The 57,671-nt window shown below is 75.3% G+C and carries 6 protein-coding genes (2 of these 6 cut by a window edge); 4 read left to right on the forward strand and 2 right to left on the reverse strand.

The genetic code is table 11. The features are described from left to right. The 4 genes from ACIGG8_RS08045 to ACIGG8_RS08060 all read left to right on the forward strand — a co-directional run. On the forward strand, positions 1-7,824 hold the 3' end of the coding sequence (locus ACIGG8_RS08045; protein ID WP_396546380.1) for a type I polyketide synthase. 8,451 nt of this gene lie to the left of the window's left edge; only the last 7,824 of its 16,275 coding nucleotides appear in the window; its start codon lies off the left edge, out of view; it ends in the stop codon at positions 7,822-7,824. 225 nt (positions 7,825-8,049) lie between these two features. Continuing rightward, complete coding sequence (locus ACIGG8_RS08050) at positions 8,050-24,297, forward strand: type I polyketide synthase (RefSeq protein WP_396546381.1); 16,248 nt, start codon at positions 8,050-8,052, stop codon at positions 24,295-24,297. A gap of 130 nt (positions 24,298-24,427) precedes the next feature. Beyond that, entirely contained in the window at positions 24,428-54,880 is a 30,453-nt protein-coding gene (locus ACIGG8_RS08055; protein ID WP_396546382.1) for an SDR family NAD(P)-dependent oxidoreductase, read from the forward strand. Positions 54,881-55,065: 185 nt separating this feature from the next. Beyond that, a complete protein-coding gene (locus ACIGG8_RS08060) occupies positions 55,066-55,935 on the forward strand; it encodes a N5-glutamine methyltransferase family protein (protein ID WP_396546383.1) in 870 nt (289 codons plus the stop codon). A gap of 63 nt (positions 55,936-55,998) precedes the next feature. On the opposite strand, the gene ACIGG8_RS08065 is transcribed toward ACIGG8_RS08060, so the two are convergent. Next, on the reverse strand, positions 55,999-56,847 hold the full coding sequence (locus tag ACIGG8_RS08065) for an ABC transporter permease (RefSeq protein ID WP_396546384.1): 849 nt from the start codon (positions 56,845-56,847) through the stop codon (positions 55,999-56,001). Beyond that, positions 56,844-57,671 carry the 3' portion of an ATP-binding cassette domain-containing protein gene (locus ACIGG8_RS08070; protein ID WP_396546385.1) on the reverse strand. The gene runs 174 nt beyond the window's last position, so only the last 828 of its 1,002 coding nucleotides appear in the window; its start codon lies off the right edge, out of view — the gene reads right to left on this strand; its stop codon occupies positions 56,844-56,846. The genes ACIGG8_RS08065 and ACIGG8_RS08070 overlap by 4 nt, the downstream gene beginning before the upstream one ends.

A 57,671-nucleotide genomic window follows, 5' to 3' on the forward strand; every position in this document is an offset into this window, starting at 1 on the left:
GGGGGCACCGGCGGCCGGGGCGCCGCCGTGGCCCGGCAGCTCGCCGCCGCGGGCGCGAGCCACCTGTTGCTGGCGAGCCGCCGCGGGCCGGACTCCCCCGGCGCCGCCGACCTCGCCGAGGAGCTGACCGGCCTGGGCGCCGTCGTGACGATCGTCTCCTGCGACGTCGCCGACCGCGAAGCCCTGGCCGCCCTGCTGGCCGGGATCCCGGCCGACGCCCCGCTGACCGCCGTCGTCCACGCGGCGGGCACGGTCGACGACGGCGTCCTCGACGACCTGACGCCCGAGCGCCTCGCCGCCGTCCACCGGGTCCGTGCCCTGGGCGCGCTCCTGCTGGACGAGCTCACCCGCGGCCTCGACCTGACGGCCTTCGTGCTCTGCTCCTCCGTCGCCGGCGCCGTCGGCACCGCCGGCCGGGCCACCCTCGCGGCCCCGGCCGCCGTCCTGGACGCGCTCGCCCGGCGCCGCCGGGCCGAAGGGCTGCCCGCCACCTCGATCGCGTGGGGCGCCTGGGTCGGCGCCGAGGCCACCGGCATCGGCTCGGGCGCTCCGGCCGAGGACGACGGGCGGACCCAGCGCGCCGCCGTCCCGGCCCTGCACCCCGACCTCGCCCTGGCAGCCCTGCGCCAGGCCGTCACCCGCCCGGCCCCGGCACTCGTGCTGCTCGACCTGACGCAGCCGCAGGTCCTGGAGAGCCTCGTCGGCCTGCGCGGCAACCCGCTGCTACGCGACCTCCCGGCCGCCCGCACCGCCCTGGAGGCCGCCGCGGCGACCCGCCGCGACTACGCGACCGGCGCCTCCGAACTCACCGGACGCCTGCGCGCGCTCACCCCGACCGAGCGGACCGCCCTCCTCACCGACCTCGTCCGCACCCACGTCGCCGCCGTACTCGGCTACGCCGACCGGTCCGCCGTCGCCCCGGACCGCAAATTCCGGGACCTCGGCTTCGACTCCCTGACAGCCGTCGAACTGCCCGCCCGGCTCGGCGCGGCCACCGGCCTCAAGCTCCCCGCCACCTCCGTCTACGACTACCCGACCGCCCAGGCCCTCGCCGAGCACCTCCTGGCCGAACTCCTCGACACGCCCGGCTCGGCGCCGTTGCCGCCCGCCGCGGGCGCCGCGGCCGACGACGGCGACCCGATCGCCATCGTCGGCATGGCCTGCCGGCTGCCCGGCGGGGTGACCTCGCCCGACGAGCTGTGGCGGCTGGTCGCCGAGGGCGGCGACGGCGTCGCCGGCTTCCCGGAGGACCGCGGCTGGGACCTGCGGACCCTGCTCGTCGGCGACCGGGACGGCCGCGGCCGCAGCGCCACCCTGGAAGGCGGCTTCATCGACTCCGTCGCCGACTTCGACGCGGCCTTCTTCGGCATCTCGCCGCGCGAGGCCCTCGCCATGGACCCGCAGCAGCGCCTGCTGCTGGAGACCTCGTGGGAGGCCCTGGAGCGCGCCGGGGTCGACCCGCAGAAGCTCGGCGGCAGCCGCACCGGCGTCTTCGTCGGCACCAACGGCCTCGACTACGCCACCCTGATGATGAACTCGCGCGAGGACATCGGCGGCCACGCCGGCACCGGCCTCGCATCGAGCGTGCTCTCCGGCCGGATCTCCTACACCCTCGGCCTGGAGGGCCCGGCCGTCACCGTCGACACCGCGTGCTCCTCCTCGCTGGTCGCCCTGCACTGGGCCGGCCAGGCGCTGCGGGGCGGCGAGTGCACGCTGGCGCTGGCGGGCGGCGTGACGGTGATGACCACGCCGGTGAGCTTCGCCGGCTTCACCGTCCAGAACGGCCTCGCGGCGGACGGCCGCTGCAAGGCCTACTCGGACGCGGCCGACGGCACCAACTGGTCCGAGGGCGTCGGCATGCTGGTCCTGGAGCGGCTGTCGGACGCGCGCCGCAACGGGCACCCGGTGCTGGCCGTCGTGCGGGGCAGCGCCGTCAACCAGGACGGCGCCTCGAACGGCCTCACCGCCCCCAACGGCCCCTCCCAGCAGCGCGTCATCCGCCAGGCCCTCGCGAGCGCGGGACTGTCGGCCGCCGAGGTCGACGCCGTCGAGGGCCACGGCACCGGTACCGCCCTCGGCGACCCGATCGAGGCCCAGGCCCTCCTCGCGACCTATGGCAAGAACCGCGAACGGCCGCTGCTGCTCGGCTCGTTGAAGTCCAACATCGGCCACACCCAGGCCGCCGCCGGCGTCGCCGGCGTGATCAAGACGGTGCTCGCCATGCGGCACGGCGTGCTGCCGAAGTCCCTGCACATCGACCGGCCGTCCACGGTCGTGGACTGGTCGGCGGGCTCGATCGACCTGCTCACCGAGGCCCGGCCCTGGCCCGAGGTCGACCGGCCCTGGCGCGCCGGGGTGTCCTCGTTCGGGATCAGCGGCACCAACGCGCACGTGATCCTCGAACAGGCACCCGCCGACACCGAGAGCACCGAGGACCAGCGGGTGCTGCCCGCCGTCGTCCCGTGGGTGCTCTCCGGCCGCTCCGACGAGGCACTGGAGACCCATCTCGCCCGCGCCCGCGCGCTCGAACTCTCCCCGCTGGACATCGGCTTCTCGCTCGCCGCCGGACGCTCCGCCTTCGAGCACCGGGCCGTGCTGCTCGCGTGCAGCGAGGGGCTGACCGAGGTCGCCCGCGGCGTCGCGGCGGACCGTTCGACGGCCGTCCTGTTCTCCGGGCAGGGATCCCAACGCCTCGGCATGGGACGGGAGTTGCACGCGCGGTTCCCGGTGTTCGCGGACGCCTTCGACGCGGTGTGCGCGGCACTGGACGAGCACCTGGACCAGCCGCTGCGTACGGTCGTCTGGGGTGAGGACGAAGAGCTGATCAACCGGACCGCGTACGCCCAGGCCGGGTTGTTCGCGGTCGAGGTGGCGCTGTTCCGCCTCGTCGAATCGCTCGGTGTGCGGCCGGAGTTCGTTGCGGGCCACTCGATCGGCGAGATCGCCGCGGCGCACGTCGCCGGGGTGTTCTCGCTCGGCGATGCTTGCGCCCTGGTGGCGGCGCGCGGCCGACTGATGCAGGCCCTGCCGTCGGGCGGTGCGATGCTCGCCGTGCAGGCTGCCGAGGACGAAGTCCTGCCCCTGCTGGACGACTTCGTGTCGATCGCCGCCGTCAACGGCCCGACCTCCGTCGTCGTCTCGGGCACGGAGGAGGCCGTCGCGGCGATCGAGGAGCAGTTCGCCGACCGCCGGACCACGCGTCTGCGGGTGTCCCACGCCTTCCACTCCCCGCTGATGGACCCGATGCTGGAGGACTTCCGTACGGTCCTCAACGGCCTGTCCTACGGCGCTCCTTCGATCCCGGTCGTCTCCAACCTCACCGGCGCCCTGGGCGAGGACCTGACGACTCCCGACTACTGGGTGCGCCACGTCCGCGAGACCGTCCGCTTCGCCGACGGCGTCCGCACCCTGCGCGAGGCCGGCACGAGCGCCTTCCTCGAACTCGGCCCCGACGGCGTCCTCACCGCCCTCGCCGAGCAGAGCCTCGGCGACGACGCGGCCGACTGCGTCCGCGCCGCCGCTCTGCGCAAGGACCGCGCCGACGAACGCACCCTGCTCACCGCCCTCGCCACGCTGCACGCGGCCGGCGTCCCGGTCGACTGGGCGGCCCTGTTCGACGGCACCGGCGCCCGCCGGGTCGACCTGCCCACCTACGCCTTCGACCGCCGCCGCTACTGGCCGCGCCCGGCCGCCCTCTCCGGCGACGTCACCTCGGTCGGCCTCGTCCCGGCCGAGCACCCGCTGCTCGGCGCCGCAGTCCCGCTCGCCGACGACACCGACGGGGTGCTGTTCACCAGCCGGCTCGCCCTGCGCGTGCACCCGTGGCTGCTCGACCACCGGATCGGCGGCCACCCGGCCTTCCCCGCCGCCGCCTTCGTCGAACTGGCCGTCCGGGCCGGTGACCAGGTCGGCTGCGGCCGGATCGCGGAGCTCACGCTCGGCGACCCGCTGCCGCTCGCCGAGGACGACGAGCCCGTCGTCCAGGTGAGGGTCGGCGCGCCCGACGACACCGGCGCCCGCCCGGTCGCCTGCTACGCTCGCCCCGGCGACGCCGCCCCCGACGAGCCGTGGACGCGCTGCGCCACCGGCACCCTCGTGCCGCAGGACGCCGACCTGCCGGACTACGCCCAGGCGGCCTGGCCGCCGGCCGGCGCGCTCGCCGTCGACCTGGACGGCTTCTATCGCGAGCCCGGACGCGGCCCGGCCTTCCGGGGCCTGCGCGCCGCCTGGCTGCGCGGCGAGGAGGTGTTCGCCGAGGTCGAGCTGCCCGCCGAACCCGGCGAGGACGCCCGCTACTTCGGCCTCCACCCGGCCCTGATCGACGCCGCCCTGCACGCCGCCGTGCTGATCGGCGTCGGCACCGAGGAGCAGCTGCCGCAGCCCCAGGCCTGGCAGGGCGTCGCCCTGCACGCCGGGGGAGCGGCCGCCCTGCGGGTGCGCCTCGCCCGCCTCGGCGAGGACACCGTGTCCGTCACCGCCACGGACCCGGCGGGCGGCGCGGTGCTGACCGTCGGCTCGGTCACCCTGCGCGCCCCGCAGGCCGCCGCGGCCGCCGCCCGCACCGGCCGGGACCCGCTGTTCCGGATCGAGTGGGTCCCCGCGCCGGCCGCGCCGCCCGCCGCCACGGCGCCGCGCTGTACGGCGCTCGGCCGGGACACCTACGGCACGGGCTCCTCGGCCGCGACCCTCGCGGACCTCGGCCGCCCGGTGCCTGACCTCGTCCTGGTCGCCCTGGAGAGCCCGGTAGGCGACGTCCCCGAGGCCGTCCACGCGCACACCACGCGCGCGCTCGCCCTGGTCCAGGACTGGCTGGCCGAGGACCGGGCCGCCGACTCGCGGCTGGTGTTCGTGACCCGGGGCGCCGTCCGGGCCGCCGACGGCGAGAGCGTCCGCGACCTTCCCGGCGGCGCCGCCTGGGGCCTGGTCCGGTCGGCGAACTCCGAGCACCCCGGCCGCTTCGCCCTGCTCGACGTCGAGCGGACGGAGGACGTGGCCGCTGTCCTGCCGCTGCTGCCCGGACTGCTGGCCGACGGCGAGGCCCAGTTCGCCGTCCGCGGCGGCGCGCTGCGGGTCGGCCGACTGGCCCGGCTCGTGGACGCGGCGGGGCTGCTGCCCCCGGCAGGCACGCCGTGGGTCCTCGACGGCCTTCTGCCCGGCGACATGGCGCTCGTGCCCTGCCCTGAGGCGGCCGAGCCGCCCGCGGCCGGACAGGTGGCGGTTGCCGTCCGGGCCGCCGCCCCTGGCTGCGGTTCCGGTGGGGCCGGCATGGTGACGGCAGTCGGTGACGGCGTGCCGGACCTGCGCCCGGGGGACGCGGTGTTCGGCGTGCTGCCCGCCGGGCCGAAGGCGGTCGCCGACCGGCGCCTGCTGGCGCCGCTCCCCGACGGCTGGTCGTTCGAGGCCGCCGCCGCCCTGGCCGCCGACTTCGTCCCCGCCCGGCAGGCCCTCGGCCGCGAACCGGCCGGCCGGACCGTCCACGTGCACGCCACCGCCACCGGACCGGCCACCGCGGCCGTCGAGCTCGCCCTGCGGCTGGGCGCCGAGGTGTCCGCCACGGCGCCCGACGGGCTGCGCGACGCCCTGCTCGGCCGAGGCCTGCCGCCCGAGCGGCTCGTCGAGCGCGCGGCGTCGGGCACCGACCTCGTCCTCGACGGCGACGCCTTCGCCCGACGTCCCGAACCGGACGCCGACGAGACCGCCGCGATCCTCGCGGAACTCCTCAGCCTGGCGGAAAGCGGCGAGCTCACCCCGCCTCACATCGTCGCGCACGACATCCGCGAGGCCCGCACCGCGCTCGCCGCCCAGGCGCCCGCCACCCGGACCGTCCTCACGATGCCCGTGGAGCCCGATCCCGACGGAACCGTCCTGATCACCGGCGGCACCGGCGCCCTGGGCCGCCACCTCGCGCGCCGCCTCGCCGTCAAGGGCGCCCGCCACCTGCTGCTCACCAGCCGCCGCGGACCGGACGCGCCCGGCGCGGCCGAACTCCTCGCCGACCTGGCGGCCCTCGGCGCCGAGGCCCGCGTCGTCGCCTGCGACACCGCCGACCGCGCCGCCACCGAGGCCCTGCTCGCGGGCATCCCGGCCGAACACCCGCTCACCGCCGTCATCCACACGGCCGGCGTGCTGGACGACGGCATCATCACCGCGCTCACCCCCGAGCGGCTGTCCGCCGTCCTGCGGCCCAAGGTCGACGCCGTCTGGCAGCTGCACGAGCTCACCCGGCACCTGGACCTCGCCACCTTCGCCGTCTTCTCGTCCATCGCGGGCGTCATGGGCAGCCCCGGCCAGGGCAACTACGCCGCGGCCAACGCCTTCCTCGACACCCTGGTCGACCACCGCAGGTCCCTCGGCCTGGCCGGCACCTCGCTCGCCTGGGGCCCGTGGGCCCAGGAGGCGGGCATGACCAGTGAGCTCAGTGAGACCGACATGCGGCGCATGCAGTCCGGCGGCATCCCGCCGCTCTCCGTCGAGCAGGGCCTCGCCCTGTTCGAGGCCGCCCTCGGCTCCGCCGAACCGCTCGTCATCCCGATGGGCCTGGCCGCCGGGGGCATGCGCCCCCAGGGCGAGGTGCCGCCGCTGTTCCGCGGGCTCGTCCGTGCCGCCCGGCGTACCGCAGCCGGTGGCGCGAGCGGTGCCGACGCGGCCGCCGGCTTCACCCGGCAGCTGCTCGACCTCAACGAGCGCGACCGCGTGCGCTACCTCGTCGACACCGTCCGTGCCGAGGCCGCCGCCGTCCTCGGCCACATCTCGCCGGACGCCGTCGACGCCGAACGCGACTTCTACGAGCTCGGGTTCGACTCGCTGACCGCCGTCGAACTGCGCAATCGGATCGCCGCCGTCACCGGCCTGCGGATGCCCGCGACCGTCGTCTTCGACAGCCGCTCGCCTGTCGAGCTCGCTGCCTGGATCCGCAGCGAGATCGCCGACCAGCGCGCCGAGGACGGCGAGAACGGGGCCGTCCTCGTACCCGGGGGCGCACCCGAACTGGACTCCCTGGAGCGGCTGTTCACGGACGCCCTGGCCAACGGCAAGGTGCCCGAGGCTCAGCGCATGCTCGCGACCGTCGCCGCCCTGCGCCCCACCTTCGAGGCTACCGCCGAACTGGAGGACCTGCCCTGGGCGACCCGCCTCGCCGAGGGGCCGCGCCCGACCCGGCTGATCTGCGTCAGCGCGCCCACCGCCAACGCGGGCGTGCACCAGTACGCGCGGCTCGCCGCCCACTTCCGCGGCGAGCGAGAGGTGTCGGCGCTCCCGCTGGTCGGCTTCGCCACCGGCGAGCGGCTGCCCGCCACTGCCGAGGTCGCCACCCGGGTGATCGCCGAGAGCGCCCTGCGTGCCGGCGACGGCCACCCGTTCGTCCTCGCCGGCCACTCCTCCGGCGGCTCCTTCGCCTACGCCGCGGCCGGCCTGCTGGAGCACACGTGGGGCATCCGCCCGGCGGGTGTGGTGCTCTTCGACACGCTGAGCTTCCAGCACAACGCGGACGAGGGCACCGACTACACCGGCATGATGCGGCTGAACTTCACCGGCGCCGACTCGCCGGTGCGGCTGACCAACTCCCGGCTGTCCGCCATGGGCCGCTGGATGGTCCTGCTCAACAGCCTGGAGGTCCACCACACCACGGCCCCCGTCCTGCTGGTCACCTGCGACCGTGCCCTGACGGGTGTCGACGAGGTCCCCATCGAGCAGCGCGTCCAGGCCGAGCCGCTCGTGCCGGGCGCCCAGGTGGTCGGTGTCGACGCCGACCACCTGTCGATGATCCGCGAGGACTCGGCCCTCACCGCGCAGATCGTGGAGGAGTGGCTTCGCGGCCGGGAGTGACCCGACGGACGGGCGTTGCCGGGCACCTGCGGGTGCCGGGCGACGCCCGTCCGCGCGTCGGGGACGTCCAGCGTCTAGGGAAAACCGGGGCCGGGCGTGGCGAGACTGGGCGGGCGACGGGTCGGACCCGACGCCAGGGGTGCGCGCGCGGCGCCGGACCGGGCGTTCGGCCGCGCCCTTCCCGCACGGCGTTCCTGGCAGACCCCCGGAGAGGTTGACGTCCCGATGTCGAACGAAGACAAGCTCCGCGACTACCTGAAGCGGGCGATCGCGGACCTCCACGAGACCCGCGAGCAGCTCCGCGAGGTGACCGACCAGCGCCGGGAGCCGATCGCCGTGGTCGGCATGGCCTGCCGGCTGCCGGGCGGGGTCGCCTCCCCGGAGGAACTCTGGGACCTGGTGCGCGACGGCGTCGACGCCGTCTCCACCTTCCCCGCCGACCGCGGCTGGGACCTGCCCGAGGGCGCCGTCACCTCCCGCGAGAGTGGCTTCCTGCACGACGCCGGCGAGTTCGACGCCGAGTTCTTCGGCATCTCCCCGCGCGAGGCCCTCGCAATGGACCCCCAGCAGCGGGTCCTGCTGGAGACCGCGTGGGAGGCCGTCGAACGGGCCGGCATCGCCCCCGGGGCGCTCCACGGAACGCCCACCGGCGTGTTCGTCGGCGCCGGACACGGCGGCTACGACGGCGCCTCCACCGCCTCCGGCCAGGTTGCCGAGGCGGCCGCCGGGCACTTGCTCACCGGCAACACCGTCAGCGTCGCCTCGGGCCGGATCTCCTACGTCCTCGGCCTGGAGGGCCCGGCCGTCACGGTCGACACCGCCTGCTCCTCCTCCCTGGTCGCCCTGCACCTCGCCGTGCAGTCGTTGCGCCGCGGCGAGTGCACGCTCGCCCTGGCCGGCGGCGTGACGGTGATGTCCAGCCCGCAGATGTTCACCGAGTTCTCCCGGCAGGGCGGCCTGGCTGCCGACGGCCGGTGCAAGCCCTTCACGGCGGCGGCCGACGGCACGGCGTGGAGCGAGGGCGCGGCGGTCCTCCTGGTCGAGCGGCTCTCCGACGCGCAGCGCCTCGGCCACCGGGTGCTGGCGATCGTACGCGGCTCCGCCGTCAACCAGGACGGCGCCTCCAACGGCCTCACGGCCCCCAACGGTCCGTCGCAGCAGCGGGTGATCCGGGCGGCCCTGGCCGACGCCGGTCTGACGCCCGGCGAGGTCGACGTCGTCGAGGCGCACGGCACTGGCACCCGGCTCGGCGACCCCATCGAGGCGCAGGCGCTGCTCGCGACGTACGGGCAGGACCGCGAACGGCCGGTGCTCATCGGCGCGTTGAAGTCCAACACCGGCCACACCCAGGCGGCCTCCGGCGTGGCGGGCGTGATCAAGACGGTGCTCGCGATGCAGCACGGACTGCTGCCGCGCACCCTGCACCTCGACGCCCCCACCCCGCACGTCGACTGGACCGCCGGCGCTGCCGAACTGCTGGGCGAAGCCCGCGCGTGGCCCGCCAACGCGTGGCCCCGGCGCGCGGCGGTGTCCTCCTTCGGCGTGAGCGGCACCAACGCGCACGTCGTGCTGGAGGCGGCGCCCCCGGAGCCTTTGGAGGTCGGTGATCCCGTACCCGGGGCGGTGCTGCCGTGGACCCTCTCGGCGCACGGCGAGACGGCCCTGCGGGCCCAGGCCGGACGCCTCGCCACCCACCTCAGGACGCGCGGCCCGCTCGACCCGGCCGACGTCGCGTACTCCCTGGCGACCGGCCGGACGGCCATGGCCCACCGGGCCGTCATCGTCTCGGCCGACCCGGAGGAGCGACTGCGCGCTCTGGACGCCCTGGCGGCCGGCGGTGGGGGAACGAGCGTCGTGACGGGCGTGGTGGGGAAGGGGGCGACGGCCTTCCTGTTCTCCGGGCAGGGGGCGCAACGGCTCGGGATGGGACGGGAGTTGTATGCCCGGTTCCCGGTGTTCGCGGAGGCGTTCGACGCGGTGTGCGCGGAGCTGGATCCGGGCTTGCGCGAGGTGATGTGGGGTGCCGACGAGGAGTTGCTGAACCGGACGGAGTTCGCCCAGGCCGGGTTGTTCGCGGTCGAGGTGGCGCTGTTCCGGCTGGTGGAATCCCTGGGTGTGCGGCCGGAGTTCGTGGCCGGTCACTCGATCGGTGAGGTCGCGGCTGCGCATGTGGCCGGGGTGTTCTCGCTGGCGGACGCCTGCGCCCTGGTGGCTGCTCGTGGTCGTCTGATGCAGGCGTTGCCGGCGGGTGGCGCGATGCTGGCCGTGCAGGCGACGGAGGGCGAAGTCCTTCCACTGCTGGGCGACTTCGTGTCGATCGCCGCCGTCAACGGCCCGACGTCCGTCGTCGTCTCCGGCACGGAGGAGGCCGTCGAGGCGATCCGCACGCACTTCGCCGACCGCAGGACGACCCGGCTGCGGGTCTCGCACGCGTTCCATTCGCCGCTGATGGATCCGATGCTGGAGGACTTCCGTACGGTCCTCGACGGGCTGACGTACCACGCGCCGTCGATCCCGCTGGTCTCCAACCTCACCGGCGGCCTGGCCGACGGCCTCCAGGGGCCCGACTACTGGGTGCGCCATGTCCGCGAGGCCGTCCGCTTCGCCGACGGCATCCGCACGCTGCAGGCCGCCGGCGCCACCCGGTTCCTCGAACTCGGCCCCGACGGCGTCCTCACCGCGCTCGCGGCCGAGTCGCTCCTCGCCGACGCGACCCTGGCCGCCGTCCTCCGCAAGGACCGGGCCGAGGAACCGGCTGTCCTGGAGGCCCTCGCCCGCCTGCACGTGACCGGCGCGCGCGTCGACTGGGCGGCGGTGCTCGCCGGGTCGGGTGGCCGTCGCGTCGACCTGCCCACGTACGCGTTCCAGCGGCAGCGCTACTGGCTGCCCGAACTCCGGCACCGCGACCCGGCCGTGCCCGCGGCCGACCCGGTCGAGGACGCGTTCTGGACGGCCGTCGAGTCGGGCGACCTGCGGGAGGCGTCGGCGGTCCTCGGGATCGAGGAGGAAACCGCCGAGGCCTCGCTCGACCACCTGCTGCCGGTCCTGGCCTCCTGGCGCGGGCAGCGGCGCCTGCTGAGCACGCTCGACGGCTGGACGTACGGGACGACCTGGGTGCCCGTCCGCGGCCTCACCGATGCCGTCCCGCAGGGTCGTTGGCTCGCCGTCCTGCCGGAGAACGGGGCGGAGGACTGGCCCGAGGCCGTCCTCGACGCCCTCGCCGAGCGCGGCCTGCGGGTCGAGCGGGTGGCGGGCGCCGAGGCCCTGGGCGCTCTGCTCGCGGACGGCTCCGGCGAGCCGGCGGCCGGTGTCCTCTCCTTCCTCGCCGCCGACGGCCGCCCGGACACCGAGTACCGCCTCGTTCCCCGGTACCTGCCCGCGACCGTCGAGCTGTTGCGCACCCTGGAGGCCGCCGGCGGTCCGGCTCGGCTCTGGTGCCTCACCCGGGGAGCCGTCGCGGCCGAGGGCGCCGACCGGGTGGCCGAGCCCGAGCAGGCACAGCTGTGGGGCCTCGGCCGGGTGGCCGCACTGGAGCACCCGCAGCGCTGGGGCGGCCTGATCGACCTGCCCGCCGGCCCCGACGCCCGCACTGCCGTCCGCCTGGCCGGCCTCCTCGCCCAGACCGCTGAAGACCAGCTCGCCTTGCGCGGTTCCGGCGCCTACGCGCGCCGCCTGACCCACCGCCACCTCCCGGCGGAGCCCGCCCGAGCGGCGCAGCCACAGCCCGCGCCGGAGGAACGGACCCCGGCGGGCGCGGAGCAGCCGGAGGCTCGGGGCGCATCCCCCGCACCGGACGCCCCCGCCGCCTGGGTCGCCCCCCAGGGCACCCTCCTCGTCACCGGTGGCACCGGCGCCCTGGGCGCCCACGTCGCCCGCTGGCTGGCTCAGGCCGGTGCCCAACACCTCCTCCTCGTCGGGCGCCGTGGCGCGGAGGCCCCCGGTGCGCGGCAGCTGAGCGACGAGTTGGCCTCCCTCGGCGCCCGTGTCACCCTCGCCGCCTGCGACGTCGCCGACCGCGACGCGCTCGCCGCCCTCCTCGCCGCCGTGCCCGCCGAGTACCCGCTGTCCGGCGTCGTCCACGCCGCCGGTGTGCTCGACGACGGCGTGCTGGAAGGGCTCACGGCCGACCGGTTCGACGCCGTGCTCCGGGCCAAGGCCGTCGCCGCCCGCAACCTCCACGAGCTGACGGCCGGGCACGACCTCACCCTGTTCGTCCTGTTCTCCTCGATCACCGGTGTCCTCGGCAACCCCGGCCAGGCCAACTACGCGGCCGCGAACGCCTACCTCGACGCCCTCGCCGAGCACCGCCGTGCCGCTGGGCTGCCCGCCACCTCCGTCGCCTGGGGTCCGTGGGCCGGCGGCGGCATGGCGGGGGACCACCCGGGCCTCACCGGGCGGATGCGGCGCAGCGGGCTCACCCCGATGGCCCCGGAGCGGGCGGTCGCCGCGCTGCGCCGGGTCCTGAGCGCCGATGCGTCCGGCCTCACCGTGGCCGACGTCGACTGGAGCGCCCTCGCCCCCGTGCTCACCGCCGCCCGGCCGAGTGCGCTGATCGCGGACCTGCCCGAGGTCCGTCGCCCGGTCCACCCGGAAGCCGGCGAAGCCGCCGTCGATTCCCCGCCGGCCGAGCGACTGCGCGGCCGCACCGCCGACGAGCAGGAACGCCTGCTGCGGGAGCTCGTCCGCACCGAGGCCGCCGCCGTCCTCGGCCACGCCTCGTCCGCGACCGTCGACGCCACCCGGGCCTTCCGGGACCTCGGGTTCGACTCGCTGACCGCCGTCGAGCTGCGCAACCGCCTCACCGCCGCGACGGGCCTGCGCCTGCCCGCGACCCTGCTGTTCGACCATCCGACCCCGACCGCCGTCGCCGCGCACCTGCGCGCCGAGCTGGCAGGTACAGCCGAGGGCGAGATGTTCGCGGCCCCCGCCGTCGCCGACGACGAGCCGATCGCGATCGTCGCGATGGCCTGCCGCTTCCCCGGCGGCATCGAGTCGCCGGAGGACCTCTGGCGACTGCTCGCCGAGGGACGGGACGCGGTGGGGCCGTTCCCGGCCGACCGCGGCTGGGACACCGACCGCCTGCACCACCCGGACCCGTCCCACGAGGGCACCAGCTACGTCGCCGAGGGCGCATTCGTCACCGGCGTCGCCGACTTCGACGCGGCCTTCTTCGGCATCTCCCCGCGAGAAGCCCTGGCCATGGACCCGCAGCAGCGGCTCCTGTTGGAGACCGTCTGGGAGGCCGTCGAGCGCTCCGGCATCGATCCCGGCACGCTCCACGGCTCCCGGACCGGCGTGTTCGTCGGCTCCAACTTCCAGGACTACCAGGTGCTGCTGGAAGCGACCCGGGAGGGCGTTGCCGGCCACGTGATGACCGGCAACGCCGCGAGCGTGATCTCCGGCCGCATCGCCTACGCCCTCGGCCTGGAGGGCCCGGCCGTCACCGTCGACACCGCGTGCTCGTCCTCCCTGGTCGCGCTCCACCTTGCCGCCCAGGCCCTGCGCCGGGGCGAGTGCTCGCTGGCGCTCGCGGGCGGTGTGACGGTGATGTCCACGCCGCAGGTGTTCGTCGAGTTCTCCCGGCAGCGCGGCCTGGCTGCCGACGGCCGGTGCAAGCCGTTCGCCGCCGCGGCGGACGGCACGGGCTGGGCCGAGGGCGTCGGCGTGCTGCTCGTCGAGCGGCTCTCGGACGCGCGGCGCAACGGGCACCCGGTGCTGGCCGTGGTGCGCGGCAGCGCCGTCAATCAGGACGGCGCCTCCAACGGCCTCACCGCGCCCAACGGCCCGTCGCAGCAGCGCGTGATCAGGGCGGCCCTGGCCGACGCCGGCCTGACGCCCAATGAGGTGGACGCCGTCGAGGCGCACGGCACCGGCACCCGTCTCGGCGACCCGATCGAGGCCCAGGCCCTGCTCGCCGCCTACGGCCAGGACCGCGAACACCCGCTGCTCCTCGGCTCGGTGAAGTCCAACCTCGGCCACACCCAGGCTGCCGCGGGTGTCGCCGGCGTGATGAAGACCGTGCTCGCGATGCAGCACGGCGAGCTCCCGAAGTCCCTGCACATCGACGCCCCGACCGCGCAGGTCGACTGGACCGCCGGCGCCGTCGAGCTGCTGAGCGAGGCCCGCACGTGGCCCGGGACCGGACGGCCGCCACGTGCCGGCGTGTCCTCCTTCGGCCTCAGCGGCACCAACGCCCACGTGGTCCTCGAAGCGGCGCCCGCCCCCGAGCCGCTGCCCGACCGCCCGGTGGCCGACCGCCCGCTGCCGTGGCTGCTGTCCGCCCGGACACCCGAGGCCGTGCGCGAGCAGGCCCGCCGCCTGGCCGCCCACGTCCGCGCGGCCGGGCCCGCCCTCGACGACGTCGCCCGCTCCCTCGTCACGACCCGCGCGGCCCTGGAGCACCGGGCCGCCGTCGTCGCGCCCGACCGGGCCGGGCTGCTGGACGGCCTGGACGCGCTCGCCGATGGCCGCGCCACGCCTGCCGTCCTGGAGGGACAGGCCGCAGGGGAGGGCGCACCGGTGTTCGTCTTCCCCGGCCAGGGCTCCCAATGGGTCGGCATGGCGGTGGAACTCCTGGACACCGCACCGGTGTTCGCGCAGCGCTTCGCCGAGTGCGCGGCGGCCCTGGAGCCGTTCACCGACTGGTCGGCACCCGACGTCCTGCGCGGCGAACCCGGTGCGCCCGGCTTCGACCGGGTCGACGTCGTGCAGCCCGTGCTGTTCGCCGTGATGGTGTCGCTCGCCGAACTGTGGCGTGCGCACGGCGTCGAACCGGCCGCCGTGCTCGGCCACTCGCAGGGCGAGATCGCCGCCGCGTGCGTGGCCGGCGCACTGTCCCTGGACGACGCCGCCCGCGTCGTGGCCCTGCGCAGCCGGGCGATCCGGCGGCTCGCGGGCCTCGGCGGCATGGTCTCGGTGGCCGAGCCGGTCGCCGCCGTCCGCGAGCGTGTCGCACGCTGGGACGGGCGGATCTCCGTCGCCGCCGTCAACGGCCCCGGCTCGGTGGTGGTCTCGGGCGACCCCGAGGCCCTGGAGGAGCTGATCGCCGACTGCGAGCGGACCGGCGTCCGGGCCCGCCGCATCCCCGTCGACTACGCCTCGCACTCCGCGCACGTCGAGCGCATCGAGAACGAGCTGCTCGACCTCCTCGCGCCGATCGCCCCGCGCACCGCCGACGTCCCGTTCTGCTCGACCGTCACCGGCGCCGTGATCGACACCGCCGGGCTGGACGCCGCCTACTGGTACCGCAACCTGCGCCACACCGTGGAGTTCGAGCAGGCCACCCGCACCCTGCTGGCCGCGGGCCACCGGGTGTTCGTCGAGGTCAGTCCGCACCCCGTGGTGACCACCGGCATCCAGGAGACGATCGAGGACAGCGGCCTGCCCGCGGCCGCCCTCGGAACGCTGCGCCGCGACGAGGGCGGCCGCGGCCGCTTCCTCCTCGCCCTCGCCGACGCCCGCAACCACGGCGCCCGGGTGGACTGGGACCTCCTGTTCGCCGGTACCGGCGCACGCGCCATCGAGCTGCCGACGTACCCGTTCCAGCGGCAGCGCTACTGGCCGCGTCCGGGCGGGACGGGCAGCGACGTCACCACGGCCGGCCTGGCCGCGCCGGAGCACCCGCTGCTCGGCGCCGCCGTCGAACTCGCCCAGGGCGGCGGGCTGGTGGCCACCGCCCGCTGGTCGCTGCACACCCACCCGTGGCTCGCGGACCACGCCGTCGCCGGTGCCGTCGTCGTCCCCGGCGCCGCGCTGGTGGAGGCGGTCGTCCGGGTCGGCGACGAGCTCGGCTGCGGGCGCATCGAGGAACTGACCCTGCACGCGCCCGTCCTGCTGCCCGAGCGCGGCGCGGTCCAGGTGCAGATCGAGGTCGGCGCCCCGGACGGCACGGGCCTGCGCCCCGTCGCCCTGCACACACGCCCGGCGGACGCGGACGCGCCCGAGGGCTGGACCCTCCACGGGGACGGCAAGCTGGGCGCCGCCGGGGCCGAGCCGGAGCCGGCGGCCACCGCGTGGCCGCCCGTCGGAGCCGAGCCGATCGACGTCAGCGGCTTCTACCCGGGCCTGCGCGAGGACGGCTACGGCTACGGCCCGGTGTTCCAGGGCGTGCGCGCGGCCTGGCGCCTCGGCACCGCCGTCCACGCCGAGGTGGAGCTGCCCGAGCCGGCCCGCCCCGACGCCGCCCGCTACGGCCTGCACCCCGCCCTCCTCGACGCCGCCCTGCACCCGGCCGGGCTCGGCCCGCTGCAGGGCCGCCCCGGGCTGCCGTTCGCCTGGACCGGCGTCACGCTCCACGCCGCCGGGGCCACCGCACTGCGGGTGACGCTCACCCCGGCCGGGCCCGACACGGTGTCCGTCGCGATGGCCGACCCGACCGGCCGCCCGGTGGCCGCCATCGAGGCGCTGGCCGTGCGCCCGCTCGCCGAGGGCGCCCTCGACCCGGCCGCCCGGGTGGCGCGCGAGGCGCTCTTCCACCTGGACTGGCCGGCCCTGACCCTCCCCGAGCCCGGGCCGGGCCCCGCCCGCTGGACCGTCCTCGGCGAGCCGCCCGCCCACGCGGCGGCCCTCACCGAGGCGGGCGTCACCCTCGACGCCGACGCGGACGTCACGCTCGTCGAACTCAGCGGCGACGAACCACTCGACGCCCTCGACCACGCCCTCGCCGTCCTCCGGACGTGGCTCGCCGACGACCGCCCCGACGCCACCCTGCTCGTGACCACCCGCCGCGCGGTCGCCGCCGACCCCGCCGAGGACGTCCACGACCTGCCCGCCGCCGCCGTGCACGGCTTGGTCCGCTCCGCCCAGAGCGAGCACCCCGGCCGCATCGTCCTCGCCGACCTGGACGACGACCCGGCCTCCTGGCGCACGCTGCCCGCCGCGTTCGCCACCGGGGAACCCCGGCTCGCCCTGCGCCACGGCACCGCCCACGTCCCCCGCCTGGCCCGTGCCCACACCGCCGAGCCGCTGCCCGTGCCCGACGGCCCGTGGCGCCTCGACATCCGCACCAAGGGCACCGTCGACAACCTCGAACTCCTGCCGAGCCCCGACGTTGTCGCGCCGCTCGCCGAGGGCGAGGTCCGGATCGAGGTCCGCGCCGCCGGCCTCAACTTCCGCGACGTCCTCAACGCCCTCGACATGTACCCGGGGGGCGCGCGCCTCCTCGGCTCCGAGGCCGCCGGCATCGTCCGCGAACTCGGCCCCGGCGTCACCGGGCTCGCCGTCGGCGACCGGGTGATGGGCATGGTGCCGGGCGGCTTCGGCCCGCTCGCCGTCACCGACCACCGCCTGCTCGTCCGCGTCCCGCGGGGCTGGACCTTCGCCCAGGCCGCGTCCGTCCCCGTCGTCTTCCTCACCGCCTACTACGCCCTGCGCGACCTCGCGGATCTCCAGGCCGGCGAACGCCTCCTCGTCCACGCCGCGACCGGCGGCGTCGGCATGGCCGCCACCCAGCTCGCCCGCCTCTGGGACGCCGAGGTCTACGGCACTGCGAGCGAGGCCAAGCAGCACCTGCTGCGCGCCGACGGCCTGCCCGACGAGCGCATCGCCTCCTCCCGCACCCTCGACTTCGAGGAACGCTTCCGTACTGCCACCGGCGGCGCGGGCCTGGACGTCGTGCTCAACTCCCTCGCGGGGGAGTACGTCGACGCCTCCCTGCGCCTGCTTGGGCCCGGCGGGCGGCTGATCGAGATGGGCAAGACCGACGTCCGAGACGCCGACGAGGTCGCTGCCGCCCACGGCGGCGCCCGCTACCGCGCCTTCGACCTCCAGGAGGCCGGGCCCGAGCGGATCGGGCAGATCCTCGCCGACCTGGTCGACCTCTTCGAACAGGGCGCCCTGCAGGCGCTCCCGCTCACCTGCTGGGGCGTCGCCCGCGCCCGCGAGGCCTTCCGTCACATGGCCCAGGCCCGGCACACCGGCAAGATCGTGCTCACCGTGCCGCGTCCCTGGGACCGTGACGGGACGGTGCTCATCACCGGCGGCACCGGCACCCTCGGTGCCGAACTCGCCCGCCACCTGGTCACGGCGCGCGGCGTGCGGCACCTGCTGCTCGCCGGCCGCAGCGGCCCCGAAGCCCCCGGCGCGGCGGCCCTCGCCGAGGAGCTGACCGCCCTGGGCGCCGAGGTCACCGTCGCCGCCTGCGACACCGCCGACCGCGACGCCCTGGCCGCCCTGCTGGCCGCCGTGCCCGACGATCACCCACTCACCGCCGTCGTCCACGCGGCCGGCGTCCTCGACGACGGCGTGGTGGAAGGCCTGACGGTCGAACGGCTCGCCGCCGTGCTGCGCCCCAAGGCCGACGCCGCCCGCCACCTGCACGAGCTCACCCACGGCCTGGACCTCGCCGACTTCGTCCTCTTCTCCTCCGCCGCCGGCGTGTTCGGCTCGTCGGGCCAGGGCAACTACGCCGCCGCCAACGCCTGGCTCGACGCCCTCGCCCAGCACCGCCGGGTCAACGGCCTGCCCACCACCTCGCTCGCCTGGGGACTGTGGGCGCAGGCCAGTACGATGACCGCCCACCTCGACTCGACCGACCGTGCCCGCGCCGAGCAGTCCGGCGCGCTCACCCTCAGCACCCCCGACGGCCTCGCCCTGTTCGACGCCGCCCTCGCCGCCCACCGCGCGCTCCTGGTGCCCGTCCGCCTCGACACCGCCGCGCTGCGCACCCGCAGCGCGGCCGAACTCCCCGCGCTCCTGCGCTCCCTGGTCCGCGCCCCGGCCCGCCGCACCGCGCAGACCGGGCCGGCCGCCGACGGGCTGCGCGCCCGGCTGGCCGCACTCACCCCGGCCGACCGGCACGCGGTGCTGCTCGACCTGGTGAGCGGGTGCACCGCCACTGTCCTCGGCCACTCCACGGCCGACCAGGTCCACGCCGCCCGGCCGTTCCGTGACCTCGGGCTCGACTCGCTGACCGCCGTCGAGCTGCGCAACCGCCTCAACACCGCGACCGGCCTGCGCCTGCCCGCGACCCTGGTGTTCGACCACCCCACCCCCGGCGCGCTCGCCGAGCACCTGGCGGACGGCCTCACCGGCCGCCTCCCGGGCACCGCCGAGGGGACCACCGTCAGGACCGCCGCCGACGAGCCGATCGCGATCGTCGGCATGGCCTGCCGCTTCCCCGGGGGCGTCCGGACCCCCGAGGACCTGTGGACCCTGCTGTCCACCGGCACCGACGCCGTCGCCGGCTTCCCGACCGACCGTGGCTGGGACCTCGACCGGCTCTACGAGGGCATCCCCGACCACCCTGACTCCTCCCGCACCCGCGAGGGCGGATTCCTCGCCGACGCCGCCGGGTTCGACGCCGCCTTCTTCGGCGTCAGCCCCAACGAGGCCCTCGCCATGGACCCGCAGCAGCGGCTCCTGCTGGAGACCTCGTGGGAGGCCCTCGAACGCGCCGGCATCGACCCCGGCACGCTGCGCGGCAGCCGCACCGGCGTGTTCGCCGGCCTGTCCTCCAGCGACTACCTCGACCGGGTCGGCCACGTCCCCGAGGACGCCGCCCCCTACGTCAGCACCGGCAACGCCGTCAGCGTCGTCTCCGGCCGCGTCGCCTACACGCTCGGTCTGGAGGGCCCGGCCGTCACCGTCGACACCGCCTGCTCGTCGTCCCTGGTGGCGCTCCACCTCGCGATCCGCTCGCTGCGCGCCGGCGAGTGCGCGCTCGCCCTCGCGGGCGGCGTCACCGTGATGTCCACGCCGGCCATCCCGGTCGACTTCGCCCGCCAGCGCGGCCTGGCCGCCGACGGCCGCTGCAAGCCCTTCGCCGACGCCGCCGACGGCACCGGCTTCTCCGAGGGCGTCGGCGTCCTGCTCGTCGAGCGGCTGTCGGACGCCGAGCGCAACGGGCACCCGGTGCTGGCCGTCGTGCGCGGCTCCGCCGTCAACCAGGACGGCGCCAGCAACGGGCTCAGCGCCCCCAACGGCCCGTCCCAGCAGCGGGTGATCCGCGCGGCCCTGGCCGACGCCGGTCTGACGCCCGGTGAGGTGGACGCCGTCGAGGCGCACGGCACCGGTACGCGCCTCGGCGATCCGATCGAGGCCCAGGCCCTGCTCGCCGCCTACGGCCAGGACCGCGAACACCCGCTCCTCGTAGGTTCGGTGAAGTCCAACCTCGGCCACACCCAGGCCGCGGCGGGCGTCGCCGGCGTCATGAAGACCGTGCTCGCCCTGCGGCACGCCGCCCTCCCGCAGAGCCTCCACATCGACCGGCCCACCACGCACGTCGACTGGACGGAGGGCGCTGTCGACCTGCTCACCGAGGCCCGCGACTGGCCCGCCACCGGACGGCCCCGCCGCGCCGGCGTCTCCTCCTTCGGCCTCAGCGGCACCAACGCCCACATCGTCCTCGAACAGGCCCCGGACCAGGAGCCCGACGAGGCCCCCGCGGCCGAGCGTCCCGCCCTGCCCTGGCTGCTCTCGGCCCGCAGCGCCGAGGCCCTGCGCGGCCAGGCCCGCGCCCTGCTCGACCACCTCGACGGCAAGTCCGCCGCACCGATCGACCTCGCCCACTCCCTCGCCACCGGCCGCGCCCTGCTGGAGCACCGCGCCGCCGTCGTCGGCACGGGCGTCGAGGACCTGCGCGCCGGCCTCGCCGCGCTCGCCGACGGAACCCCCGCCCCAGGCGTCGTGACCGGCCGGCACGCCGCCGGACGCGATCGCAGGGTCGTCCTCGTCTTCCCCGGCCAGGGCTCCCAGTGGGCCGGCATGGGCGCCGAACTCATCGACACCTCAACGGAGTTCGCCGAACGGATCGCCGCCTGCGAACAAGCCCTCGCCCCCTGGACGGACTGGTCGCTCGGCGCCGTCCTGCGCGGCGAGCCCGACGCGCCGTCACTCGACCGCGTCGACGTCGCCCAGCCCGCGCTGTGGGCCACCATGATCGGCCTTGCCGCCTGCTGGCAGGCCCACGGCGTCACCCCCGCCGCCGTCCTCGGCCACTCCCAGGGTGAGATCGCCGCCGCCTGCGTGGCCGGCGCGCTCTCCCTGGAGGACGGCGCGAAGGTCGTCGCCCTGCGCAGCCAGGCCATCGCCCGCGGCCTCTCCGGCCACGGCGGCATGGTGTCGGTGCCACAGGCCCATGCCGACGTCCTCACCCGCATCGCGCCCTACGGCGGCCGGATCTCGGTGGCCGCCGCCAACGGCCCGGCCGGTGTCGTCGTCTCCGGCGAGCCCGACGCCCTCGACGGCCTCCTGGCCGACTGCGCCGGTGACGGCGTCCGGGCCAAGCGCATCCCCGTCGACTACGCCTCCCACTCCGCCCAGGTCGAACGCATCGAGGACGCCCTCCTCGCCGAACTCGCCGGGCTGACCACGCGGGAGGCCCGCATCCCGTTCTTCTCCACCGTCACCGCCGACTGGCTCGGCGACACCCCGCTCGACGCCGGCTACTGGTACCGGAACCTGCGGCAGACCGTCCGCCTGGAGGAGTCCGTCCGCGCCCTGCTCGCCCAGGGCCACGACACCTTCCTCGAATGCAGCCCGCACCCCGTGCTCGCCATGGCCGTCGAGGACACCGCGGCCGACGCGGGCGCCCAGGCCGTCGTGCTCGGCACCGTCCGGCGCGAGGACGGCGGCCCGGCCCGGCTGCTGACCTCCCTCGCCGAGGCCCATGTGCGCGGTGTACGGGTCGACTGGCGGCCCGCACTCGCCGGCGGCCGGCCCGTCGACCTGCCGACCTACGCCTTCCAGCGCCGCCGCTACTGGCTCGCCCAGGACACCGCCCGCACGGGCGCGCCCCTCGACCCCTGCGGGCTGGACCGCGCCGTCCGCCTCGCGGACTCCGACACCGTGCTGCTCACCGGCCGGATCGGCACCGCGACCCACCCGTGGACGGCCGACCACCGCGTGCGCGGCACCGTCGTCGTCCCGGGCACCGCGCTGCTCGACTGGGCCGTGCGGGCCGGCGACGAGGCCGGCTGCCCGACCGTCGCCGAGCTCACCGAGCTCACCCCGCTGACCCTGCCCGACCGCGGCACCGTCGACCTCCAGCTCACTGTAGGACCGGCGGCCGCCGACGGCCGACGGGCCCTCACCATCCACGCCCGCTCGACCGGCGCGCCCGACGACACCCCGTGGACCCGCCATGCCACCGGCACCCTGACCGGCGGCGACACCACCGGCACGCCGCTCACGGACTGGCCGCCGCGCGAGGCCACGGCGGTGGAGGTGGTGCAAGGCGCCGAGTACGGCGAGCGCTTCCGTACCGTCCGGGCACGGTGGCGGCGCGGCGACGAACTGTTCGCCGAGGTCGCCCTGCCCGAGGAGCACCGCACCGAGACGGCCGACTTCCGCGTCCACCCCGGCCTGCTCCAAGCCCTGCTCGCCGCCCTCCCGGACGGCACCGACCCCGCCGGCACCGACCCCGTCCAGCCCGCCGACTGGCGCGGCGTCACCGTCCACGCCACCGGCGCCGCGCTGCTCCGGGTCCGGCTGACCCCGGCCGCCGACGGCAGCCACGCGCTGACCGCGGCCGACGCCGACGGAGCCCCGGTGCTCACCGCCGAGGCCGTCACGCTCCGCCCGATCGCGGCCGAGCACCGCGCTCCGGCGGCCGACCCGCTCTACGCAGTCGCCTGGACGCCGGTCGACGCTCGTGCCGGCCACGGCGGTGACCTCGCCGTCCTGGGCCGGGACGACGCGCTCGCCGCCGCCCTCGGCGCCCGCGCCTACGCCGACCTCGCCGAGCTCACCGCCTCCCTCGACGCCGGCGAGCCCGTCCCCGGCACCGTCGTCCACCGCCTCACCGCGGCCGACGACGGCGACCCCGTCGCCTCCGCGCACCGCGCCGTCCGGGCCGCACACAGCCTCGCCCGCGCCTGGCTCGGCGCACCGCGCCTCGCCGACGCCCGCCTCGCCCTGCTCACCCACGGCGCCGAGGGCGCGGCTCCCGGCGAGGCCATCACCCTCGCCCAGGCCGCCGCCCACGGACTCATCCGCTCCGCCCAGTCCGAGAACCCCGGTCGGTTCCTCCTCGTCGACCTCGACGGCCACCCGGCCTCCGACGCCGCCCTGCGCACCGCCCTCGCCGTCCCCGACGAGCCGCGCCTGGCCGTCCGCGGCGGCGAGGTGACGGCGCCCCGGCTGCGCCCGTTGAACGGCGCCGGGGACGGCCGGGTGTGGTCCTGGAACCCGGACGGCACCGTCCTGATCACCGGCGGCACCGGCACCCTCGGCGCCCTCGTCGCCCGCCACCTCGTCACCGAACACGGCGTGCGCCACCTCCTGCTCACCGGCCGGCGCGGCCCGGACGCCCCCGGTGCGGCCGAGCTCCTCGCCGACCTGGCGGCCCTCGGCGCCGACGCCCGCGTCGTCGCCTGCGACACCGCCGACCGCGCCGCCCTCGATGCGCTCCTCGCCACCGTCCCCGACGAGCACCCGCTCACCGGCGTCGTCCATGCGGCCGGGGTCCTGCACGACGGGCTGCTCGAAAGCCTGACCGACGACCGGATCACCGAAGTGCTGCGTCCCAAGGTCGACGCCGGGTGGAACCTCCACGAAGCGACGCGGCACCTGGACCTCTCCGCCTTCGTCCTGTTCTCCTCCTTCGCCGCCACGGCCGGCGGCCCCGGCCAGGCCAACTACGCCGCCGCCAACGCCTTCCTCGACGCCCTCGCGCACCGCCGCCGGGCCGAAGGCCGCCCGGCGGCCGCCCTCGCGTGGGGATACTGGGGAGAATCGAGTGGAATGACGTCCACGCTGGATGCCGTGGACATCGCCCGCTTCGCGCGTTCCGGCATGCTGCCACTCACGGCCGGCCAGGGCCTCGCCCTGCTCGACGCCGCGAGCGGCATCGACCGACCGCACCTGGTACCCGTCCGGCTCGACCGGCACGCCCTTGCCGCGGCCGGCGCGCCGCCGCTGTTCGCCGAGCTCGCGCCCCGCCGCGCCGCTGCCAGGCCCACCGCCGCCGGCCCGGCCGGGAGTGCGGCGGACGGCGGCGACCGGGGCGTCCTGGACCGGTTGCCCGGACTCGCCGCCGCCCAACAGGAGAAGCTGCTGCTGGACGTCGTCGTCGGACACCTCGCCGCCGTCCTCGGCCACGGCTCACCCGAGGCCGTCGAACCCGAGCGCGGCTTCCTCGACCTCGGCATGTCCTCCCTGACCGCCGTCGAGCTGCGCAACCGACTCAACGCCGAACTCGGCCTGCGGCTGCCCACCACGACGATCTTCGACCACCCGTCGCCCACCGCCCTCGCCGGGCGGCTGCGCGACCTGGTCGGTGCGCCCACGGGCACGGCTGCCCCGGCCCGACCCGTCTTCGCCGAACTCGACGACCTGGAGACCGCGCTTTCCGCCACCGCACTGGACGCCGACTCCCGCACCCGGCTCCTCGCCCGCCTCAAGAGCCTCCAGTGGCGGCTCGACGGCGACCCGGACGGGCCGACCGCCGCCGCGGACGGGCCGGACGACGCGCTCGACGACACCACCGACGACGAGATGTTCGACCTGATCGACCGCGAACTCGGACTCGCCTGAGGACCGGACCGAGGCTCCCGGCCCCGGGGCACCTGCCCCGGGCTGCCCGGCCGAAGCCGTCCCGCCCGACGCGACCCGCCCGCCGCCCGCGGACCCGTACCACCCTTCCGAACTGCGAGGTTTCCCACCCATGGCCAGCACGTCCGAGGACAAGCTCCGCGACTACCTCAAGAAGGTCACCGCGGACCTGCGGCGCACGAAGCTGCGCCTGGAGTCCGTCGAGGCGAGGGACGCCGAGCCGATCGCGATCATCGGGATGGCCTGCCGCTACCCCGGCGGCGTCCGCACTCCGGAGGACCTCTGGCGGCTCGTCGCCGACGGCGCCGACGCCATCGGTGACCTCCCGGAAGACCGTGGATGGGACACCGGGGGCCTCTACGACCCCACCCCCGGCACGCCCGGCAAGAGCTACGTGCGCCACGGCGGGTTCGTCGACGGCGTCGCCGACTTCGACGCCGAACTCTTCGGCATCGCCCCCCGCGAGGCCCTCGCCATGGACCCGCAGCAGAGGCTCCTGCTCGAATCCGCCTGGGAGGCCATCGAACGCGCCAGGATCGCCCCCGCCGCCCTGCGCGGCAGCGACACCGGCGTGTTCATCGGCGGCGCCGACACCGACTACGGCTCCCTCGCCCGGCAGGCCGAGGAGACCGAGGGCCACCTCCTCACCGGCGGAGCCGTCAGCGTCCTCTCCGGCCGCATCGCCTACACCCTCGGGCTGGAGGGTCCGGCCGTCACCGTCGACACCGCGTGCTCCTCCGCCCTCGTCGCCCTCCACCTCGCGGTCCGCGCGCTGCGCGCCGGCGAGTGCTCGATGGCCGTCGCCGGCGGCGTCGCCGTCATGCCGACCACCCGGCTGTTCACCGAGTTCTCCCGCCAGCGCGGCCTCGCCCCCGACGGGCGCTGCAAGCCCTTCGCGGAGGCGGCGGACGGCACCTCCTGGGCCGAGGGTGTCGGCGTCCTGCTCGTCGAGCGGCTCTCGGACGCCCGGCGCCTGGGCCACGAGGTCCTCGCCGTCGTCCGCGGCACCGCCGTCAACCAGGACGGTGCCAGCAGTCGGCTGACCGCCCCCAACGGCCCCTCCCAGCAGCGGGTCATCCGCGCCGCCCTCGCCAACGCCCGGCTCACCACCGACCAGGTCGACGCGGTCGAGGCCCACGGCACCGGCACGACCCTCGGCGACCCGATCGAGGCCCAGGCGCTGCTGGCGACGTACGGGCAGGACCGACCGGCCGACCGGCCGCTCTACCTCGGCGGCGTCAAGTCGAACATCGGCCACGCCCAGGCGGCGGCCGGCGTCGCGGGTGTCATCAAGACCGTCATGGCATTGCGTGCCGGGGTGCTGCCGGCCACCCTGCACGTCGACGAGCCGTCCTCGCACGTGGACTGGACGGCCGGCGCCGTCGAACTGCTGACGGAGACCCGCGCCTGGCCGGAGACCGGCCGACCGCGCCGGGCCGGCGTCTCGGCGTTCGGCATCAGCGGGACGAACGCCCACGTGGTCCTGGAGCAGGCGGACGAGGCCGTGGCGGAGAAGCCTGCGGACGCTGCCCCGGTCCCGGCCGTCGTGCCGTGGGTGCTGAGCGGCCGGACGCCGGACGCGCTGCGCGCCCAGGCCGACCGCCTGCGCGACGTCGCGGCGGGCCTGCCGGCCGCTGACGTCGCGGCGGCGCTGGCCACGAGCCGGTCGATGCTCAACCACCGGGCCGTGGTCATCGGTTCGGACCGGGACGCGCTGCTGCGAGGGCTCGACGCGCTGGAGGCGGGCTCGGGCGGGGCCGTCGAGGGAGCGGTCCGGAGCGGCAGGACGGCGTTCCTGTTCTCGGGGCAGGGGTCGCAGCGGCTGGGGATGGGGCGGCAGTTGTACACCCGTTTCCGGGTGTTCGCGGAGGCGTTCGACGCGGTGTGCGCGGAGCTGGATCCGGGCTTGCGCGAGGTGATGTGGGGTGCGGACGAGGAGTTGCTGAACCGGACGGAGTTCGCCCAGGCCGGGTTGTTCGCGGTCGAGGTGGCGCTGTTCCGGCTGGTGGAATCCCTGGGTGTGCGGCCGGAGTTCGTGGCCGGTCACTCGATCGGTGAGGTGGCGGCCGCGCATGTGGCCGGGGTGTTCTCGCTGGCGGACGCCTGCACGCTGGTGAGCGCCCGCGGCCGTCTGATGCAGGCGTTGCCGGCGGGCGGTGCGATGCTGGCCGTGCAGGCGACGGAGGGCGAAGTCCTTCCATTGGTCGGCGAGTTCGTTTCGATCGCGGCCGTCAACGGCCCGACGTCCGTCGTCGTTTCCGGCACGGAGGAGGCCGTCGAGGCGATCCGCGCGCACTTCGCAGACCGCAAGACGACGCGGCTGCGGGTCTCGCACGCGTTCCATTCGCCGCTGATGGATCCGATGCTGGAGGACTTCCGCGCGGTCCTCGACGGGCTGACATACCGGGCGCCGTCGATCCCGCTGGTCTCCAACCTGACCGGCGGCCTGGCGGAGGGCCTGACGTCGCCCGACTACTGGGTGCGCCATGTCCGCGAGGCCGTCCGCTTCGCCGACGGTGTGCGCGCGTTGGAGGCTGCCGGCGTCACCCGCTTCCTGGAGCTCGGCCCCGACGGCGTCCTGACGGCGCTGGCGGCCTCCACTCTTTCCGACGACGCCGTGCTGGCCTCCTCCCTCCGCAAGGGCCAGGACGAGGAAACGAGCGTCCTGACCGCGCTCGCGCACCTGCACGTCACCGGTGCGCCGGTCGACTGGGCCGCGCTCTTCGTCGGCACCGGCGTCCGCCCGGTCGACCTGCCGACCTACGCCTTCCAGCACCGTCGCTACTGGCCCGCCACCGCCCCGACGACCGCAGGCGACCTCGGCGCCGCGGGCCTCGACACCGCCGACCATCCGCTGCTCACCGCCTCGCTCGAACTCTCCGACGACGACGGCCTGTTGTTCACCTCCCGGCTGTCCCGGCAGTCCCACCCCTGGCTCGCCGACCACGTGGTACGCGGCAACGTCCTGCTGCCCGGCACCGCGTTCCTCGAACTCGCCGTCCGCGCCGGGGACGAGGCCGGCTGCGACCGCGTCGAGGAACTGACCCTGGCTGCGCCGCTCGTCCTGCCCGAGCGCGAGGGCGTCCAGCTGCAGCTGCGGGTCGGCGCGGCCGACGAGAACGGCCGCCGCACCTTCACCATCGCCTCCCGGCCCGAGGGTGCCGACGGCCGTGCCTGGGACCAGCACGCGACCGGCGTCCTGGCCGTGGGGGAGACACGCACCGCGTTCGACGCGGCGGTGTGGCCGCCGGCCGGTGCCGAGGCGGTCGACCTGACCGGGCTGTACCAGGGCATGGCCGACGGTGGCTACGCGTACGGCCCGGTGTTCCGGGGCCTGCGAGCGGCCTGGAGGCGAGGGGACGAGGTCTTCGCCGATGTCGCCCTGCCGGAGGGCATCGAGGGCACCGGCTACGGCCTACACCCGGCCCTGCTCGACGCCGTCCTGCACGTGACGGCCTTCAACGGGATGCCGCACGGCGTCGTGCCGTTCTCCTGGGAGGACGTGTCGCTGCACGCCTCCGGCGCGTCCTCGGTGCGCGTGCGCGTCACCCGGACCGGCGAGGAGTCCGTCGCGGTGGCGGTCGCCGACGCCGAGGGCCTGCCGGTGGCGTCCGTGGGGTCGCTGGCCCTGCGCGCGGTGTCGAGCGAGGAGGCGGCGGCCCGGGACGGGTTGTTCCGGGTGGACTGGGTGCCGGTGAGGGCCTCCGACGTGCCGGAGTTCGCGGCGGTGGAGTCGCTGGCGGAGGTGCCGGTGGACGTGCCGCCGGTGGTGGTGATCCGACCGGCGGACGACGACGTGCACGCGCGGACGGCCAGCGTGCTGGGCCTGGTGCAGGGCTGGCTGGCGGAGGAGCGTTTCGCGGCCTCGCGTCTGGTGTTCGTGACGCGCGGCGTGGTGGCGGGCGGGGACCTGCCGGGCGCTGCGGTGTGGGGTCTGGTCCGGTCGGCGATGTCGGAGGAGCCTGGCCGGTTCGGCCTGGTGGATCTGGCGGGTTCGGAAGAACTGCCGCCCGCCGCCCTGGGGGTGGACGAGCCGCAGCTGCTCGTCCGCGACGGGGAGGTCCTCGCGGCCCGGCTCGTGCGCGCCGAATCGGCGGGCGAGCCGGTGGTGTGGGCCGGTGAGGGCAGGGTGCTGATCACCGGCGGCACGGGCGGCCTGGGCCGGGTCGTGGCCCGGCACCTGGCCGTCGAACACGGCGTACGGCGGCTGCTGCTGGTCAGCCGCCGGGGATCGGACGCCGAGGGCACGGACGAACTGCTCGCCGAGCTGGCGGCAGTCGGAGCGGAGGCCGTCGTCGAGGCGTGTGACGTCGCCGATCCGGCGGCGGTGGCGGACCTGTTCGCCCGGCACGAGATCCACGCGGTCGTCCACACGGCCGGCGTGCTCGACGACGGCGTGATCGGCTCGCTGACCCCGGAGCGAGTGAGCGCCGTCCTCCGACCGAAGGCGGACGCGGCCTGGAACCTGCACGAGGCCACGAAGGACCGCGAGTTGGCGGCCTTCGTGCTGTTCTCCTCCGTCTCCGGCGTCTTCGGCGGCCCGGGGCAGGCCGCCTACGCGGCGGGCAACGCCTACCTGGACGCGCTGGCCCTGCACCGCCGCTCGCTCGGCCTGCCCGCCGTCTCGCAGGCCTGGGGCCCGTGGACCCGCGACGGAGGCATGATCGGCACGCTCGCCGACGTCGACCTGCAGCGGATCGCCCGCTCGGGCATGCCGGAGCTCACCCCCGCCGAGGGTGCCGCGCTGTTCGACGCCTCGCTCACGGCGGGCGAGCCCGCGATCCTTCCGGTCCGGCTGGACCTCGCGGCGCTGCGGGCCCGGGACTCGGTGCCCGCCCTGCTGCGCGGACTGGTGCGCGGCCGGGCCCGGCGCGCGGTGGTCGCGGGCTCGGCCACTTCGGTGGGCCTGGCGCAGCGGCTGTCCAGCCTTGGTGTCGACGAGCGGCGGGGGGCCGTCCTGGAGCTGGTGCGCGACCGGATCGCCGTGGTCCTGGGCCACGAGGGCGGCTCGGTCGTCGACCCCTCGCGGGCGTTCCAGGATCTCGGCTTCGACTCGCTGACGGCGGTCGAGCTGCGGAACCGCCTGCGGTCGGCGACCGGTCTCCAGCTGCCGGCCACCGTCGTGTTCGACTACCCGACGGCGAGTGCGCTGGCGGGCTTCGTCCTGGAGGGTCTGTTCGGTGCCGAGGAGGCCGAGGAACTCCCGTCGCCGCTTCCGGTGCCGTCGGACGACCCGGTGGTCATCGTCGGCATGGCCTGCCGCTATCCGGGCGGCGTCGAGTCGCCGGAGGACCTGTGGCGGCTGGTGGCCGACGGCGTGGACGCGGTGTCCGAGTTCCCGACGAACCGCGGCTGGGACGTCGACTCGCTCTACAGCGAGGACCGGTCCGTCCCGGGCACGTCGTACACCCGGCGGGGCGCGTTCCTGCACACCGCCGGGGAGTTCGACCACGAGTTCTTCGGCATGAGTCCGCGCGAGGCGCTGGCGACGGACGCGCAGCAGCGCCTGCTGCTGGAGACGTCGTGGGAGGCCTTCGAGCGGGCCGGCATCGACCCGGTGACGCTGCGCGGCAGCCGGACGGGCGTCTTCGCGGGCATCATGTACACCGACTACCGCTCGCTCCTCGACGGCGAGGAGTTCGAGGGCTTCCGGGGGAACGGCAGCGCCCCCAGTGTCGCCTCCGGCCGGGTGTCCTACACCTTCGGGTTCGAGGGCCCGGCGGTGACGGTGGACACGGCGTGCTCGTCGTCGCTGGTGGCGATGCACCTGGCGGCGCAGGCGCTGCGCGGCGGCGAGTGCTCGTTGGCGCTCGCGGGCGGCGTGACGGTGATGTCGACGCCAGGGACGTTCGTGGAGTTCTCGCGCCAGGGCGGCCTGTCGGCCGACGGCCGGTGCCGTTCGTTCGCGGATGCGGCGGACGGCGTGGGCTGGGGCGAGGGCGTCGGTGTCGTGGTGTTGGAGCGGCTGTCGGACGCCCGTCGCAACGGGCACCGCGTGCTGGCGGTCCTGCGTGGCAGCGCGGTGAACCAGGACGGTGCGTCGAACGGTCTGACGGCGCCGAACGGTCCGTCGCAGCAGCGGGTGATCCGGCAGGCGCTGGCGAGTGCCGGGCTGTCCGCGTCGGACGTGGACGTGGTGGAGGCGCACGGTACGGGGACGACGCTGGGCGACCCGATCGAGGCGCAGGCGCTCCTCGCGACGTACGGGCAGGACCGTGAACTGCCGCTGCTGCTGGGCTCGATCAAGTCGAACATCGGGCACGCGCAGGCGGCGGCCGGTGTCGCGGGCGTGATCAAGATGGTGCTGGCGATGCAGCACGGGGTGCTGCCGCGCACCCTGCACGTGGACGCGCCTTCGTCCCACGTGGACTGGACGGCGGGTGCGGTGGAAGTGCTGGCCGAGGCTCAGGAGTGGCCGGATTCCGGCCGGCTCCGCCGGGCGGGCGTGTCGTCGTTCGGGATCAGCGGGACCAACGCGCACGTGATCCTGGAGCAGGCCGAGCCCGAGGCCGTGCAGGACGCTGCGCCGACGGTGGGCGCGATGCCCTGGGTGGTATCCGCCAGGTCCGAGGCGGCGCTGGACGCTCAGGTCGCGCGGCTGGCGGAGGTCGGTGAACTCCCGGCTGCGGATGTGGCGTTCACGCTGTCCGGGCGGACGGCCTTCCCGCACCGGGTGGTGCTCGTCGACGGCGTCGAGGTGGCCCGAGGGCTTGTGGGTGAGGGCGGGACGGCGTTCCTGTTCTCGGGGCAGGGGTCGCAGCGGCTGGGGATGGGGCGGGAGTTGTACGGCCGGTTCCCGGTGTTCGCTCGGGCTTTCGACGAGGTGTGCGGGGCTCTTGAGGTTCCGCTGCGGGATGTCGTGTGGGGTGCGGACGAGGAGTTGCTGAACCGGACGGAGTTCGCTCAGGCGGGGTTGTTCGCGGTCGAGGTGGCGTTGTTCCGGCTGGTGGAATCCCTGGGTGTGCGGCCGGAGGTCGTGGCCGGTCACTCGATCGGTGAGGTGGCGGCCGCGCATGTGGCCGGGGTGTTCTCGTTGGAGGATGCCTGCGCGCTGGTGGCTGCTCGCGGCCGTCTGATGCAGGCGTTGCCGGCGGGCGGTGCGATGCTGGCCGTGCAGGCGACCGAGGACGAAGTCCTTCCATTGGTCGGCGAGTTCGTGTCGATCGCCGCTGTGAACGGCCCGACCTCTGTCGTCGTTTCCGGGACAGAGGAGGCCGTCGAGGCGATCCGCGCGCACTTCGCCGACCGGAAGACGACGCGGCTGCGGGTCTCGCACGCGTTCCATTCGCCGCTGATGGATCCGATGCTGGCGGACTTCCGCGCGGTCCTCGACGGGCTGACATACCGGGCGCCGTCGATCCCGCTGGTCTCCAACCTGACCGGCGGCCTGGCCGACGGCCTCCAGGGGCCCGACTACTGGGTGCGCCACGTCCGCGAGGCCGTCCGCTTCGCCGACGGTGTGCGCGCGTTGGAGGCTGCCGGCGTCACCCGCTTCCTGGAGCTCGGCCCCGACGGCGTCCTCACCGCGCTCGCGGCCACCTCCCTCTCCGGGGACAGCGTCCTGGCCGCCGCCCTCCGCAAGGACCGGGCCGAGGACACGAGCGTCCTGACCGCGCTTGCGCGCTTGCACGTCACCGGCGCCTACGTCGACTGGGCCGCCCTCCTCGCCGGGACCGGTGCTCGCGCCGTGGAAGTGCCCACGTACGCGTTCCAGCACCGGCACTACTGGCCGGCGGTCACGCTCGCGCGCCGCGGCGACGTCCGGCTCGCGGGGCTCGGTGCTGCCGAGCACCCGCTGCTGGGCGCGGCCGTCGAGCTGGTCAACACGGACGGCTACCTGTTCACCGGTCGGCTGTCGGCCCGTTCGCACGGGTGGCTCGCGGACCACGTCGTCATGGGCTCGGTCCTGGTACCGGGCACGGCTCTGGTCGAGCTGGCGGTGCGGGCCGGGGACGAGGTCGGCTGCGATCTGGTCGAGGAACTGACGCTGGCCGCGCCGCTCGTCCTGCCCGAGCGGGGCGGCGTGCGGGTGCAGGTCTGGGTCGGTGAGCCGGACGCGTCCGGGCGGCGTGCGCTCACGATGCACGGCCGGCCGGACGACGCGGACGGGACGGACTGGATCCTCCACGCGAGCGGTGTGCTGGGCTCGGGCACGGTACCCGTGGCGTTCGAGGCGGCCGTGTGGCCGCCGGCCGGTGCCGAGGCGGTCGACGCGGCCGGGCTGTACGAGGGCCTGGCGGAGGCCGGGTTCGAGTACGGGCCGGCGTTCCGGGGCCTGCGGGCGGCCTGGCGGCGCGGGGACGAGGTCTTCGCGGAGGTCGCCCTGCCCGAGGGGACTGACGGCAGTGGCTTCGGCCTGCACCCGGCGCTGTTCGACGCCTGCCTCCACGCGTTCGCGCTGACCGGGTCCGACGAGCGCGGCGTGCCGTTCGCGTGGGAGGACGTGGCGCTGCACGCCTCCGGCGCGTCGTCGGTCCGGGTGCGGCTGACGCCGTCGGCGGGCGGTGGGGTGTCGCTCGCGATCGCCGACACGGAGGGGAACCCGGTGGCGACCGTCGGGTCGCTGGTCGTGCGCCCGGTGCCGGCGAGTGAGGCGGGCCCGGTGGGCCGGGACGGGTTGTTCCGGGTGGACTGGGTGCCGGTCAAGACGGCCGCTGCGACGGAGTTCGTGGTGGTGGAGTCGCTGGCGGAGGTGCCGGCGGACGTGCCGCCGGTGGTGGTGATCGAGACGGCCGCCGATGAGGTGCACGCGCGGACGGCCAGCGTGCTGGGCCTGGTGCAGGGCTGGCTGGCGGAGGAGCGTTTCGCGGCCTCGCGTCTGGTGTTCGTGACGCGCGGGGTGGTGGCGGGCGAGGACCTGGCCGGCGCAGCGGTGTGGGGTCTGGTCCGGTCGGCGATGTCGGAGGAGCCTGGCCGGTTCGGCCTGGTGGATCTGGCGGGTTCGGAAGAACTGCCGCCCGCCGCCCTGGGTTTGGACGAGCCGCAGCTGCTCGTCCGCGACGGGGAGGTCCGGGCCGCTCGTCTGGTACGGACGGAGGCCGCGGCCGGAGCGGTGGTGTGGCCGAGTGGCGGCACGGTCCTGATCACCGGCGGTACGGGCGGTCTCGGCAAGGTCGTGGCCCGGCACCTGGCGGCCGAGCACGGCGTGCGCAGCCTGCTTCTGGTGAGCCGCCGGGGCACGGATGCCGAGGGCGTCGACGCGCTGCTCGGCGAGCTGGCTGCGCTCGGCGCGGAGGTGGTGGTCGAGGCCTGCGACGTGGCTGATGAGGCCGCTGTTGTTGAGCTGTTCGCCCGGCACGAGATCCGCGCGGTCGTCCACACGGCGGGGGTGCTCGACGACGGTGTGATCGGCTCGCTGACCCCCGAGCGTGTCTCCGCCGTTCTGCGTCCGAAGGCGGACGCGGCGTGGAACCTGCACCGAGCCGGCGAGGACGTCGAGGTGTTTGTTCTCTTCTCCTCCGTCGCCGGCACATTCGGCAGTGCGGGCCAGGCCGCCTATGCGGCGGGCAACGCCTGTCTGGACGCCCTGGCGGTCCACCGCCGCTCGCTCGGCCTGCCCGCCGTCTCGCTCGCCTGGGGCCCCTGGTCCGACGTGGCCGGAATGACCGGCACCCTCACCGACGCCGAGGCCGAGCGCATCGCCCGGCTCGGCCTGTCGGCCATCTCCCCGGAGCAGGGCGTCGCGCTCTTCGACGCCGGGCTCGCCACCGGACACCCGGCCGTTCTGCCGGTCCGCCTCGACCTCGCGGCGATGGCCGCGCACGGCGAGGTGCCCGCCCTGCTGCGCGGCATGGTGCGGGGCCGCGTGCGACGCGCCGTCGTCGCCGGTTCGGCTGTGTCGGCGGGCCTGGCGCAGCGCCTGTCAGGCCTGGGGGGCGACGAGCGGCGGGCGGCCGGCCTGGACCTGGTACGCGACCAGATCGCGCTCGTGCTGGGCCACGACGCCGGCTCGGCGGTCGATCCGTCGAAGGCGTTCCAGGACCTCGGCTTCGACTCGCTGACTGCGGTCGAACTGCGCAACCGGCTCACGTCGGTGACCGGTCTCCAGCTGCCGGCCACCGTCGTGTTCGACTACCCGACCGCCCAGGCACTCGCCGGCTTCCTGCTGGAGCGCCTGTTCGGCACCGAGGGCGTCGTCCACGTCCCCGAGGCGCTGCCGTCGCTGTCGGACGACCCGATCGTGATCGTCGGGATGGCCTGCCGCTACCCGGGTGGCGTCGAGTCGCCGGAGGACCTGTGGCGGCTGGTGGCCGACGGCGTGGACGCGGTGTCCGGCTTCCCGACGGACCGCGGCTGGGACGTCGGGACCCTCTACGACCCGGACCCGGACCACGTCGGGACCTCCTCCACGCGCTCCGGCGGATTCCTGCACACCGCCGGGGAGTTCGACCACGAGTTCTTCGGGATGAGCCCGCGCGAGGCGCTGGCGACGGACGCGCAGCAGCGCCTGTTGCTGGAGACCTCGTGGGAGGCCTTCGAGCGGGCCGGGATCGACCCGGTGACGCTGCGCGGCAGCCGGACGGGTGTCTTCGCGGGCGTGATGTACGCGGACTACGCGAGCCTGCTGGGCGGTGGCGAGTTCGAGGGCTACCAGGGCAGCGGCAGCGCGGGAAGCGTGGCCTCGGGCCGCGTCTCGTACACGCTCGGCCTGGAGGGTCCGGCGGTGACCGTCGACACGGCGTGCTCGTCGTCGCTGGTGGCCATGCACCTGGCGGCGCAGGCGCTGCGCGGCGGCGAGTGCTCGTTGGCGCTCGCGGGCGGCGTCACCGTGATGTCGACGCCGAACACCTTCGTTGAGTTCTCCCGGCAGGGTGGCCTGTCGGCGGACGGCAGGTGCCGTTCGTTCGCGGACGCGGCCGACGGCGTCGGCTGGGGCGAGGGCGTCGGCATGGTCGTACTGGAGCGTCTGTCGGACGCGCGCCGCAGCGGTCACCGGGTGCTGGCGGTCCTGCGGGGGAGCGCCGTCAACCAGGACGGTGCCTCCAACGGGCTGACGGCGCCGAACGGCCCGTCCCAGCAGCGCGTAATTCGGCAGGCTCTCGCGAGCGCCGGGCTGTCGGCGTCGGATGTGGACGCGGTGGAGGCGCACGGCACGGGGACGACGCTGGGCGATCCGATCGAGGCGCAGGCGCTCCTCGCGACGTACGGCCAGAACCGCGAACTGCCCTTGTTGCTCGGCTCGATCAAGTCGAACATCGGCCATTCCCAGGCCGCGGCCGGTGTGGCCGGCGTGATCAAGATGGTACTGGCGATGCAGCACGGCTTGCTGCCGCGGACCCTGCACGTGGACGCGCCCTCCTCGCACGTCGACTGGACGGCCGGTGCGGTCGAACTGCTCACCGAGCGCACGGAGTGGCCGGCCACCGGCCATCCGCGCCGCGCGGGCGTGTCGTCCTTCGGGATCAGCGGGACCAACGCGCACGTGATCCTGGAGCAGGCCGAGCCCGAGGTGGTGCAGGAGGCCGCCGTCACGGCGGCGGTGATGCCCTGGGTGGTATCGGCGAAGTCCGAAGCGGCGCTGGACGCTCAGGTCGCGCGGCTGACGGAGCTCAATGAACTCCCGGCTGCGGATGTGGCGTTCACCCTGGCCGGGCGGTCGCTCTTCCCGCACCGTGCGGTGGTCGTCGACGGGGCAGAGGTGGCCCGAGGGGTCTCGGCCGAGGGAAGGACCGCGTTCCTCTTCTCCGGTCAGGGGTCGCAACGGCTCGGTATGGGTCGGGAGTTGTATGCGCGGTTCCCGGTGTTCGCGGCGGCGTTCGACGCGGTGTGCGCGCAGTTCGACCTGCCCGTTCGCGAGATCGTGTGGGGCGAGGACGAGGAACTGCTGAACCGGACCGTGTACGCCCAGGCGGGGTTGTTCGCGGTCGAGGTGGCGTTGTTCCGGCTGGTGGAATCCCTGGGTGTGCGGCCGGAGTTCGTGGCCGGGCACTCGATCGGTGAGGTCGCGGCTGCGCATGTGGCCGGGGTGTTCTCGCTGGCGGACGCCTGTGCGCTGGTGGCTGCGCGCGGTCGGCTGATGCAGGCGTTGCCGGCGGGCGGTGCGATGCTGGCGGTGCAGGCGGCGGAGGAGGAAGTCCGGCCGCTGCTGGGTGACTTCGTCTCGATCGCGGCCGTCAACGGTCCGACCTCGGTCGTCGTGTCCGGCGCCGTGGAGGCCGTCGAGGCGGTCGGCGTGCACTTCGCCGACCGCCGGACGACGCGGCTGCGCGTGTCGCACGCGTTCCACTCCCCGCTGATGGACCCGATGCTGGACGACTTCCGTACGGTTGTCGACGGGCTGACCTACGGCGTGCCTTCGATCCCGCTGGTCTCCAACCTCACCGGCGGACTGGGCGAGGACTTCACGACCCCCGACTACTGGGTGCGCCACGTCCGCGAGGCCGTCCGCTTCGCCGACGGCATCCGGACCCTGGACGAGGCCGGCGTCACCCGCTACCTCGAACTCGGCCCCGACGCCGTCCTCACCGCCCTGACCGCGACTGCGCTGCCCGACGGCGAAGCCGAAGCGATCCCCGCGCTCCGCCGCGACCGGGCCGAGGAGCACACCCTCGTCGACGCCCTCGCCCGTCTCCACGTCCGCGGTGCCACCGTGGACTGGGCCGCGCTGTTCGCCGCCACCGGTGCCCGGCACGTCGACCTGCCGACCTACGCCTTCCAGCGCCGCCGCTTCTGGCCCGCGCCCCTCGCCGCCCGTGGCGGCGACGTCCGCTCCGCCGGCCTCGGCGCCACCACGCACCCCATGCTGGGTGCCGCCGTCGAACTGGCCGACGAGGACGGGCTGCTGCTCACCGGATGCCTGTCGACGGCCACGTTCCCGTGGCTGGCCGACCACATCGTCCGAGGCGCGGTCCTGGTCCCCGGCGCGGGCCTGCTCGAACTGGCGCTGCGGGCCGCGGCCGAGGTGGGCTGCGGCCTGGTGGAGGAGCTGACGCTGGCAGCACCGCTGGTCCTGCCCGAGCACGGTGCGCTCCAGCTCCAGCTCCGCGTCGGGACACCGGACGCCACCGGCGGCCGGGAGCTCACCATCCACTCCCGGCCGGACGGGGACCCGGACGCCGGGTGGGTGCGGCACGCGGCCGGTTCGCTGGCCGTCTCCGGAGCCGTCGAGGCCGAGGCCTTCGATGTCTGGCCGCCGGTCGGCGCGGAGCCGCTGGCGATGGAGGGCGCGTACGAGCGGATGGCGGAGGCCGGGTTCGGCTACGGCCACGCCTTCCGGGGCCTTCGGGCGGCCTGGCGGCGCGGCGACGAGCTGTTCGCGGAGGTCGAACTCCCCGAGGGCGTCGAGGCGGACGGTTTTGGTGTGCACCCGGCGCTCCTCGACGCGGCCATGCACGTCGCCATCGTGGACGCCGGAAGCGACGACACCGTGGTCCCGTTCGCGTGGACGGGTGCCGCGCTGCGCGCCGTCGGCGCCTCGGAGGTGCGGGTGCGGATCGTGCGGCTCGACGGCGGCGGGCTGCGGCTCGACCTCGCCGACCCGGCGGGCGACCCCGTGCTGACGGTGACCTCCGTGACGGGCCGGGCCGTTTCGGCGGAGCAGCTGGGATCGGTCGACCCGCTCTACGCGGTGGAGTGGGCGGCGCTGCCGGCCGCCCCGGACGCGGACACGGAGTGGACGGACTGGGACGCCCTGCCCGCCGAGGGCCCGGCTCCCGAGACCGTCGTCCTGGACTGCGGCGCCTTCGCGAGCCCCGAGGACGTCCCGAGCGGTGTCCGCGTGAACCTCCACGCCGTACTGGCGGTCCTCCAGGTGTGGCTGGCGGAGGAGCGGTTCGCGGTGTCGCGGCTGGTGGTGGTGACGCGGGGTGCGGTGGCGGTGGGTGAGGGTGAGCCGGTGGATCTGGCGCAGGCTCCGGTGTGGGGTCTGGTGCGGTCCGCGCAGGCCGAGAACCCGGGCCGGTTCGTCCTGCTGGACACGGACGGAGAGGTGCTGATCACCGCCGAGCCGGAGTCGGCCGTGCGCGGTGGAGTCGTCCACGTGCCGCGCCTGGGCCGTCTCCCGCAGCCGGAGGGTCCGCTGCCGGTCGGCGCGGACGACACGGTGCTGATCACCGGCGGCACGGGGGGCCTGGGTGCTGTCGTGGCGCGCTACCTGGTGGGTGAGTGCGGGGTTCGCAGTCTGGTGCTGACGAGCCGTCGTGGTCCGGAGGCGCCGGGTGCGGCGGAGCTGGTGGCGGAGTTGTCCGCGCTCGGCGCGGCTGTCGACGTCCGTGCGTGTGACATGGCGGACCGGGAGGCTGTGGCCGCTCTGATCGAGGCGGTTCCGAGCCTGTCGGCCGTGGTCCATGCCGCGGGTCTCGGTGACAACGGTCTGGTCGGTGCGCTCACGCCCGAGCGCATGGACACGGTCCTGGCGCCGAAGGCCGATGGTGCCTGGTATCTGCACGAGCTGACGAGTCACCTGGATCTGACCGCTTTCGTGATGTTCTCCTCCGCCGGTGGTCTGGTTCTGACCGCGGGCCAGGGCAACTACGCGGCCGCGAACGTCTTCCTCGACGGCCTCGCCGCCCACCGCCGCGCCGCCGGGCTGCCCGCGACCTCGATGGCCTACGGCATGTGGGACGTCGGCGCCGGCCTCGGCCGTGACCTCGCGGACGTCGACCGGACGCGGATGGCCACCCAGGGCGTTCCCGTCCTCGACCAAGCGACCGGCCTCGCCCTCTTCGCCACCGCCCTACGGAGCGAGCGCGCCGCCGTCGTCCCGATCCGGGTCGACGTCGCCGCCCTGCGCGCCCGCACCGACGAGGTCCCCGCACTCCTGCGCGCCCTCGCCGCACCGCGCCGGCGCGCCGAGCTGCCCGCGAGCGGCCGCGCGGCCGAGACCGACCTGGCCAGGCGCCTCGCCGGGCTTGGGGAGAACGAGGGCCGGCGCCTGGCGCTGGAACTCGTGCGGACGGAGGTCGCGGCCGTGCTCGGCCACGCGTCCGCGGAGGCGATCGCGCCCGAGCGCGCGTTCCAGGAGCTCGGCTTCGACTCCCTGGCCGCGACCGACCTGCGCAACCGCCTCAACAAGCGCACGGGCCTGCGCCTGCCCGCCACCCTCGCCTTCGACCACCCCAACGCCCGGGCTGTCGCGGAGCACCTCCTCGACCTGGCCGGCGCGGGTACGGAGTCGACGCCGACGACCGGCGCCGGCGTCCGTCCGCACACCTCCGACGAGCCGATCGCGATCGTCGGCATGGCCTGCCGCTACCCCGGCGGCGCGGCCACGCCCGAGGAGCTGTGGCGGCTGCTGGTCGACGGTGTCGACACCGTCACCGGACTGCCGACCGACCGCGGCTGGGACATCGAGCACCTCTACGACCCCGAGCCCGGCAAGGAGGGCCACAGCTACACCCGCCACGGCAGCTTCCTCCACGACGCCGGCGACTTCGACCCCGGCTTCTTCGGGATCTCCCCGCGCGAGGCCCTCTACATGGACCCGCAGCAGCGGCTCCTGCTGGAGACCTCGTGGGAGGCGCTGGAGCGGGCCGGCATCGACCCGCTGTCCCTGCGCGGCAGCCGGACGGGCGTCTTCGCGGGCGTGATGTACCACGACTACGCGCTCAACACGAACCCCTCGGGCACCAGCGGCGGCAGCGTCGTCTCCGGCCGGGTGTCCTACACACTGGGCCTGGAAGGCCCGGCGGTGACCGTGGACACCGCGTGCTCGTCGTCCCTCGTCGCCCTGCACCTGGCGGTCCAGGCGCTGCGCAGCGGCGAGTGCTCGCTGGCCCTCGCGGGCGGCGCGACGGTGATGTCGACGCCGGGCATGTTCATCGAGTTCTCGCGGCAGCGGGGGCTGTCCGCGGACGGCCGGTGCAAGGCGTTCGCGGGCGCGGCGGACGGTGTGGGCTGGTCGGAGGGCGTCGGCGTGCTGCTCGTCGAGCGGCTGTCCGACGCGGAGCGGAACGGGCACCGGGTGCTCGCGGTGATCCGCGGCACCGCCGTCAACCAGGACGGCGCGAGCAACGGCTTCTCGGCGCCGAACGGCCCGTCGCAGCAGCGGGTCATCCACCAGGCGCTGGCGAGCGCCGGGCTGTCCCCGTCGGACGTGGACGCCGTCGAGGCCCACGGGACGGGGACGACGCTGGGCGACCCGATCGAGGCGCAGGCGCTGCTCGCGACGTACGGGCAGGACCGTGAACTGCCGCTGCTGTTGGGCTCGATCAAGTCGAACATCGGGCATGCGCAGGCGGCGGCCGGCGTGGCCGGCGTGATCAAGATGGTGCTGGCGATGCAGCACGGCGTGCTGCCGAAGTCGCTGCACATCGACCGACCCTCGCCGCACGTCGAGTGGTCGGAAGGCGCGGTCGAGCTGCTGGCCGAGGCCCGGGACTGGCCTGAGACCGGCCGCCCGCGCCGGGCGGGCGTGTCCGCCTTCGGGATCAGCGGGACCAATGCGCACGTGATCGTGGAGCAGGGACCCCAGTCCGTGGCCGAACCTGCTGCTGGTGGGCTGGAGCGGGGCACGCTTCCGTGGCTGCTCGCCGCGGCGACGCCGGAGGCCCTGCGAGTGCAGGCCGAGCGGCTCGCGACCTTCGTCGGCGCGCGGCCGGAGCTCGACGCACTGGACGTCGCTCACTCGCTCGTCGCGACGCGTCCGGCGCTGGAGCACCGCGCGGTGCTGGTCGGCGCGGACCGGGAGGAGCTGCTGGCCGGGCTGGACGCGCTGAGCCGGGGTGAACTCGCTCCGGGCGCGGCCACCTCGTCCGCCCGCGCGGGTGGGGCGACGGCGTTCTTGTTCGCCGGGCAGGGCTCGCAACGCCTCGGCATGGGAAGGGAGTTGTACGCCACGTTCCCGGTGTTCGCCCGGGCGTTCGACGAGGTGTGCGCGACGCTGGAACTTCCGGTCCGGGATGTCGTCTGGGGTTCGGACGCGGAGCGGCTCAACCGGACGGAGTACGCCCAGGCCGGCCTGTTCACCGTCGAGGTGGCGCTCTACCGTCTCGTCGAATCGCTGGGTGTGCGGCCGGACTTCGTGGCCGGTCACTCGATCGGTGAGGTTGCTGCGGCGCACGTGGCCGGGGTGTTCTCGCTGGAGGACGCCTGCGCTCTGGTCGCCGCCCGTGGCCGTCTGATGCAGGCGCTGCCTTCGGGTGGCGCGATGCTGGCGGTGCAGGCGACGGAGGAAGAAGTCCTGCCGCTGCTCGGTGAGTTCGTCTCGATCGCGGCCGTCAACGGCCCGCGCTCCCTGGTCGTGTCCGGCACGGAGGAGGCCGTCGCGGAGATCGAGGAACACTTCGCCGGCCGTCGGACGACCCGCCTTCGCGTGTCCCATGCCTTCCACTCGCCGCTGATGGACCCGATGCTGGAGGACTTCCGTACGGTCCTCAACGGACTGACGTACCACGCGCCGTCGATCCCGTTGGTCTCCAACCTGACCGGCGGCCTGTCGGAGTGCCCGACGTCGCCCGACTACTGGGTGCGCCACGTCCGCGAGGTCGTCCGCTTCGCCGAAGGCATCCGCACCCTCCACGAGGCCGGTGTCCGCCGTTACCTCGAACTCGGCCCCGACACCGTCCTTTCCAACCTCGTGCAGGGCATCCTCGACGACCCCCTCGCCGCCGGCGGGTGCGTCGTGCCCACCCTGCACGCGGACCGGGACGAGGAGACGAGCCTGGTCGGCGCGCTCGGACGGCTGTACGCGGCCGGCGCCGAGGTGGACTGGTCCGTCCTCTTCGCCGGCACCGGAGCCCGGACGGTGGAACTGCCCACCTACGCGTTCCAGCACCGCCGGTTCTGGCTCGACGCGACGACCCCGCTCGGCGACCTGGGCGCGGTCGGCGTGGGCGCCTTCGCGCACCCGCTGCTCGGCGCGGCCGTCGACCTGTCCCACACGGACGGGTTCCTCCTCACCGGCCGGGTGTCGCTGGAGTCCCACCCGTGGCTGGCCGATCACCAGGTCCTGGACACCGTCCTGGTGCCGGGCGCGGCGCTGGTCGAACTCGCCTTGCGGGCCGCCGCCGAGGTGGGCTGTGAGTCGGTGGAGGAACTGACCCTCGCCGCACCGCTGGTGCTTCCGGAGCGGGGCGCCGTCCAGCTGCACGTGCGGGTCGGTGGCCCGGACGCCTCGGACCGGCGTGCGCTGGCCATCCACTCGCGGCCGGACGGGGATCCGGACGCCGGGTGGGTCCAGCACGCAGCCGGTGTACTCGCCCTCGGCGCTCCCGAGACGGGTACGTTCGACGCTGAGGTCTGGCCGCCGGTCGGTGCGGAGCCGCTGCCGGTGGAGGGTGCGTACGAGCGGATGGTGGAGGCCGGGTTCGGCTACGGCCCGGTGTTCCGGGGCCTGCGCGCGGCCTGGCGGCGCGGCGACGAGCTGTTCGCCGAGGTCGTGCTGCCGGAGGGCGTCGAGACCGACGGCTTCGGTGTGCACCCGGCGCTGCTCGACGCGGCCATGCACGCCGCGATCCTGGCCGGTGGCGAGCGGGAGACGGTGATCCCGTTCGCGTGGACCGGGGTGTCCCTGTCCGCCGTCGGCGCCTGCGCGGTGCGGGTGCGGATCGTCCGGCTCGACGGTGGCGGGCTGCGGCTCGACCTCGCCGATCCGGCGGGCGGTCCGGTGCTGGCCGTGGCCTCGATGGTGGGCCGGGCGGTGTCCGCGGAGCAACTGGGCTCGGTGGACCCGCTCTACGGGATCGAGTGGGCGGAGCTGTCGAACGGGCCTGCCGAAGAGAGCTCCTGGGCTCGGTGGGAGGACGTGTCGAACTCCGAGGAGCCGACGCCCGACGTGGTCGTCCTCGACTGCGGTGCTTTCGCGGACCCCGAGGACGTCCCGAGCGGTGTCCGCGTGAATGTCCACGCCGTACTGGTGGTCCTGCAGGCGTGGCTGGCGGGGGAGCGGTTCGCGGTGTCGCGGCTGGTGGTGGTGACGCGGGGTGCGGTGGCGGTGGGTGAGGGTGAGCCGGTGGATCTGGCGCAGGCTCCGGTGTGGGGTCTGGTGCGGTCCGCGCAGGCGGAGAACCCGGGCCGGTTCGTCCTGCTGGACACGGACGGGGAGGTGATCGTCACCGCCGAGCCGGAGTCGGCCGTGCGCGGTGGAGTCGTCCACGTGCCGCGCCTGGGCCGTCTCCCGCAGCCGGAGGGTCCGCTGCCGGTGGGTGCAGGCGACACGGTGCTGATCACCGGCGGCACGGGCGGTCTGGGTGCCGTCGTGGCGCGCTACCTGGTGGGTGAGTGCGGGGTTCGCAGTCTGGTGCTGACGAGCCGTCGTGGTCCGGAGGCGCCGGGTGCGGCGGAGCTGGTGGCGGAGTTGTCCGCGCTCGGCGCGGCTGTCGACGTCCGTGCCTGCGACATGGCGGACCGGGAGGCTGTGGCCGCTCTGATCGAGGCGGTTCCGGGCCTGTCGGCCGTGGTCCACGCGGCCGGTGTCGGTGACAACGGTCTGGTCGGTGCGCTCACGCCCGAGCGCATGGACACGGTCCTGGCGCCGAAGGCCGATGGTGCCTGGTATCTGCACGAGTTGACGGGTCACCTGGATCTGACCGCTTTCGTGATGTTCTCCTCTGCCGGTGGTCTGGTTCTGACCGCGGGCCAGGGCAACTACGCGGCCGCGAACGTCTTCCTCGACGGCCTGGCCGCCCACCGCCACGCCGCCGGCCTGCCCGCCACCTCGATGGCCTACGGCCTCTGGGACGTCGGCGCCGGCCTCGGCGAGCACCTCATGGAGCTCAATCGCAACCGCATGGCCGCCCAGGGTGTCCCGCCGCTCTCCCGCGAGGCCGGTCTGGCGCTGTTCGCCACCGCCCTGCGGAGCGAGCGCGCGGCCGTCGTCCCGATCCGGGTCGACGCCGCGGCCCTGCGTGCCCGCACCGACGAGGTCCCCGCGCTCCTGCGCGCCCTCGTCCCGGCCGCCCGCCGCACGGCGGCCCACGCTCCGGTGTCGGCTGCACCGGCCGACGCTCCCGCTGCCCGGTTCGCCGGGCTGACGGAGGCGGAGCAGCGGCGGACGGTCCTCGACCTCGTCCGGGCCCGGGTGGCGGGGCTGCTCGGCCACGAGTCGGGCGACGCGATCGAGCCGGACCGCGCGTTCCAGGAGCTCGGCTTCGACTCCCTCGCCGCGACGGACCTGCGCAACCAGCTCAACACCGTCACCGGTCTGCGCCTGCCCGCGACCCTCGCCTTCGACCACCCGAACGCCGAGGCCGTGACGGACCTCATCGTCGCCGAGCTCGGCGTGCGGAACGCTGCCGCCGGCGGCGAGGCATCCCGGGCCGAGGCCGACCTTCGCGCCGCGCTGCAGTCGATCCCGACCCGCCGCCTGCGCGACGCAGGCCTGGTCGACGCCCTGCTCGACCTGGCCGACGACCGGGTCCGTTCCACCGACGCCGAGACGGACGTTCCGGTGGCGTCGGAGGTCCGCCACGACCCGATCGCGATCGTGGGCATGGCCTGCCGCTACCCGGGCGGGGTGACCACGCCCGAGCAGCTCTGGCAGCTGGTGACGTCGGGCGCGGACGCGATCTCCCCGTTCCCCGCCGACCGCGGCTGGGACCTCTCGACGCTCCGCACCGAGGACTCGTACTACACCCGCGCAGGCGGATTCCTCGACGGTGCCGCCGAGTTCGACCCCGGCTTCTTCGGGATCTCCCCGCGCGAGGCCCTCGCGATGGACCCGCAGCAGCGGCTCACGCTGGAACTCTCCTGGGAGGCCCTGGAGCGTGCCGGCATCGACCCGACCGGCCTGCGCGGCACCCGCACGGGCGTCTTCACCGGCGTGATGTACCACGACTACCCGGGCAGCGACGGCAACGGCAGTGTCGTGGCCGGCCGTGTCTCGTACGAACTCGGCCTGGAAGGCCCGGCCGTCGCCGTGGACACCGCCTGCTCGTCCTCCCTGGTCGCGCTGCACCTGGCCGTCCAGGCGCTGCGTCAGGGCGACTGCTCGCTCGCGATCACCGGCGGCGTGACGGTGATGGCCACGCCGGGCGTGTTCGCCGAGTTCGGCCGCCAGGGCGCGCTCGCCCCCGACGGGCGGTGCAAGTCGTTCGCGACCGCCGCCGACGGCACGGGTTTCGCCGAGGGCGCGGGCTTCCTGGTCGTCGAGCGGTTGTCGGACGCGCTGCGCAACGGGCACCCGGTGCTCGCGCTCGTGCGCGGCAGCGCGGTGAACCAGGACGGTGCGTCGAACGGTCTGACGGCGCCGAACGGACCGTCGCAGCAGCGGGTGATCCGGCAGGCGCTCGCCAACGCGCGCCTCGGCGCCGACCAGGTCGACGTGGTCGAGGCGCACGGCACGGGCACGACACTGGGCGACCCGATCGAGGCCCAGGCGCTGCTCGCCACCTACGGCCAGGGCCGCCCCGAGGAACTGCCTCTCCTCCTCGGCTCGATCAAGTCGAACATCGGCCACACCCAGGCCGCGGCCGGTGTCGCCGGTGTGATCAAGATGGTGATCGCGATGCACAACGGCGAGCTGCCGTCGACGCTGCACGTCGACGAGCCGAGCGACAAGGTGGACTGGTCGGAGGGGGCCGTACGGCTCCTGACCGAGCGCCGGGCCTGGGCGCCGGGCGAACGGCCGCGCCGCGCCGGTGTGTCCTCCTTCGGCATCAGCGGCACCAACGCCCACGTGATCATCGAGGAGGCCCCGGCCGCACCGGCGCAGGCCGCGCCCACGGATGGGCGAGGTGAGCCCGGGGCCGTCCCGTGGCTGCTGTCCGCCGCGACCCCGGAGGCCCTGCGGGCGCAGGCCGAGCGGCTGCTCGTGGCCGACGCCGCCGCCGACGCCCGTCCGATGGACGTCGCGTACTCGCTGGCGACGACCCGCGCCGCGCTCGAACACCGCGCGGCCGTGGTCGGCGACGGGACGGAGCAACTCCTGGCCGGCCTTCGGGCGGTGGCGGACGGTCAGGCGCCGACCGGCGTTGCCACGAGCGGGCGGGTGGCCTTCCTCTTCTCCGGGCAGGGCTCGCAACACCTGGGCATGGGACGGGAGTTGTATGCGCGCTTCCCGGTGTTCGCGGAGGCGTTCGATGAGGTGTGCGCGGCGCTGGACGTGCCCGTGCGCGAGGTCGTGTGGGGCGAGGACGAGGAGTTGATCAATCAGACCGCGTACGCCCAGGCGGGGCTGTTCGCGGTCGAGGTGGCGCTCTACCGGCTCGTCGAATCCCTCGGCCTGCGGCCGGAGTTCGTGGCCGGGCACTCGATCGGCGAGGTGGCGGCCGCGCATGTGGCCGGGGTGTTCTCGCTGGAGGACGCGTGCGCGCTGGTGGCTGCTCGCGGCCGTCTGATGCAGGCGCTGCCGGCGGGCGGCGCGATGCTCGCCGTGCAGGCGGCGGAGGACGAAGTCCTTCCGCTGCTGGATGACTTCGTGTCGATCGCCGCCGTCAACGGCCCGCGCTCGATCGTCGTCTCCGGCACGGAAGAAGCCGTGGAGACGATCCGCGCGCACTTCGCGGATCGGAAGACGAACCGGCTGCGCGTGTCCCACGCGTTCCACTCGCCACTGATGGACCCGATGCTGGAGGACTTCCGCACGGTGCTCAACGGGCTGACGTACCAGGCGCCGTCGATCCCGATGGCCTCCAACCTGACCGGGGGCCTGGCCGACGGCCTCCAGACACCCGACTACTGGATGCGCCACGTTCGCGAGGCGGTCCGCTTCGCCGACGGCATCCGGACCCTGCACGAGGCCGGCGTCCGCCGCTACCTCGAACTCGGCCCCGACGCCGTCCTCACCGCCCTCACCGCGAGCGCGCTGCCCGACGGCGAGGCCGAAGCGATCCCGGCGCTGCGCCGCGGCCGCGACGAGGAGCGCACCGTCGTCGAGGCCCTGGCCCGCCTGCACGTGCTCGGTGTGCCGGTGGACTGGTCCGGCCTCTACGAGGGGACGGGCGCCCGCCGGATCGCCCTTCCGACGTACGCCTTCCAGCACCGCCGCTTCTGGTCGGACGCCTCGGCGTTCTTCCCCACGGCCGAGTCCGTCGGGCTCCGGAACGCCGAGCACCCGCTGCTCACCGGTGCGCTCGAACTGGCCGGTTCCGCCGGGCTGGTGTTCACCGGCCGGCTGTCGGCCCGGTCGCACGGATGGCTGGCGGATCACGTCGTCATGGGTTCGGTCCTGGTGCCGGGCACGGCGCTGGTGGAACTGGCCGTGCGTGCCGGGGACGAGGCCGGCTGCGACCTCGTCGAGGAGCTGACCATGGCCGCACCGCTCGTGCTGCCCGAGGACGGGTCCGTCCGGATCCAGGTGCGTCTGGCCGAGCCGGACGAGTCCGGCCGTCGCGCGGTCGGCATCCACTCCACGGCGGACACCGGTCCGGATCCGGTCTGGACCTTGCACGCGAGCGGTGTGCTGGGCTCGGGCGCGGTGCCGGCCGACTTCGACGCCTCGGTCTGGCCGCCGGCCGGTGCCGAGCAACTGGACCTCACCGGGCTGTACGAGGGCCTGGCGGAGGCCGGGTTCGGGTACGGTCCGGCGTTCCGGGGGCTGCGCGCGGCCTGGCGCCGCGGGGACGAGGTCTTCGCGGAGGTCGCCCTGCCCGAGGGCACGGAGGGCACGGGCTTCGGCCTGCACCCGGCGCTGTTCGACGCCTGCCTGCACGGCTTCGCCCTGGCCGGGTCCGGAGAGAGCGGCGGTGTGCCGTTCGCGTGGGAGGACGTGGCGCTGCATGCCTCCGGGGCGCCGGCGGTGCGGGCGCGCCTGACGCGGTCCGCCTCCGGCGCGCTCTCGCTCGCGCTGGCGGACGCCGACGGCAGGCCGGTGGCCTCGGTCGGCGCGCTGACGGTGCGCCCGATCGCCGCCGAGGAGACGGCCGCGGGCTCGCGGGTCGGCCGGGACGAGCTCTTCCGGGTGGACTGGGTGCCGGTGAGGGTTTCTGCCAGCGCGGAGTTCGTGGAAGTCACCTCGCTCGCGGAGGTGCCGGCGGACGTCCCGCCCGTCGTGGTGCTCGCGCCCGCCCCCGGCGAGGTGCACGCGCGGACGGCGTGGGCGCTGGAGGTGGTGAAGGGCTGGCTGGCCGAGGAGCGTTTCGCGGCTTCCCGGCTGGTGTTCGTGACGCGCGGCGTGGTGGCGGGCGAGGACCTGCCGGGCGCTGCGGTGTGGGGTCTGGTGCGGTCGGCGATGGCTGAGGAGCCGGGCCGGTTCGGCCTGGTGGACCTGGCGGGGGAGGAGGAACTGCCGTCCCCTGCCCTGGGCCTGGACGAGCCGCAACTGCTGGTTCGCGACGGGGAGATCCTTGCGGCCCGACTCGCTCGCACCGAACCGACGGCCGACGCGACAGCGTGGCCGGGCGAGGAGACGATCCTGATCACCGGCGGCACGGGCGGCCTCGGCCGTCTGGTCGCCCGGCACCTCGCGGCGCAGCACGGCGTGCGCAGCCTGCTGCTGGTCAGCCGTCGCGGCGCGGACGCCGAGGGCGTCGATGTGCTGCTTGCCGAGTTGGCGGACCTCGGCGCGGAGGCCGTCGTCGAGGCCTGTGACGTGGCGGACGAGGTCGCCGTGGCCGAGCTGTTCGCCCGGCACGAGATCCGCGCGGTCGTCCACACGGCGGGGGTGCTCGACGACGGCGTGATCGGATCGCTGACCCCCGAGCGCCTCGCCGCCGTCCTGCGTCCGAAGGCGGACGCGGCGTGGAACCTCCACCGGGCCACCGAGGGCCTCGACCTGGACGCTTTCGTCCTGTTCTCGTCGATGGCCGGCTCGTTCGGCAGCGCGGGCCAGGCCGCCTACGCGGCGGGCAACGCCTACCTGGACGCGCTGGCGCTGCACCGGCGTTCGCTCGGCCTGCCCGCCGTCTCGCTGGCCTGGGGCCCGTGGTCCGATGTGGCCGGTATGACCGGCACCCTCACCGACGCCGAGCGCGAGCGGATGACCCGCGCGGGCGTTCCGCCGCTCGCCCCGGAGAACGGGCTGGCGCTGTTCGACGTGGTCGCCACCGGCGTCGAGCCGGTCGTCCTCCCCGTCCGGCTCGACCTGCCCGTCCTCCGGGACCGGGGCGACGTCCCCGCCCTGCTGCGCGGCCTCGTCCGGACCCCGGTGCGCCGGGCGGCCACGGCCCCCGCCGCGGTCGACCTGACCCGGCGGCTGTCGGGCCTTGGCGCGGACGAGCGGGGTGCGGCCGTCCTGGACCTGGTGCGCGACCAGATCGCCGTGGTGCTGGGCCACGACGGCCGGTCGACGGTGGACCCGTCGCGGGCGTTCCAGGACCTCGGCTTCGACTCGCTCACGGCGGTCGAACTGCGCAACCGGCTGCGGACCGTGACCGGTCTCCAGCTGCCGGCCACCGTCGTGTTCGACTACCCGACCGCCGACGCGCTCGCGCGCTTCCTGCTGGAGGGCCTGTTCGGCGCCTCGGAGCCGGTGGAACTCCCGGCGGCCCTGCCCGTGCCCTCCGGCGACCCGATCGTGCTCGTCGGGATGGCCTGCCGCTACCCCGGAGGCGTGGCGTCGCCGGAGGACCTGTGGCGGCTGGTGGCCGACGGCGTGGACGCGGTGTCGGAGTTCCCGGCCGACCGTGGCTGGGACGTCGAGACGCTCTACCACCCGGACCCCGACCACACCGGCACCTCCTACACGAGGACGGGCGGGTTCCTGCGGGAGGCGGCGGCGTTCGACGCGGCGTTCTTCGGGATGAGCCCGCGCGAGGCGCTGGCGACGGACGCGCAGCAGCGCCTGTTGCTGGAGACCTCGTGGGAGGCGTTCGAGCGGGCCGGGATCGACCCGGTGTCGCTGCGCGGCAGCCGGACGGGCGTCTTCGCGGGCGTGATGTACGCCGACTACGCGAACCTGCTGGGCGGTGGTGAGTTCGAGGGGCACCAGGGCAGCGGCAGCGCGGGAAGCGTGGCCTCAGGCCGCGTCTCGTACACGCTCGGCCTGGAGGGTCCGGCGGTGACCGTCGACACGGCGTGTTCCTCCTCCCTCGTGGCGATGCACCTCGCGGCGCAGGCGCTGCGCAGCGGTGAGTGCACGCTGGCCCTCGCGGGTGGCGTGACGGTGATGTCCACCCCGGCGACGTTCGTCGAGTTCTCCCGGCAGCGAGGTCTGGCCGCGGACGGCCGCAGCAAGGCCTTCGCCGAGGCGGCGGACGGTGTGGGCTGGGGTGAGGGTGTCGGCATGGTCGTGCTGGAGCGTCTGTCGGACGCCCGGCGCAACGGTCACCGGGTGCTCGCGGTGCTGCGGGGGAGCGCCGTCAACCAGGACGGTGCGTCGAACGGTCTGACGGCGCCGAACGGTCCGTCGCAGCAGCGGGTGATCCGGCAGGCTCTGGCGAGCGCCGGCCTGGCGGCGGCCGACGTGGACGCCGTCGAGGCACACGGCACCGGGACGACGCTGGGCGACCCGATCGAGGCGCAGGCCCTGCTAGCCACCTACGGGCAGGACCGCGAACTGCCCCTGCTGCTCGGCTCGATCAAGTCGAACATCGGCCACGCCCAGGCGGCGGCCGGTGTCGCGGGTGTCATCAAGACGGTCCTTGCCATGCAGCACGGGGAGCTCCCGCAGTCCCTGCACATCGACCAGCCCTCCTCCCACGTCGACTGGACGGCCGGGGCCGTGGAACTGCTCACCAAGCGCACCCCGTGGCCGGCCACCGGCCACCCGCGCCGCGCGGGCGTGTCGTCCTTCGGGATCAGCGGCACCAACGCCCACGTGATCCTGGAACTGCCCGAGCCGACGGAGACGGAGACGGAGACGGAGACCGAGGCCGCGCCCGGCCTGGTGCCGTGGGTGGTGTCCGCGAAGTCGGAGGCGGCGCTGGACGCACAGCTCGCGCGACTCGCGGGCGTCGACGAACTCCCCGACGCAGACGTGGCTTTCACCCTGGCCGGTCGGTCGGGCCTGCCGCACCGTACGGTGCTCGTGGACGGCGTGGAGGTGGCGCGAGGGGTCGCGGCCGAGGGAAAGACCGCGTTCCTCTTCTCCGGGCAGGGCTCGCAACACCTGGGCATGGGACGGGAGTTGTACGAGCGCTTCCCGGTGTTCGCGGAGGCGTTCGATGAGGTGTGCGCGGCGCTGGACGTGCCCGTGCGCGAGGTCGTGTGGGGCGAGGACGAGGAGTTGATCAATCAGACCGCGTACGCCCAGGCGGGGCTGTTCGCTGTCGAGGTGGCGCTCTACCGGCTCGTCGAATCCCTCGGCCTGCGGCCGGAGTTCGTGGCCGGGCACTCGATCGGCGAGGTGGCGGCCGCGCATGTGGCCGGGGTTTTCTCGCTGGAGGACGCGTGCGCGCTGGTGGCTGCTCGCGGCCGTCTGATGCAGGCGCTGCCGGCGGGCGGCGCGATGCTCGCGGTGCAGGCGACGGAGGACGAAGTCCTTCCGCTGCTGGGTGACTTCGTGTCGATCGCCGCGGTCAACGGCCCGAGCTCCGTCGTCGTCTCGGGCGCGGAGGAGGCCGTCGCGGCGATCGAGGAGCAGTTCGCCGACCGCCGGACCACGCGCCTGCGGGTGTCCCACGCGTTCCACTCCCCGCTGATGGACCCGATGCTGGAGGACTTCCGCACGGTGCTCAACGGGCTGACGTACCGGGCGCCGTCGATCCCGCTGGTCTCCAACCTGACCGGTGGCCTGGCCGATGGCCTCCAGGGGCCCGAGTACTGGGTGCGCCACGTCCGAGAGGCGGTCCGCTTCGCCGACGGCATCCGGACCCTGCACGAGGCCGGCGTCCGCCGCTTCCTCGAACTCGGCCCCGACGCCGTCCTCACCGCCCTCACCGCGAGCGCGCTGCCCGAGGAGGCCACCGTGGCCGTGCCGGCCCTCCGCAAGGACCGCCCCGAGGAGGCGACCTTCCTCCAGGCCCTCGCGGGCCTGCACGTCCACGGCACGAAGGTCGACTGGCGGGCCCTGCTCGCCGGGGCGGGCCGGCACCTCGCCGAGCTCCCGACCTACCCGTTCGAGCACCGGGAGTACTGGCCGACCGGTCTGCCCGCCGGCCGGGGCGCCGAGTCCGCCGGGCTCAGGAACGCCGAACACCCGGTGCTCACCGGCTCGCTGGAGCTGGCGGACAGCGACGGCCTCCTGTTCACCGGCCGTCTGTCGGCGCGGACCCACCCGTGGGTGGCGGACCACGTCGTCCTGGGCTCGGTGCTGGTGCCGGGCACGGCGCTGGTCGAGCTGGCCGTGCGCGCCGGCGACGAGGTCGGCTGCGACGTCGTCGAGGAGCTGACGCTCGCGACGCCGCTGGTCCTCCCGGGGACGGCCGCCGTGCAGCTCCAGGTCGCCGTCGGGGTGCCGGACGACGCGGGCCGCCGGCCCGTGACCGTGCACTCCCGGCCCGCGGCCGGGGGTCCGTACCCGTGGACCCTGCACGCGAGCGGCGTGCTGGGCACGGGGGCGGCACCGACGGCGTTCGACGCCTCCGTGTGGCCGCCGGCCGACGCCGAGCAGGTCGACCTGACCGGCCTCTACGACGGTCTGGCGGAGGCCGGGTTCGGGTACGGCCCGGCGTTCCAGGGGCTCCGCGCGGTCTGGCGCCGCGGGGAGGAGCTCTTCGCGGACGTCTCCCTGCCCGAGGGCGTCGAGGACGGCGCCTACGGCCTGCACCCGGCCCTGTTCGACGCCTGCCTGCACACGCTCGCCGTGGGCGGCGGGCTCGGGGAGGGCGGTGCCGGGGTGCCGTTCGCCTGGGGGGACGTCGCGCTGCACGCCTCGGGAGCGTCCGCGCTGCGGGTCCGGCTGGCGCCGTCGGCGTCCGGCGGGCTGGCGCTGACCGCGGCCGACGTCGAGGGGCGGCCGGTGGCGTCGGTGGGCTCGCTCGTCGTCCGGCCGATCGCCGCCGAGCAGCTCGGTGCCGCCGCCCGTCCGGCCGGCCACGATGCGCTGTTCCGCCTCGACTGGGTGCCGGTGCAAGTACCGGTGCAGGTACCGGCCGACATGGAGACGGCGTTCGTCGCCGTCGAACCGAACGCGCGGGCGCTGGCCGAGCTGGCCGAGCGGCCCGACGTCCCGTCGGTGGTGCTCACCGAACTTCCGTCCGGTGGTGCCGAGTCGGTACACACCCGATTGGCCGCCGTCCTGGACGCGGTCCGGACGTGGCTCGCACGCGACGAGTTCGCCGCCTCGCGCCTGGTGTTCGTGACGCGGGGCGCGGTGTCCGGCACCGACCTCGCCGGCGCCGCGGCCTGGGGCCTGGTGCGCTCGGCGGCCTCGGAGGAGCCGGGCCGGTTCGGTCTGCTCGACCTCGCCACCGCCGAGACGGAGCTCCGGCCCTCCGCACTTACCGTCGACGAGCCGCAACTGCTCCTCCGCGACGGCGAGTTGTTCGCCGCCCGCCTCGCCCGGGAGGAGGCCGGGACCGAGCCGCCGACCTGGCCCACCGAGGGTTCGGTGCTGGTCACCGGCGGTACCGGCGGTCTGGGCCGCCTGATGGCCCGACACCTCGCCGCCGAGCACGGCGTGCGCAGCCTGCTCCTGGTCAGCCGCAGCGGCGCCGCCGCCGACGGCGTGGCCGACCTGGTCGCCGACCTGGCCGAACTCGGCGCCGAGACGGCCGTCGAGGCCTGCGACGTCGCCGACCCGGCCGCCGTCACGGCGCTGTTCGCCCGCCACGACATCCGCGCCGTGGTGCACACCGCGGGCGTCCTGGACGACGGGACGATCGGCTCGCTCACGCCCGAGCGGGTCAGCGCCGTCCTGCGCCCGAAGGCGGACGCGGCGTGGAACCTCCACCGGGCCACCGAGGGCCTGGACCTCACCGCCTTCGTCCTGTTCTCCTCCGCGGCCGGGACGCTCGGCAACCCCGGCCAGGCCAACTACGCCGCCGCCAACGCGTTCCTGGACGCGCTCGCCCGCCACCGGCGCTCCCTCGGCCTGCCCGCGGTCTCCCTGGCCTGGGGCCCGTGGACCGGCACGGGAGGCATGACCGGCACCCTCACCACGGCCGAGGCCGAGCGCCTGACCCGGGCAGGGATGCCGCCGCTCACACCGGAGCTGGGGCTGGCGCTGTTCGACGTTGCCACGGCCGGCAGGGAGCCCGTCGTCCTGCCGCTCCGGCTGGACCGGGCCGCCCTGCGGCAGCGCGGCGAGATCCCCCCGCTCCTGGGCGGCCTGGTGCGGATGCCGGTGCGGCGCGGCTCGGCCGCAGGCGCGGACGGCGGGCCGGGCGGCGGCGCCGAGTTCGTCCGGCGGCTGTCCGAGCTGCCGGGGGCTGAACGGCGCGAGGCGCTGCTGGAGGCGGTCCGCCGGCAGGTGGCCGCGGTCCTCGGCCACGCCGAGGTCTCCGGGGTGGACCCGCAACGGGCCTTCCAGGACCTCGGGCTGGACTCGCTGACGGCCGTGGAGCTGCGCAACCGCCTGGGCTCGCTGGTGGGTCTGCGGCTGCCGGCCACCCTCGTCTTCGACCACCCGACGGTGGCGGAACTGGCGGAGCACCTCTTCGACCGGCTCGGCCTGGCGCCCGAGCCCACCGTCGGACCGGCCGTGCTGCTGGCCGAACTCGACCGCCTGGAGCAGGCCTTCGGGGAGACAGAGGCCGACGAGGACATGTTCGACCGGGTCGCCGCCCGGCTGGAGGTACTCCGCGCGAAGTGGCTCGCCACTCGCAGCGCATCGACCGAACCGTCCGGCTCCGGGGCATTCGACTTCGAGTCGGCCTCGGACGACGAGATGTTCGACCTCCTGGACAACGAGCTGGGCCTGCCCGACTGACCCGGTCCGGCCCTTCACCCGTCGCGGGAGCCCCCTGGGCCCCCGCGACGGGTCTTCGTACGCCCGCTCCTCCCGCAGGCACCCCCGCTCGGACGCCAGTTCTGGAAGCTCACCTAGCCGTTCCGGTCGCACAGTGGGCGGCATCGTGCGGCCGAGGGGCCGTACCACGAGCCGGGAGGCGACGGATGAGGCCGACGACACTGGGGGACCTGCTCGACGAGGCGGCGCTGACTCTTCGTGGAACAACACCCGCGGAGGCACGGCAGGAAGCCGAAGAACTGGCGGCACGGGTGCTCGGCGACGGACCGGCCGGACTGGACCGGGAGCGGGTGCTCGACGGCAGAGCCGTCCGGCGGCTGCGTGACCTGGTGGGCAGAAGAGCCGAGGGGGTGCCGCTGGGCCACCTGACCGGGCAGGCCGCGTTCGCCGGCCTGGAACTCGTGGTCGGGCCGGGCGTGTTCGTTCCCCGGGTGCACAGCGAGCTGGTGCTGGCGGCCGGTCGGGAGAGCGTCGACGGGGTCGCCGGGCCGACGGTGGTGGACCTGTGCGCCGGCTCCGGAGCGATCGGCCTGGCCCTGGCACACCACCGGCCGGACGCCCGGGTGCACGCGGTCGAGTTCGATCCGGTCGCCGCGGACTTCGCCCGCCGCAACGCCGCCCGGCGGGCCGCGCTCGGGGACACCGCGATCACGGTGCACGAGGGCGGGGCCGACCGGGCGGGCGCGCTGACCGGGCTGGCCGGTGCAGCGGACCTCGTGCTCGCCAACCCGCCGTTCATGCCGGACACGGCCGAGGTACCGGACGAGTTCGGCCGCTACCAGCCCCGGCAGGCCGTGTTCGGCGGCGCCGACGGCCTGCGCGTCGTCCGGCAGGTGGTGGAGGCGGCGGCCGGGCTGCTGCGGCCGGGCGGTGTGCTGGTGGTCGAGCACGGCCACCTCCACGGCGCGACGGTGCCCGCGCTGCTGCGCGAGTCCGGGTGGTTCGCCGAAGTGTCCTGCCGCCCGGACCACGAGGGCTGGCCGCTGTACTCGTCGGGGGTGCGGACGACTTCCTGACACGCCGACGGCCGGGCCCCTTCCGCACCACGCGGAAGGGGCCCGGCAGGTCGTGTTCCCGGTTCAGCGCGGCGTCAGAGGCCGGCGGAAGCCGAGCACGGCGAGCCACGCGCCGACCCCCGCCACCGTGGCGCCGAGCAGCAGCGCCGGAACGGCGGTGCCCGTCCCGGGCAGGCCGAGTGCCAGGGCGCGCGTCGTGTCGATCGCGTAGGTGAGCGGATTGACGTGGGCGACGGCGGCGAGCCAGCCCGGCAGGTCGGCGGTCGGGACGTAGGCGCTGGAGGCGAACATCAGCGGGAGCACGGCGATGATCGCCAGGTTCTGGATCGGCTCGGCCCGCCGGAGCCAGGCCGCCGCGGCGATGAACAGCCAGCCGAGCGCCCAGCTCATGAAGAGGGTCAGCCCGATCGAGGCGGCGACCGCGCCGACACCGCCGCGCGGGGAGTAGCCGAGCACGGTGGTGCCGAGCAGCAGGATGACCGCGGCTTGGACGGCGGCGCGCACCAGGGTGGTGAGGCTACGGGCCATCAGCAACGAGCTCGGCGCGACCGGCAGGCAGCGCAGCCGGGCGACGATGCCGTTCTGCAGGTCCTCGACCAGCCCGACGCCGGACTGGACGGCGGACTGCACGGCGTTGTCCACCAGGACGGCCGGCAGGACGAAGTCCAGGTACGTGACGTCCGGAGGGAAGTGCGGCGGCAGGCCCATCCGGCTGAAGACCTGGGAGAGCACCACGAGGGTGATGACGGGCTGGAGCAGCCCGAAGAGCAGGACGGCGGGGTCCGTGACGAGCGCGCGCAGTGACCGCCCGGTCAGGATGCGGACCTGGGTGAGCCGCGAACTGCCCTGCCAGGTGGGTGGGGCGGGTGTCTCGGCGCGGGGCGGCCGGCCGGTGGCGAGCGTGGTGGTCACCGAGAGGGTCCTTCCGGGGGGTCGGGGCGATGCGCGAGGGCGAGGTAGACGTCCTCCAGGCCGGGTTCTCCGAAGGTGAGTTCGGCGGCCTCGACCCCGACCGCGTCGAGGGCCCGGACCACGGCCGCGATGTCGCGGGTGGCTTCGATGGGGACGACCAGGGCGGTGCCGTCGCGGCCCGGGACGGGTGCCAGCCCGGCCCGGCGCAGCGACTCGGCGGCACGCTCCGGATCTTCGGATCCGCTGCCGTCGAGGACGACGGTGACGGTGCGCCTGCCCACCCGGGCCTTGAGCTCGGCGGGGGTGCCGGCGGCGACGACGGTGCCGCCGGAGAGCACGGTGACGGAATCGGCGAGCCGGTCGGCTTCGTCCAGGTACTGGGTGGTGAGCAGGACGGTGGTGCCCTCCGCCACCAGCCCTTCGACGATCTCCCACAGGCCGAGCCGGCTCACCGGGTCCAGGCCGGTGGTCGGTTCGTCGAGGAACACCACGTCCGGCCGCCCCACCAGGCTCGCGGCCAGGTCGAGGCGGCGACGCAGCCCGCCGGAGTAGCCGCGGGCAGGCCGGTCGGCCACGTCCCCGAGGTCGAACAGGTCGAGCAGTTCATCGGCTCGGGCCCGGGCGGCGCGGCGACCGGCCCCGAGCAGCCGGGCGAGCAGGAGGAGGTTGTCCCGCCCGCTGATCCGTCCGTCGACGGTGGCGTACTGGCCGGTGAGGCCGATCCTGCGGCGGACCTCGGCGGGGCGGTGGCGGACGTCGTACCCGGCGACGGTGGCCCGGCCGGAGGTGGGTGCCAGGGCGGTGGTGAGGACGTTCACCAGGGT

Origin of the sequence: Kitasatospora sp. NPDC085464 (assembly GCF_044541955.1) — a bacterium.
Classification (GTDB): domain Bacteria; phylum Actinomycetota; class Actinomycetes; order Streptomycetales; family Streptomycetaceae; genus Kitasatospora.

Coding starts and splice junctions, on each gene's coding strand:
- ACIGG8_RS08050 (WP_396546381.1), top strand. CDS start 8,050: ATGTCGAACGAAGACAAGCTCCGCGACTACCTGAAGCGGGCGATCGCG.
- ACIGG8_RS08055 (WP_396546382.1), top strand. CDS start 24,428: ATGGCCAGCACGTCCGAGGACAAGCTCCGCGACTACCTCAAGAAGGTC.
- ACIGG8_RS08060 (WP_396546383.1), top strand. CDS start 55,066: ATGAGGCCGACGACACTGGGGGACCTGCTCGACGAGGCGGCGCTGACT.